57 protein-coding genes (2 of these 57 only partly in view) are annotated in these 56,589 nt (G+C 54.1%); 30 read left to right on the top strand and 27 right to left on the bottom strand.

Features of this window, described 5'->3' with window-relative positions; translation table 11 throughout:
• From G163CM_RS18935 to ghrB, 4 genes are all read left to right on the top strand, one after another.
• On the top strand, positions 1-24 hold the 3' end of the coding sequence (locus tag G163CM_RS18935) for a sugar phosphate isomerase/epimerase family protein (protein ID WP_015962554.1). Its footprint begins 726 nt before the window's first position; only the last 24 of its 750 coding nucleotides appear in the window; the start codon falls outside the window, past its left edge; the stop codon is at positions 22-24.
• A 3-nt stretch (positions 25-27) separates the two neighbouring features.
• Positions 28-966 (top strand): sugar kinase, encoded by a 939-nt coding sequence (locus tag G163CM_RS18930; RefSeq protein ID WP_231825960.1) that lies wholly within the window; start codon positions 28-30, stop codon positions 964-966.
• Between the two features lie 170 nt (positions 967-1,136).
• Positions 1,137-2,417 (top strand): MFS transporter, encoded by a 1,281-nt coding sequence (locus tag G163CM_RS18925; protein ID WP_015962552.1) that lies wholly within the window; start codon positions 1,137-1,139, stop codon positions 2,415-2,417.
• A gap of 21 nt (positions 2,418-2,438) precedes the next feature.
• Positions 2,439-3,416: a glyoxylate/hydroxypyruvate reductase GhrB gene (gene ghrB, locus G163CM_RS18920; RefSeq protein ID WP_231825959.1), complete on the top strand. Its 978-nt coding sequence runs from the start codon at positions 2,439-2,441 to the stop codon at positions 3,414-3,416.
• A gap of 76 nt (positions 3,417-3,492) precedes the next feature.
• Here ghrB and G163CM_RS18915 read toward each other — a convergent pair whose 3' ends face one another.
• Positions 3,493-4,203, bottom strand: coding sequence for a DUF3053 domain-containing protein (locus G163CM_RS18915; RefSeq protein ID WP_015962550.1), 711 nt, complete (start codon positions 4,201-4,203; stop codon positions 3,493-3,495).
• A gap of 417 nt (positions 4,204-4,620) precedes the next feature.
• On the opposite strand from G163CM_RS18915, the gene G163CM_RS18910 reads away from it, so the two are divergent.
• The 3 genes from G163CM_RS18910 to cspE all read left to right on the top strand — a co-directional run bounded on the left by G163CM_RS18910 (position 4,621) and on the right by cspE (position 6,977).
• The gene (locus G163CM_RS18910; RefSeq protein WP_231825958.1) at positions 4,621-5,991 is read left to right on the top strand and encodes an MFS transporter; all 1,371 of its coding nucleotides are present in this window, start codon (positions 4,621-4,623) and stop codon (positions 5,989-5,991) included.
• A gap of 222 nt (positions 5,992-6,213) precedes the next feature.
• Positions 6,214-6,495 (top strand): HTH-type transcriptional regulator, encoded by a 282-nt coding sequence (locus G163CM_RS18905; RefSeq protein ID WP_231825957.1) that lies wholly within the window; start codon positions 6,214-6,216, stop codon positions 6,493-6,495.
• 269 nt (positions 6,496-6,764) lie between these two features.
• Positions 6,765-6,977, top strand: a complete 213-nt coding sequence (cspE, locus tag G163CM_RS18900) for a transcription antiterminator/RNA stability regulator CspE (RefSeq protein ID WP_000014594.1) — start codon at positions 6,765-6,767, stop codon at positions 6,975-6,977.
• 165 nt (positions 6,978-7,142) lie between these two features.
• Here the strand turns inward: cspE and hokA (G163CM_RS18895) are convergent, their stop codons facing one another.
• The 6 genes from hokA (G163CM_RS18895) to G163CM_RS18870 form a co-directional block, all read right to left on the bottom strand.
• Entirely contained in the window at positions 7,143-7,295 is a 153-nt protein-coding gene (gene hokA / locus G163CM_RS18895) for a type I toxin-antitoxin system toxin HokA (RefSeq protein ID WP_144052219.1), read from the bottom strand.
• A 387-nt stretch (positions 7,296-7,682) separates the two neighbouring features.
• Positions 7,683-7,835: a type I toxin-antitoxin system toxin HokA gene (hokA, locus tag G163CM_RS18890; protein WP_231825956.1), complete on the bottom strand. Its 153-nt coding sequence runs from the start codon at positions 7,833-7,835 to the stop codon at positions 7,683-7,685.
• 387 nt (positions 7,836-8,222) lie between these two features.
• Positions 8,223-8,375: a type I toxin-antitoxin system toxin HokA gene (gene hokA, locus G163CM_RS18885; RefSeq protein ID WP_144052218.1), complete on the bottom strand. Its 153-nt coding sequence runs from the start codon at positions 8,373-8,375 to the stop codon at positions 8,223-8,225.
• Between the two features lie 318 nt (positions 8,376-8,693).
• Complete coding sequence (gene glyS / locus G163CM_RS18880) at positions 8,694-10,763, bottom strand: glycine--tRNA ligase subunit beta (protein WP_231825955.1); 2,070 nt, start codon at positions 10,761-10,763, stop codon at positions 8,694-8,696.
• A gap of 9 nt (positions 10,764-10,772) precedes the next feature.
• Entirely contained in the window at positions 10,773-11,684 is a 912-nt protein-coding gene (gene glyQ, locus G163CM_RS18875) for a glycine--tRNA ligase subunit alpha (RefSeq protein ID WP_231825954.1), read from the bottom strand.
• A gap of 138 nt (positions 11,685-11,822) precedes the next feature.
• Complete coding sequence (locus G163CM_RS18870; protein WP_015962543.1) at positions 11,823-12,128, bottom strand: YsaB family lipoprotein; 306 nt, start codon at positions 12,126-12,128, stop codon at positions 11,823-11,825.
• Positions 12,129-12,303: 175 nt separating this feature from the next.
• On the opposite strand from G163CM_RS18870, the gene G163CM_RS18865 reads away from it, so the two are divergent.
• Complete coding sequence (locus tag G163CM_RS18865) at positions 12,304-13,299, top strand: acyltransferase (RefSeq protein WP_231825953.1); 996 nt, start codon at positions 12,304-12,306, stop codon at positions 13,297-13,299.
• On the opposite strand, the gene G163CM_RS18860 is transcribed toward G163CM_RS18865, so the two are convergent.
• The 3 genes from G163CM_RS18860 to xylA form a co-directional block, all read right to left on the bottom strand.
• Positions 13,296-13,628: a YiaA/YiaB family inner membrane protein gene (locus tag G163CM_RS18860; protein WP_231825952.1), complete on the bottom strand. Its 333-nt coding sequence runs from the start codon at positions 13,626-13,628 to the stop codon at positions 13,296-13,298. The two genes, G163CM_RS18865 and G163CM_RS18860, sit on opposite strands and share 4 nt — an antisense overlap.
• 136 nt (positions 13,629-13,764) lie before the next feature.
• Positions 13,765-15,219 (bottom strand): xylulokinase, encoded by a 1,455-nt coding sequence (xylB, locus tag G163CM_RS18855; protein WP_231825951.1) that lies wholly within the window; start codon positions 15,217-15,219, stop codon positions 13,765-13,767.
• A gap of 92 nt (positions 15,220-15,311) precedes the next feature.
• Positions 15,312-16,634 (bottom strand): xylose isomerase, encoded by a 1,323-nt coding sequence (gene xylA / locus G163CM_RS18850; protein WP_231825950.1) that lies wholly within the window; start codon positions 16,632-16,634, stop codon positions 15,312-15,314.
• Between the two features lie 350 nt (positions 16,635-16,984).
• On the opposite strand from xylA, the gene xylF reads away from it, so the two are divergent.
• From xylF to xylR, 4 genes are all read left to right on the top strand, one after another.
• The gene (xylF, locus tag G163CM_RS18845) at positions 16,985-17,977 is read left to right on the top strand and encodes a D-xylose ABC transporter substrate-binding protein (RefSeq protein ID WP_015962538.1); all 993 of its coding nucleotides are present in this window, start codon (positions 16,985-16,987) and stop codon (positions 17,975-17,977) included.
• Positions 17,978-18,046: 69 nt separating this feature from the next.
• Positions 18,047-19,588, top strand: a complete 1,542-nt coding sequence (locus G163CM_RS18840; protein WP_015962537.1) for a xylose ABC transporter ATP-binding protein — start codon at positions 18,047-18,049, stop codon at positions 19,586-19,588.
• On the top strand, positions 19,566-20,747 hold the full coding sequence (xylH, locus tag G163CM_RS18835; RefSeq protein ID WP_231825949.1) for a xylose ABC transporter permease XylH: 1,182 nt from the start codon (positions 19,566-19,568) through the stop codon (positions 20,745-20,747). The genes G163CM_RS18840 and xylH overlap by 23 nt, the downstream gene beginning before the upstream one ends.
• A gap of 71 nt (positions 20,748-20,818) precedes the next feature.
• Positions 20,819-21,997 (top strand): D-xylose utilization transcriptional activator XylR, encoded by a 1,179-nt coding sequence (gene xylR / locus G163CM_RS18830; protein WP_231825948.1) that lies wholly within the window; start codon positions 20,819-20,821, stop codon positions 21,995-21,997.
• A 36-nt stretch (positions 21,998-22,033) separates the two neighbouring features.
• Here the strand turns inward: xylR and G163CM_RS18825 are convergent, their stop codons facing one another.
• Positions 22,034-22,888, bottom strand: a complete 855-nt coding sequence (locus G163CM_RS18825) for a Vmh family MBL fold metallo-hydrolase (protein WP_231825947.1) — start codon at positions 22,886-22,888, stop codon at positions 22,034-22,036.
• Positions 22,889-23,002: 114 nt separating this feature from the next.
• Here G163CM_RS18825 and G163CM_RS18820 point away from each other — a divergent pair, with 114 nt between their 5' ends.
• On the top strand, positions 23,003-23,884 hold the full coding sequence (locus tag G163CM_RS18820; RefSeq protein ID WP_231825946.1) for a LysR family transcriptional regulator: 882 nt from the start codon (positions 23,003-23,005) through the stop codon (positions 23,882-23,884).
• Between the two features lie 40 nt (positions 23,885-23,924).
• On the opposite strand, the gene G163CM_RS18815 is transcribed toward G163CM_RS18820, so the two are convergent.
• The gene (locus G163CM_RS18815) at positions 23,925-24,749 is read right to left on the bottom strand and encodes a protein bax (protein ID WP_231825945.1); all 825 of its coding nucleotides are present in this window, start codon (positions 24,747-24,749) and stop codon (positions 23,925-23,927) included.
• A 314-nt stretch (positions 24,750-25,063) separates the two neighbouring features.
• On the opposite strand from G163CM_RS18815, the gene G163CM_RS18810 reads away from it, so the two are divergent.
• Both G163CM_RS18810 and avtA read left to right on the top strand, forming a co-directional pair.
• Positions 25,064-27,097 (top strand): alpha-amylase, encoded by a 2,034-nt coding sequence (locus G163CM_RS18810; RefSeq protein ID WP_231825944.1) that lies wholly within the window; start codon positions 25,064-25,066, stop codon positions 27,095-27,097.
• A gap of 174 nt (positions 27,098-27,271) precedes the next feature.
• On the top strand, positions 27,272-28,531 hold the full coding sequence (avtA, locus tag G163CM_RS18805) for a valine--pyruvate transaminase (protein WP_231825943.1): 1,260 nt from the start codon (positions 27,272-27,274) through the stop codon (positions 28,529-28,531).
• 5 nt (positions 28,532-28,536) lie between these two features.
• Here the strand turns inward: avtA and G163CM_RS18800 are convergent, their stop codons facing one another.
• Positions 28,537-29,001: a 4Fe-4S binding protein gene (locus tag G163CM_RS18800; protein ID WP_231825942.1), complete on the bottom strand. Its 465-nt coding sequence runs from the start codon at positions 28,999-29,001 to the stop codon at positions 28,537-28,539.
• Between the two features lie 127 nt (positions 29,002-29,128).
• Entirely contained in the window at positions 29,129-29,944 is an 816-nt protein-coding gene (gene yiaJ / locus G163CM_RS18795; RefSeq protein WP_015962528.1) for an IclR family transcriptional regulator YiaJ, read from the bottom strand.
• 260 nt (positions 29,945-30,204) lie between these two features.
• Between yiaJ and yiaK the strand changes: the two genes are divergently transcribed.
• From yiaK to G163CM_RS18750, 9 genes are all read left to right on the top strand, one after another.
• Entirely contained in the window at positions 30,205-31,203 is a 999-nt protein-coding gene (gene yiaK, locus G163CM_RS18790; RefSeq protein WP_015962527.1) for a 3-dehydro-L-gulonate 2-dehydrogenase, read from the top strand.
• A gap of 11 nt (positions 31,204-31,214) precedes the next feature.
• Positions 31,215-31,682 carry a YhcH/YjgK/YiaL family protein gene (locus tag G163CM_RS18785; RefSeq protein WP_231825941.1) on the top strand — a complete coding sequence of 156 codons (468 nt, stop codon included), beginning with the start codon at positions 31,215-31,217 and terminating at the stop codon, positions 31,680-31,682.
• A gap of 25 nt (positions 31,683-31,707) precedes the next feature.
• Entirely contained in the window at positions 31,708-32,634 is a 927-nt protein-coding gene (locus tag G163CM_RS18780; RefSeq protein WP_231825940.1) for a DUF4862 family protein, read from the top strand.
• 37 nt (positions 32,635-32,671) lie between these two features.
• Positions 32,672-33,988: an MFS transporter gene (locus G163CM_RS18775; protein ID WP_231825939.1), complete on the top strand. Its 1,317-nt coding sequence runs from the start codon at positions 32,672-32,674 to the stop codon at positions 33,986-33,988.
• A 55-nt stretch (positions 33,989-34,043) separates the two neighbouring features.
• A complete protein-coding gene (locus G163CM_RS18770; RefSeq protein ID WP_231825938.1) occupies positions 34,044-35,549 on the top strand; it encodes an FGGY-family carbohydrate kinase in 1,506 nt (501 codons plus the stop codon).
• Positions 35,546-36,202 (top strand): 3-keto-L-gulonate-6-phosphate decarboxylase UlaD, encoded by a 657-nt coding sequence (gene ulaD, locus G163CM_RS18765; RefSeq protein ID WP_231825937.1) that lies wholly within the window; start codon positions 35,546-35,548, stop codon positions 36,200-36,202. Before G163CM_RS18770 ends, ulaD begins: the two co-directional genes overlap by 4 nt.
• Complete coding sequence (locus tag G163CM_RS18760; protein WP_231825936.1) at positions 36,202-37,062, top strand: L-ribulose-5-phosphate 3-epimerase; 861 nt, start codon at positions 36,202-36,204, stop codon at positions 37,060-37,062. Before ulaD ends, G163CM_RS18760 begins: the two co-directional genes overlap by 1 nt.
• Positions 37,056-37,751, top strand: coding sequence for an L-ribulose-5-phosphate 4-epimerase (gene araD, locus G163CM_RS18755; protein ID WP_231825935.1), 696 nt, complete (start codon positions 37,056-37,058; stop codon positions 37,749-37,751). Before G163CM_RS18760 ends, araD begins: the two co-directional genes overlap by 7 nt.
• Positions 37,752-37,851: 100 nt before the next feature.
• The gene (locus G163CM_RS18750; RefSeq protein WP_015962516.1) at positions 37,852-38,163 is read left to right on the top strand and encodes a hypothetical protein; all 312 of its coding nucleotides are present in this window, start codon (positions 37,852-37,854) and stop codon (positions 38,161-38,163) included.
• Here G163CM_RS18750 and G163CM_RS18745 read toward each other — a convergent pair.
• The 3 genes from G163CM_RS18745 to G163CM_RS18735 form a co-directional block, all read right to left on the bottom strand.
• A complete protein-coding gene (locus G163CM_RS18745) occupies positions 38,160-38,567 on the bottom strand; it encodes a type II toxin-antitoxin system HicB family antitoxin (RefSeq protein WP_015962515.1) in 408 nt (135 codons plus the stop codon). The two genes, G163CM_RS18750 and G163CM_RS18745, sit on opposite strands and share 4 nt — an antisense overlap.
• Positions 38,568-38,583: 16 nt before the next feature.
• Entirely contained in the window at positions 38,584-38,769 is a 186-nt protein-coding gene (locus G163CM_RS18740) for a type II toxin-antitoxin system HicA family toxin (protein ID WP_231825934.1), read from the bottom strand.
• Positions 38,770-38,985: 216 nt separating this feature from the next.
• Complete coding sequence (locus G163CM_RS18735) at positions 38,986-39,726, bottom strand: MipA/OmpV family protein (RefSeq protein ID WP_231825933.1); 741 nt, start codon at positions 39,724-39,726, stop codon at positions 38,986-38,988.
• A 123-nt stretch (positions 39,727-39,849) separates the two neighbouring features.
• Between G163CM_RS18735 and G163CM_RS18730 the strand changes: the two genes are divergently transcribed.
• Positions 39,850-40,824: a LysR family transcriptional regulator gene (locus G163CM_RS18730; protein ID WP_015962512.1), complete on the top strand. Its 975-nt coding sequence runs from the start codon at positions 39,850-39,852 to the stop codon at positions 40,822-40,824.
• On the opposite strand, the gene G163CM_RS18725 is transcribed toward G163CM_RS18730, so the two are convergent.
• The 9 genes from G163CM_RS18725 to G163CM_RS18685 form a co-directional block, all read right to left on the bottom strand.
• Positions 40,821-41,957, bottom strand: coding sequence for an HlyD family secretion protein (locus G163CM_RS18725; RefSeq protein WP_231825932.1), 1,137 nt, complete (start codon positions 41,955-41,957; stop codon positions 40,821-40,823). The two genes, G163CM_RS18730 and G163CM_RS18725, sit on opposite strands and share 4 nt — an antisense overlap.
• A 5-nt stretch (positions 41,958-41,962) precedes the next feature.
• A complete protein-coding gene (locus G163CM_RS18720) occupies positions 41,963-42,286 on the bottom strand; it encodes a DUF3302 domain-containing protein (RefSeq protein ID WP_015962510.1) in 324 nt (107 codons plus the stop codon).
• Between the two features lie 155 nt (positions 42,287-42,441).
• Positions 42,442-43,980 carry an aldehyde dehydrogenase AldB gene (aldB, locus tag G163CM_RS18715; RefSeq protein ID WP_231825931.1) on the bottom strand — a complete coding sequence of 513 codons (1,539 nt, stop codon included), beginning with the start codon at positions 43,978-43,980 and terminating at the stop codon, positions 42,442-42,444.
• Between the two features lie 94 nt (positions 43,981-44,074).
• Positions 44,075-45,226 carry an L-threonine dehydrogenase gene (yiaY, locus tag G163CM_RS18710; protein ID WP_231825930.1) on the bottom strand — a complete coding sequence of 384 codons (1,152 nt, stop codon included), beginning with the start codon at positions 45,224-45,226 and terminating at the stop codon, positions 44,075-44,077.
• 167 nt (positions 45,227-45,393) lie between these two features.
• On the bottom strand, positions 45,394-47,250 hold the full coding sequence (gene selB, locus G163CM_RS18705; RefSeq protein ID WP_231825929.1) for a selenocysteine-specific translation elongation factor: 1,857 nt from the start codon (positions 47,248-47,250) through the stop codon (positions 45,394-45,396).
• Entirely contained in the window at positions 47,247-48,638 is a 1,392-nt protein-coding gene (selA, locus tag G163CM_RS18700) for an L-seryl-tRNA(Sec) selenium transferase (RefSeq protein WP_231825928.1), read from the bottom strand. The genes selB and selA overlap by 4 nt, the downstream gene beginning before the upstream one ends.
• Before the next feature lie 105 nt (positions 48,639-48,743).
• The gene (locus tag G163CM_RS18695; RefSeq protein WP_231825927.1) at positions 48,744-49,352 is read right to left on the bottom strand and encodes a glutathione S-transferase; all 609 of its coding nucleotides are present in this window, start codon (positions 49,350-49,352) and stop codon (positions 48,744-48,746) included.
• Positions 49,353-49,419: 67 nt separating this feature from the next.
• Positions 49,420-50,556: an HlyD family secretion protein gene (locus tag G163CM_RS18690; protein WP_015962504.1), complete on the bottom strand. Its 1,137-nt coding sequence runs from the start codon at positions 50,554-50,556 to the stop codon at positions 49,420-49,422.
• Between the two features lie 5 nt (positions 50,557-50,561).
• The gene (locus G163CM_RS18685; RefSeq protein ID WP_015962503.1) at positions 50,562-50,891 is read right to left on the bottom strand and encodes a DUF3302 domain-containing protein; all 330 of its coding nucleotides are present in this window, start codon (positions 50,889-50,891) and stop codon (positions 50,562-50,564) included.
• 536 nt (positions 50,892-51,427) lie between these two features.
• Here G163CM_RS18685 and mtlA point away from each other — a divergent pair.
• The 3 genes from mtlA (at position 51,428) to mtlR (ending at position 55,166) form a co-directional block, all read left to right on the top strand.
• Entirely contained in the window at positions 51,428-53,335 is a 1,908-nt protein-coding gene (gene mtlA / locus G163CM_RS18680; RefSeq protein ID WP_231825926.1) for a PTS mannitol transporter subunit IICBA, read from the top strand.
• A 95-nt stretch (positions 53,336-53,430) separates the two neighbouring features.
• The gene (gene mtlD, locus G163CM_RS18675; RefSeq protein ID WP_231825925.1) at positions 53,431-54,579 is read left to right on the top strand and encodes a mannitol-1-phosphate 5-dehydrogenase; all 1,149 of its coding nucleotides are present in this window, start codon (positions 53,431-53,433) and stop codon (positions 54,577-54,579) included.
• On the top strand, positions 54,576-55,166 hold the full coding sequence (gene mtlR, locus G163CM_RS18670; protein WP_231825924.1) for a mannitol operon repressor MtlR: 591 nt from the start codon (positions 54,576-54,578) through the stop codon (positions 55,164-55,166). Before mtlD ends, mtlR begins: the two co-directional genes overlap by 4 nt.
• 5 nt (positions 55,167-55,171) lie before the next feature.
• Here the strand turns inward: mtlR and G163CM_RS18665 are convergent, their stop codons facing one another.
• Positions 55,172-55,387: a glycogen synthase gene (locus G163CM_RS18665; RefSeq protein WP_015962499.1), complete on the bottom strand. Its 216-nt coding sequence runs from the start codon at positions 55,385-55,387 to the stop codon at positions 55,172-55,174.
• A 272-nt stretch (positions 55,388-55,659) separates the two neighbouring features.
• Between G163CM_RS18665 and G163CM_RS18660 the strand changes: the two genes are divergently transcribed.
• The gene (locus G163CM_RS18660; protein ID WP_231825923.1) at positions 55,660-56,022 is read left to right on the top strand and encodes a YibL family ribosome-associated protein; all 363 of its coding nucleotides are present in this window, start codon (positions 55,660-55,662) and stop codon (positions 56,020-56,022) included.
• Positions 56,023-56,348: 326 nt separating this feature from the next.
• On the top strand, positions 56,349-56,589 hold the 5' end (the start) of the coding sequence (gene lldP / locus G163CM_RS18655; RefSeq protein WP_015962498.1) for an L-lactate permease. The gene runs 1,415 nt beyond the window's last position; the window shows 241 of its 1,656 coding nt (coding positions 1-241); its start codon is at positions 56,349-56,351; its stop codon lies beyond the right edge, outside the window.

Here is a 56,589-nt window from a genome sequence, read left to right as displayed (position 1 = left end):
GTCGAACTGTTACGCGAGGATTAAGCAATGAATAAACAACTGGATGTCATCACCATCGGTGAAGCCATGACAATGTTTGTGGCTACACAAACGGGCGATCTCAGTGAGGTGGAGCAGTTTATCAAACGTATCGCCGGGGCTGAGCTTAACGTCGCCACCGGGCTGGCGCGCCTGGGCCTGAACGTGGGCTGGGTAAGCCGTATTGGTGAAGATAGCTTCGGCCAGTTCGTGATCAATAGCCTTAAAAAAGAAGGTATTGATGCGACCGGTGTCACCTGCGATGCGCGTTTCGCTACCGGCTTTCAGGTGAAATCTAAAGTCGAAAATGGAACCGATCCCATTGTGGAGTATTTCCGTAAAAACTCAGCGGCCAGCCATCTTTCGCTCGATGACTTCAACGACAATTATTTCGCCAGCGCCCGCCATTTACACTTAAGCGGCGTGGCAGCGGCGCTCTCTGACTCGTCCTACGCCCTGCTCGACCATACGGCCCGTACGATGAAAACACAGGGCAAAACCATTTCATTCGACCCGAACCTGCGCCCGGTGCTGTGGAAAAGCGAGGCGGAGATGGTGGAAAAACTCAACCACCTGGCGTTCCAGGCCGATTGGGTTTTACCCGGTTTGAAAGAGGGCATGATTCTGACCGGCCAACAAACGCCAGAAGCTATCGCCGATTTCTACCTGACGCGCGGCGTAAAAGCGGTGGTGCTGAAAACCGGCGCGGACGGCGCCTGGTATAAAACCGCAGAGGGCGAGAAAGGCTGCGTCGCACCGGTAAAAGTCGACAAGGTGGTCGATACGGTGGGCGCGGGCGATGGCTTCGCCGTCGGGGTAATTAGCGCCCTGCTGGAAGGACGCTCACTGCGTAATGCGGTGGAACGCGGGAATAAGATTGGCGCACTGGCCATTCAGGTTCAGGGCGACAGTGAAGGATTACCGACGCGTGAGGCGTTGGGGGAGTAGACCGTGCAGTACATCCCCTCGCCCCTTTGGGGAGAGGGCTAGGGTGAGGGGAAATCGTGCTCGCAGCTCACCCTCACCCCGGCCCTCTCCCTAAGGGAGAGGGAGAAATCGACCACATCTCTGACCCTACGACCAGAGAAACCATATACCTGGACCACAGAGGCAGGACTATGAATAGCTCAACCAATGCAGCCAAACGCTGGTGGTACATCATGCCAATCGTGTTTATCACGTACAGCCTGGCGTACCTCGATCGCGCAAACTTCAGCTTCGCTTCCGCCGCAGGCATTAACGAAGATTTAGGCATCACCAAAGGGATCTCCTCCCTGCTGGGCGCCCTCTTCTTCCTCGGCTACTTCTTCTTCCAGATCCCCGGTGCGATGTATGCGGAACGCCGCAGCGTGCGCAAACTGATTTTCGTCTGCCTGATCCTGTGGGGGGCCTGCGCCTCGCTCACCGGGATTGTGCATAATATTCCGATGCTTGCCGCCATTCGCTTTATTCTCGGCGTGGTGGAGGCGGCAGTCATGCCAGCAATGCTGATTTACATCAGCAACTGGTTTACCAAATCCGAACGTTCGCGCGCCAATACCTTCCTGATCCTCGGTAACCCGGTGACGGTATTGTGGATGTCCGTGGTTTCCGGCTACCTGATTCAGGCGCTCGGCTGGCGTGAAATGTTCATTATTGAAGGCTTCCCGGCCATCATCTGGGCGTTCTGCTGGTGGGTGCTGGTAAAAGATAAACCGGCGCAGGTGGGCTGGTTGTCTGAATCTGAAAAAGCGGCGTTGCAGGCCGAGCTCGATAAAGAGCAGCAGGGCATTAAAGCCGTGCGTAACTACGGGGAAGCGTTCCGCTCCCGCAACGTGATTCTGCTGTGCATGCAGTATTTCGCGTGGAGTATCGGGGTTTACGGTTTCGTGCTGTGGCTGCCGTCGATTATCCGCAGCGGTGGCGCAAACCTCGGCATGGTTGAAGTGGGCTGGCTGTCATCTGTGCCATATCTGGCCGCCACAGCGGCGATGATTCTGGTCTCCTGGGCTTCCGATAAAATGCAGAACCGTAAACTGTTTGTCTGGCCGCTGCTGCTGATTGCCGGTTTCGCCTTCATCGGTTCCTGGGCGGTGGGCGCAAACCACTTCTGGATTTCCTACACTCTGCTGGTTATCGCCGGTGCCGCAATGTACGCGCCGTATGGCCCGTTCTTTGCCATCATCCCGGAAATGCTTCCGCGCAACGTCGCTGGTGGCGCGATGGCCTTAATCAACAGTATGGGCGCGCTGGGCTCGTTCTTTGGCTCCTGGTTCGTCGGTTACCTCAACGGCGCGACCGGTTCGCCGTCTGCCTCTTACATTTTTATGGGGGTGGCGCTTTTCGCCTCGGTATGGCTTACTCTGATTGTTAAGCCTGCTAAGAATCAACAACTTCCCGTTGGCGCACGCCACGCTTAAATCACACTTACGGAGAGTCGCATGAAGCCGTCTATTATTCTCTACAAGGCACTGCCTGACGATTTACTGCATCGCCTGGAAGCCCACTTTACCGTTACGCAGGTGCCAAACCTGCGCCCGGAAACCGTCCAACAGCATGCAGAGGTGTTTGCTAACGCCGTCGGCCTGCTGGGCTCCAGCGAAGCCGTTAACGAAGCGCTGCTGGAGAAAATGCCGAAGCTGCGCGCGACCTCGACCGTTTCCGTGGGCTATGACAACTTTGATGTCGATGCCCTGAACGCGCGCAACATTCTGCTGATGCATACGCCCACCGTTCTGACGGAAACCGTGGCGGATACGGTGATGGCACTGGTGCTCAGTACCGCACGCCGGGTGGTGGAAGTCGCCGATCGCGTAAAAGCGGGAGAATGGAAAAAAAGTATCGGGCCGGACTGGTTCGGTACCGATGTGCACCATAAAACGCTGGGTATTGTCGGGATGGGCCGTATCGGCATGGCGCTGGCTCAGCGCGCGCACTGCGGTTTCGGCATACCGATTCTGTATAACGCACGCCGCCCGCATCCGCAGGCCGAAGAGCGTTTCAGCGCGCGTTACTGTGACCTCGACACGCTATTGCAGGAATCCGATTTCGTGTGCCTGATCCTGCCGCTCACCGACGAGACGCATCATCTATTCGGTAAAGAACAGTTCGCGAAGATGAAATCCTCCGCCATCTTTATCAACGCGGGGCGTGGCCCGGTGGTAGACGAACAGGCGCTCATTGTCGCGCTGCAGGCGGGTGAAATTCATGCCGCCGGGCTGGATGTCTTTGAGCAGGAGCCGCTGCCTGTCGATTCACCGCTGCTGACGCTGCCGAACGTCGTTGCGCTGCCGCATATCGGTTCTGCGACGCATGAGACGCGCTTTAACATGGCGGCCTGCGCGGTGGATAACCTGATTGATGCATTGCAGGGGAAGGTTGAGAAGAACTGCGTAAACCCGCAGGTGTTAAGGAAATAAAACGAATAAGGCGGGGAATTCCCCGCCTTATTTCTGCCGGATGGCGAATTACGATAAGACGCCATCTAACATCATGTTACTTCGTCGCTTCGACTGCCGCATTCCAGGCCTGAGTAAATGCCTGATGCTGAGAGGCCAGTGGGCCGATCAGCGAGTTGTACTGGCTTGCCTGCTGTGAGGTCGGGAACTGAATTCCGTTCGCCACGAAGCTCACCTGCTCACCCTGCTGCGCGACAAAATCACCGACCTGGACCAGCTGCTGCGTGAAGATTTGCGCCGCCGGGATCAACGGTTGCATCGCATTTGCAGGTGCCGTCACCACTTTGCTGTACACCTGATCAAAGACCGGCTTCAGGTCATCCGCCTGTTTCAGCGCCGCATGTGCCGCATCGGCCTGCATTTTCGCATTTTCCAGCTGCTGGCTCAGTACGCCCAACGAACCGTTCGCCTGACGCAGCGGCTCGCGCTGAGTCATATAATCCTGCGGAACGCGAATGGCGTTAACGCTATCGACAACCGGGCGCAGACCCGCATCCATCGCCTGGCTCACCTGCTGCGAATAGCCGTAAATGACGGCGTAATCGGAGACAAAAGGACCAAACTGTTTTTTCTGGTCAGCGGTCAGCGTTGGCAGACGTTCGCCACCACGCATCACTGTATTTTGCAGGAAATCGACAAACGCTTTGCGCTGGTCGCCTTCTTTATCAAAACACCCACTCAGGCTAACAACCATCAACAACGCCGCAACAGGCGCAAACCAGCGAGAGCAGGACTTTCCTGTCGCCATTTTATTACTCCTTCAGCCAAAAAAAACGCAAACAGGCACCCGCGTGCCCGACGCTGACAAGGATAGTCCAGCAGCGCGCCGCAGGATACCTTTTCCTGACAAAGTTATGGCAGGAAATCACGATGAGGAAAGAGAGAAAATATGGATGTTAATACATTGTTGCGCACATCACATTTATGACCACAACTTTTACGCGAAATATTGTTATTAATCTATTGTTTTAAAATGATTTTAATCTTCTCGCGTGTTTGTCTCCCCGCGGGGAGTACGATAATCGCACACTTCCTGATTTCCCCTGCATTGTCGCCGCAAACGTTAAGTGTTTTGATGAATTGAACGATTACCGGAAATAGGTTCGATAATCGCACAACTTCATGCGGGAGAATCCTTCTCCCCGCTGTTTTCAGGAATTGCCGCATGACGAAGACAACCACGGATATTCAGACTTTTATCAACGATCATCCCTTTTCTAAATACCAGTGGATGATCCTCGCATTGTGCTTTGTGACCGTCGCCATGGACGGTTTCGATACTGCGATTATTGGCTTTATCGCTTCTGACCTGGTGCAGGAATGGGGCGTGCAGAAATCAGATCTCGGGCCGGTGATGAGCGCCGCGCTGGTTGGCCTGGCAGTGGGTGCATTAACGGCAGGCCCGATGGCGGACCGTATTGGCCGCAAGAAAGTGCTGGTGCTGTCGATTCTGGTTTTTGGCGGTTTTAGCCTGATTACCGCTTTTGCCACTAATCTCACCCAGCTTACGCTGCTGCGTTTCCTGACCGGGCTGGGGCTGGGCGCGGCGATGCCCAATGCCGCCACGCTGATGAGCGAATATGCGCCAGAGCGTCGTCGTGCGTTGCTGGTGAATCTGATGTTTGTGGGCTTCCCAATCGGCTCGTCGATGGGCGGGTTTATCTCAGCGTGGCTAATTCCTCACTACGGCTGGCAGAGCGTGCTGATCCTCGGCGGCGTCATGCCGCTGGCGCTGGCGGTACTACTGATTTTCCTGCTACCGGAATCTGCGCGCTATATGGTGGTCAAAAACCAGCCTCAGCACAAAATCGCCGCCATCCTCAAACGTATCGCCCCGGTGGCGGATAACACGAGTTTTGTCTTGCAGGAAGCCGGGCAGGTAAAAGAGAAATCGGCGCTGGGGGTGATTTTCTCGCCGCGCTACGCCGTCGGCACGGTGATGCTGTGCCTGACCTACTTCATGGGCCTGTTGATTTTCTATTTACTGACCAGCTGGCTACCGCTGTTAATTCGCGAAACCGGCGCATCGTTAAGCCAGGCGTCGGTTATCACCGCCCTCTTCCCGCTGGGTGGCGGCATTGGCGTACTTATCCTCGGCGCGCTGATGGATAAACTCAATCCCAATAAAGTGGTGGCGGTAGGCTACGTACTGACCGGCGTTTTTGTCTGTCTGGTTGGGTTCTCTACCAACAGCCTGGTGCTGATGGGCGTGATGGTCTTTATTGCCGGAACCATCATGAACGGCGCGCAATCGTCAATGCCGGCTCTCGCAGCGGGTTTCTACCCGACGCAGGGGCGTGCAACGGGCGTGGCATGGATGTTGGGGCTGGGCCGTTTCGGCGGCATTCTGGGCGCATTCAGCGGGGCGTTCCTGATGCAGGCGGAACTCTCCTTCCAGACCATTTTCACTCTGCTGGCCATTCCCGCCCTGGTGTCAGCGCTGGCGCTGCTGGTGAAACACATCGTCAGCCAGCGGCAAATGCTAAAAAGCGAAGCGGAAACGCCGGCATTGAACCGCAATACGCAGAAAGCCTGAGTTAGCGAACCGGCGGCTCAGCCGTCGGTTTTAGCGATTTTTACAAAATTATACCTGGCGCCGCTGGCCTTGATTTCTGTGCAATTTTTACGCTATTTGCGCTGCGTGGAAAACGATCCCACGAATAATCACTTACGCAATCAACTTTTGTTCGGATTTCCCGACTATTCTTAACGGGCTGTACCTATTCACGATCACGCTGTGTGTATATAGGAGTTATCAATGGAAGAAAAAGATCCAACATTTGAACTGCTGAGCAGTCTGGAACAGATTGTCTTCAAAGATGCATCATCAGTGATTACCCTGACACCTAAGCCCTCCATCTTTACCGAGTTCGAAGCGCTTCGCAAAAGCACCGGTTTGCAGATGGCAGAGTTTGCTAAAGCGATGGGCGTTAGTGTCTCCATGGCGCAGGAATGGGAGTCCAGACGGGTAAAACCTTCAGTTACCGAACTTAAATTGCTACGTCTGATTCAGGCTGAAAAACAAATTGTTAACAGCTAAACATCTGATTAATAAATATTTATCTCTCTTTTAACGGTCCTTTTTCAGGGCCGTTTTATGTTTTTTTCAGATAACGTTTGCGTTTAGAGGCCGAAGTATGCGTTAATAGCTTCACGGTTTGACGCACAGACCACAAAGCAGTTGAGTAAAGCAGTTCCCTTCAAGGTTATCCATTGGTACCCCTCGTAGCGACATTTCCTTTACGCTTTAAATTCTGTAAAGCATGCCATATCGCCGTAAGGCTCACTTAATTTATAAAGGTAATTTCTATGTCCGGTAAAATGACTGGTATCGTAAAATGGTTCAACGCTGATAAAGGTTTCGGCTTCATCACTCCTGACGATGGTTCTAAAGACGTGTTCGTACACTTCTCTGCTATCCAGAACGATGGCTACAAATCTCTGGACGAAGGTCAGAAAGTGTCCTTCACCATCGAAAGCGGCGCTAAAGGCCCGGCAGCTGGCAACGTAACTTCTCTGTAAGTTTAAGCCGCTAAGAATTCGAATCCCTGCCCTCGGGCGGGGATTTTTTTTTGCCTGCGATTTGTCGTCTAAGACTTTAAACATATTCACATCATAAATAAAAAGGGTGCATTGAAAATGCATCACACCGCAAGAAGGGCGGAGATCTCTCCCCGCCAGATGCTCTTACTTTTTATTTCCACAGGCTAAAAATGCCGCCAGCTCATTATTTCCCTGTTTGATATGCAATTCACACAGTGAATCTCTCACCATCCAGGTAAATAATAATAGCGTGAAACAAATCACGACTAAGCCAAATAACAAATATTTTTGCGGCATTCCCAGCCTCCGGTGTTGATTTCCAACAAGCAAGAGGCTACCTTTATGGTGTTGATGCATAGAGGGGCCTCACTTTGATTTATAGTCAGGTGGGGCTTTTCTCTGTCTGCCTTTCGGTGATACCTGAGACAAACAGTCTCAAGCACCCGTCGCCATTCTAGCAAACACCGCGAACTCAAAAGAATTAATGTATTCTGAAAAAGTTTTTGCGAAATACATGTGTAAGTACACACACATTAATCAAATGATTATTAGTTTTTTAATTACTCCATAAAATAGTCATTCGTGGTCGTCCACAACAGGGTCATTCACATCATAAATAAAAAGGGTGCATTGAAAATGCATCACACCGTAAGAAAGGCGGAGATTTCTCCCCGCCAAATGCTCTTACTTTTTATTCCCACAGGCTAAAAATGCCGCCAGCTCATTACTTCCCTGCTTGATATGTAATTCACACAGTGAATCTCTCACCATCCAGGTAAATAATAATAGCGTGAAACAAATCACCACTAAGCCAAATAACAAATGTTTTTGCGGCATTCCCAGCCTCCGGTGTTGATTTCCAACAAGCAAGAGGCTACCTTTATGGTGTTCATGCATAGAGGGGCCTCACTTTGATTTATAGTCAGGTGGGGCTTTTCTCTGTCTGCCTTTCGGTGATACCTGAGACAAACAGTCTCAAGCACCCGTCGCTATTCTAGCAAACACCGCTCACGCAAAAGAATTATTGTATTCTGAAAAAATTTTAGCGAAATAAATGTGTAAGTACACACACATTAATAGAATGATTATTACTTTTTAATTACCCAATGAAAACAGCCATCCGTGATCGTCCACAACAGGATCATTCACATCATAAATAAAAAGGGTGCTTTGAAAATGCATCACACCGTAAGAAAGGCGGAGATCTCTCCCCGCCAAATGCTCTTACTTTTTATTTCCACAGGCTAAAAATGCCGCCAGCTCATTACTTCCCTGTTTTATATGCAATTCACACAGTGAATCTCTCACCATCCAGGTAAATAATAATAGCGTGAAACAAATCACGACTAAGCCAAATAACAAATATTTTTGCGGCATTCCCAGCCTCCGGTGTTGATTTCCAACAAGCAAGAGGCTACCTTTATGGTGTCTATGCATAGAGGGGCCTCACTTTGATTTATAGTCAGGTGGGGCTTTTCTCTGTCTGCCTTTCGGTGATACCTGAGACAAACAGTCTCAAGCACCCGTCGCTATTCTAGCAAACACCGCTCAGGCAAAAGAATTAATGTATTCTGAATTTTTTTTTGCGGAATATATGTGTAAGTACTCACCCATTAAACGAATAATTATTACTTGTTTATATTTGCGCATAAAAAAACCTGCCATTCGGCAGGTTTTTATTTATCAGCAGTAAACTTACTGCAGCAGCGAAATATCCGCAACACGCAGGAACAGTTCGCGCAGTTTTTCCAGCATTGTCAGACGGTTGATACGCAGTTCTTTGTCATCAACCATGACCATTACTTTATCGAAGAAAGCATCGACCGGTTCACGCAGCTCAGCCAGTTCGACCAGCGCATCCTGGTAACGACCTTCCGCGAAGTACGGCTCCAGTTTGTCACGCAGCACCACAACCTGCATCGCGAGCTTAATTTCTTCCGGCTCTTTCAGCGTGGAGGCGTTTACGCGATCATTCAGCACTTCATCGGTTTTCGCCAGGATGTTAGACACACGCTTGTTGGCCGCAGCCAGCGCAGAAGCCGCTTCCAGGGTGCGGAAGTGAGAGACTGCTTTCATACGCGCATCAAAGTCTGCCGGACGCGTCGGGCGACGTGCCAGCACGGCCTGAATGGTGTCGACGGTGTAACCGGCATCCTGATACCAGGCGCGGAAACGGCCCAGCATAAAGTCGATAACATCATCAACCACGTTGGCGTTAGTCAGCTTATCGCCGTACAGACGCGCCGCTTCTTCGGTCAGCGTTTGCAGATCGAGGTTCAGGTTCTTCTCAACGATAATACGCAGTACGCCAAGCGCCGCGCGACGCAGCGCAAAGGGGTCTTTGTCGCCTTTTGGATGCTGACCGATACCGAAGATACCCGCGAGGGTGTCCATCTTGTCAGCAATCGCCAGCGCACAGGCTACCGGGTTAGACGGCAGGTCATCACCGGCAAAGCGCGGTTGATACTGCTCATTCAGCGCGACTGCTACATCTTCCGCTTCGCCATCGTGGCGCGCGTAGTGCATACCCATCACGCCCTGAGTGTCGGTGAACTCGAAGACCATGTTGGTCATCAGGTCGCACTTCGACAGCAGGCCCGCACGGGTGGCGTGGTTAACGTCAGCACCAATCTGTTCAGCAATCCAGCCAGCCAGCGCCTGAATGCGGTCAGTTTTGTCGCGCAGCGTGCCCAGCTGTTGCTGGAACAGCACGGTTTGCAGGCGCGGCAGGTTATCTTCCAGACGTTTTTTACGGTCGGTATTGAAGAAGAATTCGGCATCGGCCAGACGTGGGCGAACCACTTTCTCGTTACCGGAGATAATCTGCTGCGGGTCCTTCGACTCGATGTTGGAAACGAAGATAAAGTTAGGCAGCAGTTTGCCGTCGTTTGCATACACCGGGAAGTACTTCTGGTCACCTTTCATGGTGTAAACCAGCGCTTCAGACGGCACCGCGAGGAATTTCTCTTCAAACTTCGCCGTCAGTACAACCGGCCATTCCACCAGCGAGGTGACTTCTTCCACCAGGCTTTCGCTTAAGTCAGCGTTACCGCCAATTTTACGTGCGGCTTCTTCGGCATCGGCTTTGATCTTCGCTTTACGCTCAGCGTAATCGGCGATGACTTTCCCGCGCTCGCGCAGGATTTCCGGATACTGATCGGCATTGTCGATGGTGAATTCCGGCTCGCCCATAAAGCGGTGGCCGCGAATCACGCGATCGGACTGAATACCCAGAATGGTTGCCGGAATGACTTTGTCGCCCAGCAGGAGGGTCACGGTGTGAACCGGACGCACGAAGTGTACGTCAGACGCGCCCCAGCGCATCAGTTTCGGGATCGGCAGCTTCGCCAGCGAAGTAGCGACCATATTCGGCACCAGCGCTTCGGTGCTTTCGCCCTTCACGTGGGCGCGATACAGCAGCCATTCGCCTTTATCGGTAGTCAGACGCTCGGCCTGGTCTACGGTAATACCGCAACCACGCGCCCAACCTTCTGCCGCTTTGCTCGGTTTGCCTTCAGCGTCGAACGCCTGGGCAATCGCCGGGCCGCGTTTTTCGACTTCGCGATCGGCCTGGGCTTCCGCCAGGTTAGCAACCTTCAGCGCCAGACGACGCGGGGCAGCAAACCATTGAACGTCGCCGTGTGCGAGGCCGGCGTTATCCAGCTCCGCAGTGAAGTTCGCAGCAAAGGACTCTGCCAGGCTGCGCAGTGCTTTTGGTGGCAGCTCTTCAGTGCCGATTTCCACCAGAAAAGTTTTCTCAGACATGGCCGCCTCTTACTTGTCTTTGTTGCACATCGGGAAGCCGAGGGCTTCACGGGAAGCATAATAAGCTTCTGCCACTGCTTTGGTCAGGGTGCGAATGCGCAGGATATAGCGCTGACGCTCGGTGACGGAGATGGCTTTACGCGCATCCAGCAGGTTGAAGCTGTGGGCGGCTTTCAGGATACGTTCGTAGGCTGGGAGCGGCAGTGGATTTTCCAGCGCCAGCAGCTGCTGGGCTTCTTTCTCGTACTGCTCGAAGCAGGTGAACAGGAAGTCCACGTCCGCGTATTCGAAGTTGTAGGTGGATTGCTCCACTTCGTTCTGATGGAACACGTCGCCGTAGGTGGTTTTACCCAGCGGGCCGTCGCTCCAGACCAGGTCGTAAACGCTGTCTACGCCCTGAATGTACATTGCCAGACGTTCCAGACCGTAGGTGATCTCGCCGGTAACCGGTTTACATTCCAGGCCGCCAACCTGCTGGAAGTAGGTGAACTGCGTCACTTCCATGCCGTTCAGCCACACTTCCCAGCCCAGACCCCAGGCCCCCAGCGTCGGGTTTTCCCAGTTATCTTCCACGAAACGGATGTCGTGGATGGTCGGGTCCATTCCCAGCTCTTTCAGGGAACCGAGGTACAGCTCCTGAATGTTGTCCGGCGATGGCTTGATAACCACCTGGAACTGATAGTAGTGCTGTAAACGGTTCGGGTTTTCGCCGTAGCGGCCATCGGTCGGACGACGGGAAGGCTGCACACAAGCAGTCGCCATCGGCTCTGGCCCCAGCGCGCGCAGGCAGGTCATTGGGTGAGAGGTACCCGCGCCAACTTCCATGTCCAATGGTTGAACAATGGTGCAGCCCTGGCGAGCCCAGTAATCCTGTAAGGTCAGGATCAAGCCCTGGAAGGTCCTGGTATCAAACTTTTGCATATTATTTCGTGCTGGATACGTGTGGATTTAAAGGAAGGGATCAGTATACCCGCTGGCTGGAAGATATACAGTATGAAAGCGACCTGTTTAGGGAAAATAGAGGAAAACAGGCCGACTTTTCGTGCCATATTGCCGCGTTTAACGCATCGATAAGTGTAAAAAATCACCATTTGCGTCAAATGAGCAGACAAAACCTTCATTGCGCGCAGTATAGCCGCGTAATTCATAGCTGCCCTGAAAACGCTCAAAGCCCGTAACGTCAATTTTCTGCGCCGCCGTGTTATAGCGCTCTGCCGCCCGTTCCTTGCATAAATTTTCCATCCCCAGCGAGCGGGCGGGATTCGCTTTCGCATTTTGCGCTTTCATCGGCGTCGCGGATTCGGACGCGGCGCATCCCGCCAGTAATAGCCCCATTAGCAGGGGAAGGAGTCGCTTCATCATCATTTTTCAGTACCGCCTTACGATCGGGCTGTTATTTTGTGGGTAGTCACTGCTGTGATGGCATTCTGCGAATCACACCACAACACGACAAGTGTGGGGTGAAAAACTCAGAATAATCCAGTCAAATAGCCTAATAAATATTGAGTCACACTTTGTTTGAAAGGAGAAACCGGCCCTAATGCAGCCCAAAATAAACTGGATTGATAACCTACGCGGAATAGCCTGCCTGATGGTAGTGATGATCCATACGACAACCTGGTACATTACCAACGCGCACAGTATCAGCCCGGTGAACTGGGATATTGCTAATGTTCTCAACTCTGCCTCACGCGTGAGCGTGCCGCTGTTCTTCATGATCTCCGGCTATCTCTTTTTCGGCCCGCGCAGCGCTCAACCGCGCCATTTTCTACGGATTGCGCTGTGCCTGCTGTTTTACAGCGCCGTGGCGCTTATCTATATCGCGGCATTCACGCATATCAATATCGAAGGGTCGCTTAAGAATATCCTACAGAAGCCTGTTTTCTATCACCTGTGGTTTTTCTTCGCCATTATCGTGATTTATCTGGTTTCGCCGCTGATTGAGGTGAAAGCGATAAGCGGCAAAATGCTACTGGCGCTGATGGTGGTGATTGGCATTGTTGCTAACCCGAATTCAGTGACGCTGAAAACCGACGGCATCGAATGGTTACCGGTGAATCTCTATATCAACGGCGACACTTTTTACTACCTGATCTACGGCCTTCTGGGGCGCGCCATCGGCATGATGGAGACGCAAAAGCGTGGATTAAGCTGGCTGTGCGGCATCGGTTTTATACTGGCGGTGGTGGTGATTTCGCGCGGCACGCTGCATGAATTAAGCTGGCGCGGTAACTTTGCTGACACCTGGTATCTCTATTGCGGGCCGATGGTGTTTATCTGCGCAGCGACGCTGTTTGTGGTGGTAAAAAATAGTCTGAACCATCGCGTATTGCCGGGATTAGCGCTGATTTCGCGCCATTCACTGGGCATTTATGGTTTTCACGCCCTGATTATTCATGCTTTACGCAACAGTGGCGCAGACATTAAAAGCTGGCCGCTGCTCGATATTGTGTGGATTTTCTGCGCCACGCTGGCGGGGAGCCTGGTGCTGTCGATGCTGGTACAGCGCGTGGATAGCAAGCGATTCGTCAGCTAGCGCCAGCGCGCCGCGCCGTACATCGCGGCAAACCAGGCGAGAACGCTAAGCCCCTTTTCCGTCAGGCTGAGGGGCAAATTCCAGATACCCACCAGCATTAACCCTGTCGCCAGCAGCAGCACAAAGCGGCACAGCCCGGCAAAACGTTCCCCTTCTTTCTCTTTTCCGGATAATCGCTGGTACGTCAGTACGGTGAACACCCCCAGCACCAGCACGGCCAGGAAATAACCTTTATCGGTCAACTGCGGGCAGTCGCCCCATAGACATACAACGTAGAGAATAACTCCGGCACACAACACGCCCTGCGGGGCTTTCAGCGCTAACTTCATGGCGATCTCCTTATCCATAGCAAACGCATTATGAACGGAAACCGCAGCGCAACATTGGAGCAACACGGAATTTCCAGCAAATTCGGAATTCATCAATTTTTGTGGAGAATCCGCCCCGGAGACGGGGCGGGATACATCAGGACATCAGCGGCAAGAGTTGCTGATAGATTTGACGGAAGGTTTCACGACGCGGCGCATATTGCGCATGACGTTGTGCATCCGGATAGTGCGCCTGCTCAAGCGGTAACTGAGGCAGCAGCTCAGCGAACGGTTTATCGTGGTAAATGGCCAGTTGCGCCAGACGCGCCGCGCCCAGCGCAGGGCCGACATCGCCGCCAGTGCGGTAATCCAGCTGTTGACCGCTGATATCCGCCAGCATCTGACGCCAGTAAGCGCTACGCGCGCCACCGCCAATCAGGTTCACGCTTTTCGGTGTTACGCCGCAGGCGTGAACCACATCCATACCGTCGGCCAGCGCAAAACCTACGCCTTCCAGCACCGCGCGCGCCAGTTCCGCCGGGCCGTGCTGGTGCGTCAGACCAAAGAAGACGCCCTTAGCCTGCGGGTTATTGTGCGGCGTACGCTCACCGGAAAGATACGGCAGGAACCACACCGGCCCGGCATTCTCATCGGCGGATTGCGCTGCGCTAATCAGCGCAGGGACGTTTTCCAGCCCGGTGAGTTTTGCTGCCCAGTCGAGGCACGACGCCGCGCTAAGCATCACCGACATTAAATGCCAGCGCCCCGGAAGCGCATGACAGAAACTGTGCACCGCGCTTTCAGGCTTGCTGAGGAATCCTTCGCTTACCGCAAAGTAAACCCCTGACGTGCCGAGCGAGAGCATCGCCTGCCCGGCATCCGCCATGCCCACGCCGACCGCGCCCGCCGCGTTGTCACCGCCGCCCGCAACAACTGGCACCGCGGGCATATTCCACGCCTGCGCGACAGACGGTAGCAACGTGCCGGTAATCTCACAGCCTTCAAACAGCGCAGGCATATTGTCACGGCTCAGGCCACAAGCCGCGAGCATTACATCGCTCCAGTCGCGTTTTGCCACGTCCATCCACATCGTACCCGCTGCGTCGGACATATCGCTGGCAAATTCACCGGTGATACGCAGGCGCAAATAATCTTTCGGCAGCAAGACCTTATCGACCTGAGCAAAAATCTCTGGCTCATGGCGCTTCACCCACAGCAGTTTCGGCGCGGTAAAGCCTGGCATCATCAGGTTGCCGGTAATCTGGCGGGAATTTTTCACCGCCTCTTCCAGCAACTGGCACTCCTCCGCACAGCGGCCATCGTTCCACAGAATCGCCGGGCGAAGCACGCGCTGCTGCTTGTCGAGAAGAGTTGCGCCGTGCATCTGCCCGGCGATGCCTAACGCTTTCACATCTTGCAGACTATGTTGCTGCGCGAGCGCTTTAATCGCGCGATCGGTCGCCTGCCACCACTGCTCCGGGTCCTGTTCAGACCACAGCGGATGCGGGCGGGAAACGGTGAGTTTTTCCGTTTGCGAGGCAACGACATCGCCCTTTTCACTCAGCAGGATAGCTTTAACGCCGGATGTACCCAGATCAATCCCAATATACATAGCGTATCGTTCCTTAAAAAAAGCCCGGTTTCGCTCGCGCTTACCGGGCCTGCATAATCAGTCCGGGCGAAATAATCGCCCGGCGGTTTCCATTATTTGTCGAACAGGTAGTGATTGACCAGGTTTTCCAGCAGCTCCTGGTGACCGCTCTGATGCTGCGGCGCCAGCTGATGCTGCTCGGCATATTTTGCCAGATCCTGCAGCGACATCTGCCCTTTCAGGATTTGCTGACCCAGTTCACCGTTCCAGCCCGCGTAACGCTTAGCCACACGTTTATCCAGCTCGCCGCCTTCAATCATACGCGCCGCCACTTTCAGCGACAGTGCCATGGTGTCCATCGCGCCAATGTGGCCATAGAACAGGTCATATTTGTCGGTACTCTGACGACGCACTTTCGCATCGAAGTTCAGGCCACCGGTAGTGAAGCCGCCCGCTTTGAGGATTTCGTACATCACCAGCGCGTTCTCTTCCACGCTGTTCGGGAACTGGTCGGTATCCCAGCCCAACTGCGGATCGCCACGGTTGGCATCGACGGAACCGAACAGGCCCAACGCAATTGAGGTAGCAATTTCGTGGTGGAAAGAGTGCCCCGCCAGCGTCGCGTGGTTTGCTTCGATGTTCAGTTTAATCTCTTTTTCCAGGCCGAACTGTTTAAGGAAGCCATAAACGGTCGATGCATCGTAATCATATTGATGCTTGGTCGGTTCCTGCGGTTTCGGTTCGATAAGCAGGGTACCCTGGAAACCGATTTTATGTTTGTGCTCTACCACCATCTGCATGAAGCGGCCAATCTGCTCGCGTTCCTGACGCAGGTCGGTGTTCAGCAGGGATTCATAGCCTTCGCGGCCCCCCCACAGTACGTAGTTCTCGCCGCCCAGTTTGTGGGTGGCATTCATCGCGGTGAAGACCTGAGTCGCCGCCCAGCTAAAGACTTCCGGGTCCGGGTTCGTTGCCGCACCTGCGCCGTAGCGCGGGTTAGTAAAGCAGTTCGCCGTACCCCACAGCAGCTTCACGCCGCTCTGCTGCTGTTTTTCGCCCAGCACGTCTACCATCTGCGCGAAGTTGTTCAGATACTCTTTCAGCGACGCGCCTTCTGGCGATACGTCGATGTCGTGGAAGCAGTAGTAAGGTACGTTCAGTTTATGGAAGAATTCAAATGCGACATCCGCTTTGCGTTTCGCCAGTGCAATGGCTTCGCCCGGTTGCTGCCACGGGCGGTCAAATGCGCCCACGCCGAACATATCTGCGCCATTCCAGCAGAAGGTGTGCCAGTAGCAGGCGGCGAAGCGCAGGTGATCTTCCATCCGTTTACCCAGCACCAGTTCGTCAGGGTTGTAGTGGCGGAAAGCCAGCGGGTTTTCCGTTTTAGGGCCTTCGAAACGAACACGATCCAGTTGGTCGAAATAAGCTTGCATAATGAACTCCATAATCAGATACGCGGCGAGGAATAATTCGTTAGCTAATACTGAGTTCAGATTTCCGGTTCCTCAATTACGTTATTTCACACTGCGATTAAGAGAATCCACAAACGTGCGCTGGCTCGCAAAATAAAACGTCTCGCAAAATTTATGTAAATTTCTCTTAGGCGATATATAAAACTCGATCAAGCTCATAAATTGACAATTAAACCAAATATCGTAATGGGAAGATAAAAATCTGTAATTGCCAGCACCGCTTTCTATGTTAAAAATTTGCTGCGTGTTAAGTCGTGCTTGTTTCTTTTATCGCCAATCTCATTACCTACCCTACAAAAGGCATTACGACTATGAAAATCAAGAACCTTTGCCTCACGCTCTGTGCATCACTTCTGCTTACCAGCATGGCGAGCAGCGCAAAAGAAGTCAAAATCGGTATGGCTATCGACGATCTGCGTCTGGAGCGCTGGCAGAAAGACCGCGATATTTTTGTTAATAAAGCAGAATCGTTAGGCGCCAAAGTATTTGTACAGTCGGCAAACGGTAACGAAGAAACCCAGATGTCGCAGATTGAAAATATGATCAACCGTGGCGTCGATGTTCTGGTTATTATTCCTTACAACGGTCAGGTACTCAGTAACGTCATTAAAGAAGCCAAACAGGAAGGTATTAAAGTTCTGGCTTACGATCGCATGATCAATAACGCTGATATCGATTTCTATATCTCTTTCGATAATGAAAAAGTGGGCGAAATGCAGGCCCAGAGTCTTGTCAATCAGGTGCCACAGGGTAACTATTTCCTGATGGGTGGCTCACCGGTGGATAATAACGCCAAACTGTTCCGTGCCGGTCAGATGAAAGTCTTAAAACCGTATATCGACAGCGGCAAAATTAAAGTCGTCGGCGATCAGTGGGCTGACGGTTGGTTACCGGAAAATGCGCTGAAAATTATGGAGAACGCCCTCACCGCCAATAACAACAAAATTGATGCCGTAGTAGCATCAAACGATGCGACAGCAGGCGGCGCGATTCAGGCGCTGAGCGCACAAGGGCTGGCGGGTAAAGTCGCTATCTCCGGGCAGGATGCGGACCTTGCGGGCGTGAAACGCATTATTGCCGGCACGCAAACCATGACCGTGTATAAACCGATCACTACGCTTGCGACAACCGCGGCGGAAATCGCCGTTGAGCTCGGCAACGATCAACAACCGAAGTCTGACGCCACGCTGAATAATGGCCTGAAAGATGTGCCGTCTCGTCTGCTGACGCCAATCGAAGTGAATAAGACCAATATCGACCAGACCGTCGTTAAAGATGGGTTCCATAAGAAGAGCGAACTTTAATTTCCCTGCCCCGGCAACGGGGCAGTCGTTCTCGTTCGGCCTGAATTATCGGCTTACGTGGAGCACGTTATGTCTTATTTACTTGAAATGAAAAATATCACCAAAGCCTTTGGCGCGGTGAAAGCGGTGGATAACGTCAGCCTGCGTTTAAACCCTGGCGAGGTGGTGTCGCTGTGCGGTGAAAATGGCTCCGGAAAATCGACGCTAATGAAAGTACTGTGCGGTATTTACCCGCACGGCAGCTACGACGGCGAGATTATTTTTGCCGGGGAAACGCTCACCCCGACGCATATTCGCGATACCGAACGCAAAGGCATCGCCATTATTCACCAGGAGCTGGCGCTGGTGAAACACCTCACGGTGCTGGAGAATATTTTCCTTGGGGCAGAAATCAGCCGCCACGGTATTCTCGACTACGACGCCATGACCCTGCGCTGCGAAAAATTACTCGCCCAGGTCAGCCTGGCGATTTCACCCGACACCCGCGTGGGCGATTTGGGGCTGGGGCAACAGCAACTGGTCGAAATTGCCAAGGCGCTGAATAAACAGGTGCGCCTGCTGATCCTCGACGAGCCAACCGCCTCGCTCACCGAGCAGGAAACCGCCGTACTGCTGGATATCATCCGCGACCTTCAGCACCACGGCATTGCCTGCATCTATATTTCGCACAAGCTCAATGAAGTGAAGGCTATCTCCGACACCATTTGCGTGATCCGCGATGGTCAGCACATCGGCACGCGCGACGCCAGCAGCATGAGCGAGGATGACATCATCACCATGATGGTGGGCCGCGAACTGACGGCGCTCTATCCCAACGAACCGCACACTACCGGTGATGAGATCCTGCGCGTGGAACACCTCACGGCGTGGCATCCGGTTAACCGCCACATCAAGCGGGTAAACGATATCTCTTTTAGCCTCCGACGCGGGGAAATCCTCGGAATTGCCGGGTTGGTCGGCGCCGGGCGTACCGAGGCGGTGCAGTGCCTGTTTGGCGTCTGGCGCGGGCGCTGGGAGGGGAAAATCTTTCTGGATGGCAAACCCGTGACCATCAACACCTGCCAGCAGGCGATTGCCCACGGTATCGCGATGGTGCCGGAAGATCGCAAAAAAGATGGCATCGTGCCGGTGATGGCGGTGGGTAAAAACATGACGCTGGCAGCGCTCGATCAGTTCAGCGGCGCGCTAAGCAGCCTGGATGATGCCCGCGAGCAGCAATGTATTTTACAGTCGCTACAGCGGCTTAAAGTCAAAACATCCTCACCGGAGCTGGCGATTGGTCGCCTCAGCGGCGGTAATCAACAGAAAGCGATTCTGGCACGCTGCCTGCTGCTGAACCCGCGCATTCTGATCCTCGACGAACCGACGCGCGGTATCGATATTGGTGCGAAATATGAAATCTACAAGCTGATCAACCAACTGGTGCAACAGGGGATCGCCGTCATCGTTATCTCTTCCGAACTGCCGGAAGTACTGGGTCTGAGCGACCGGGTGCTGGTCATGCACGAAGGGAAACTGAAAGCAGACCTGGTGAACCACAACCTGACGCAGGAAAAAGTGATGGAAGCCGCATTGAGGAGCGAACGTCATGTCGAAAAACAACCCGTCTGAAATCAAGCTGGCGGTGCCGACGCCGGCCCCCACATTTAGCCTGAAGTCGCTGAACTTGCAGGTATTCGTGATGATTGCCGCCATTGTGGTCATCATGCTGTTCTTCACCTGGACGACCGAAGGCGCGTACCTCAGCGCCCGTAACGTCTCTAACCTGCTGCGCCAGACAGCCATCACCGGCATTCTGGCGGTGGGGATGGTGTTTGTGATTATCTCCGCCGAAATCGACCTCTCCGTCGGCTCGATGATGGGGTTGCTCGGAGGCGTCGCGGCGATTTTCGACGTCTGGCTCGGCTGGCCGTTGCCGCTGACCATCATCGTGACGCTGGCGATGGGCCTGGTACTCGGCGCATGGAACGGTTGGTGGGTTGCCTATCGGAAAGTGCCGTCGTTTATCGTCACCCTCGCCGGGATGCTGGCGTTCCGCGGTATTCTGATTGGTATCACCAACGGTACTACCGTGTCGCCCACCAGCGCTGCGATGTCGCAAATTGGCCAAAGCTACCTGCCTGATGGCATTGGCTTCTCCTTCGGGGCGATTGGTCTGATGGCGTTTATTGTCTGGCAGTGGCGCGGGCGCATGCGTCGTCAGAATCTTGGGCTCGCCACCCCGGCCTCTACCGGTGTGGTCGGGCGTCAGGCATTGACGGCGATAATTGTACTGGGTGCGATCTGGCTGTTGAATGATTATCGCGGCGTGCCGACGCCCGTTCTGCTCCTGACATTGCTGCTGTTGGGCGGTATGTTTATGGCCACGCGCACGGCGTTTGGTCGTCGCATATACGCCATCGGCGGCAACATCGAAGCCGCGCGCTTATCAGGAATTAACGTCGAGCGCACCAAGCTTGCCGTCTTCGCCATCAACGGCCTGATGGTGGCGATCGCCGGGTTAATCCTCAGCTCGCGTCTTGGCGCAGGTTCACCGTCGGCAGGCAACATTGCCGAACTGGACGCGATCGCCGCCTGCGTGATTGGCGGCACCAGTCTGGCGGGCGGCGTGGGTAGCGTTGCCGGGGCGGTAATGGGCGCGTTTATCATGGCGTCGCTGGATAATGGAATGAGCATGATGGACGTGCCCACTTTCTGGCAATATATCGTTAAGGGCGCCATTTTGCTGCTGGCAGTCTGGATGGATTCGGCCACCAAACGCCGCGCTTGATACGATGTACTATGACCCTACCGGCTGAAAGGCCGGTATTGTCATTCATGATTCACCAGGGAAATTGAACCATGTTTGAAAAGCGTCACCGCATTACCCTGTTATTCAACGCGAATAAGGCCTATGACCGACAGGTGGTCGAAGGGGTTGGCGAGTATTTACAGGCGTCGCAGTCCGAGTGGGATATTTTCATTGAGGAAGATTTCCGCGCGCGTATCGAAAACATTAAGGAGTGGCTTGGCGATGGCGTGATTGCCGATTATGACGATCCGCACATCGAAGAGTTACTGGCCGACGTGAAAGTGCCCATTGTCGGCGTAGGTGGCTCCTATCATCGCCCGGAGCAGTATCCGCCCGTCCACTACATCGCCACCGATAACTATGCGCTGGTCGAAACCGCTTTCCTGCACCTGAAAGAGAAAGGCGTGCATCGTTTTGCGTTCTACGGCTTGCCGGGCTCCAGCGGTAAACGCTGGGCGGTAGAGCGGGAATATGCCTTTAGTCAGATTGTGGCTAAAGAGAAATATCGCGGCGTGATTTATCAGGGGCAAGAGACCGCGCCAGAGAACTGGCAGCACGCGCAGAACCGCCTGGCGGACTGGCTGCAAACGCTGCCGCCGCAAACCGGCATTATCGCCGTGACCGACGCCCGCGCGCGCCATATCCTGCAAGCCTGCGAACACCTGCACATCCCGGTGCCAGAGAAGCTGTGCGTGATTGGTATCGATAACGAAGAGCTTACCCGTTATCTTTCGCGGGTGGCGCTGTCATCTGTGGCGCAGGGCGCTCGGCAGATGGGGTATCAGGCCGCCAAACTGCTGCACCGCCTGCTGGATAACGAGGAATTGCCGCTACAACGCCTGCTGGTGCCCCCGATGCGCGTCATTGAACGACGCTCCACCGACTACCGCTCGCTGAACGACCCTGCGGTCATTCAGGCGATGCACTACATCCGCAACAACGCCTGCAAAGGCATTAAAGTCGAGCAGGTTCTCGATTCTGTCGGCATTTCGCGCTCGAACCTTGAGAAACGCTTCAAAGAGGAAGTGGGCGAAACCATTCACGCCGTGATCCACAGCGAAAAACTGGAGAAAGCGCGCAGTTTGCTTATTTCCACGTCGCTGTCGATTAACGAGATCTCGCAAATGTGCGGCTACCCTTCCCTGCAATATTTCTATTCGGTGTTTAAAAAAGAGTACGACACCACGCCGAAAGAGTACCGCGAACAACACAGCGAAGTACGGTTGTAGCCGCTTTTATGCCGGATGGCGCTGCGCGTGTCCGGCTTACTTCCAGGGCATCTCGCCGGTATTGACCTTTGCGCTCAGTTCCAGCGAACTCTCATCAGCGAGATCCGGATACGCCTTTTTCATCACCTTGATAACACCTGCAGAATCTTTCTGGCTGTTCAGCGCCAGCTCAAATTTCTGTAGGTAATCAAAGGTAAAGGTGATGGCTTTCGCCCCCGAGGGCAGCTTGCCGAGGTAATGGCCCGGGATCACCGTCTGCGGCTGCTCAGCCTGCATCGCTTTCAGCACGCTGCGCCATTCATTACGTCGCGTCACGGTCTGTGTATCAGCGCTCCAGATATGAATACCGGACGCCACGCCGGTGCCGCCAAAAATCGCCTTATTCGCCGGGATCCAAACGTAGGCGGCATAGCTTTCCGGATGTTTAATCTCGACCGCTTCACCATCAATGGTGAAATGCATGTCGTGGAGCGGTTTTGGCGTATACAGCTGGTGCGGCGCATCGGCTTTCAGCTGTGGCCCCCAATAGGCCAGCTTGGCATCACGCGTAGCCTCAATATGAGAGACCACCGCAGGCGTCGCCACAATCTCAACGTTCGGGAAGGCTTTGACTATCGGTTCAAGGCCAAAATAAAAATCAGGATCACCCGAGGTAATCACAATGCGCGAGAGTTTTTTACCACTTTCGCGAATCATGGTGACCAGCTTTTCACCGTCTTTCACGCTGAACTGGGCATCAAACAGCACGGCTTCTGAGGGGCCGTAGACCAGCGTTGATGAGACTGGAAAAACGGCATTTTCCTGAGGGTTATACGTCTTCATCGTCAGCGGAGCGGCAAAAGTCGTGCTGCTGATAACAAGGGCGGCGATGGCGGTGAATGCACGTTTCATGATGAACCTGATGTTGTTATGTGTGTGTCCGTCCATTTTACGGATTTCGCCACCTGTCAGAATTCCCGAAAACCGATATGCTTGGTTTCATAAAACGATCAGCTGGAGCCGTTCATGGACAGAGTCACCGCCGCACGCGTATTTAATCGCATCTGCGAACTGGGCAGCCTGAGCGCCGCATCGCGCGCGCTGGGGATTTCACGGCCCATGGTCAGCCGCTATCTGGAACAGATGGAACAGTGGGCGGGCGCGCGCCTGATCCATCGCACCTCGCGCCGTCTGACGCTGACGCCAGCGGGCGAAGAAATCTTGCTTAAGACCCGCCATCTGATTCAGCTCGCCCAGGAAATTGAACTGCGTAATCAGCAGAATGAACCCTCTGGCGTGCTGCGCGTTGCATGTGCGCACCTGACGGCTACCTGCATCATTGGGCCGATTGTCAGCGAATTTCTGACGCGTTATCCGGCACTACGTCTGGAGCTGGACGTGAACAACCATCCGGTGAATCTGGTGAGCGAGCGCATTGATGTGGCCGTGCGCATCACCAATAACCCGGAGCCTGGCACCATTGCTCGCCGCCTGGGCGAGTGCCGGTCAGTGCTTTGCGCCGCACCGGGTTATCTGGCCCTCCACGGCATGCCGCAAACGCCTGCCGATCTTGCTCATCATAACTGCCTGCACTATAGCCGTTTCGCCGGGCAGAGCTGGCACTTTACCACTGCCGAAGAAACAGAGGTGTCGGTCGATATCAGCGGTAATTTCAGCGCCACGATTTCAACAGTGTTATTGGATGCGGCCGTAGCAGGCTGTGGTATTGCGATGGTGCCAGAAATGGAAGCCAGGGAAGCATTGGCCAAAGGAAGTGTGGTGGCGCTGATGGCAGAGTATGAACCGGCCCGGCTGGGAATTTATGGCATGTATTTGTCGCGGGAGTATCAGCCTGGGGGATTAAGGCCGTTTCTGGATATGCTGGAGGATGCGTTGTCAGGGGCGTAAAAAAGGGAGCTTTCGCTCCCTTTAGCATTCCAGATGAGGATTACATATGCGCCGCAATCAGACGCTGGTTATCCTGGTACATCGCGAACAGATAGTTGTTGTAGCTCGAACCTTTGGTGGAATAACCCTTCAGCTTATGAATCATCGCGCTGGCGGTGACTTCCTGGTCCGTCTTACGCAACTGCGCGCGAGACTTACGGAATGACGAGTACGCCGGATGGGTATTCAGGTTCATCGCGTAGGCCTGGACAGACGCTTTGACAGAATCAAAGTGCGTATAGCCATTCACTTTACCGGAACCATTTTTACACTTGCCGGAACCACACTTCATCCCGAACAGATTGTTGTTGGCGCGCGCCAGTTTTGACGTCCCCCAACCACTCTCTGCCGCAGCCATGGTGGCAACCATGCTGCCAGGAATGATGTCGACGCGTTCAAGCAGTGAATTCCACGGCACCTTGCGGGTGTTACCGTTCCACTTCACCTTGTAGCGCGTGGTGATGTCTTTCAAACGCGCACGCTCAGACGGCGACCAGCGGCCTTCGTACTGCTTTGAAACCAGCCAGTTACGCTCGGCAGTGATAGCTGCATTTTGGCTTGTAATATAAGGCATTACCGTCCGGAGAAACGCTCTTTTCCTTGGGGTTCCGGAAGGGTATTTTCGCAAATCAGGAAGTGAACTGCTCTTTACACTATTGCGAGAATACTCTTGTTTACTGCTAACCTTAGTACTACTAACCTTTTTAACTGAGGCTTTATGATGCTCTGTTACTGTGTGAGTCTTCGCTAACACCCCACCAGAAAAAATCATGGTGAGTAACATAAGTATCGCTGCCCCATATCGTCGAATGGGAGTCGATATCATTAGGTCTCCTGGTCGGATTTAATCATTCCAACACCTTATTTTTGTCTCGAAATTGAGAGTTGAATCTCAAATCATACCAAAAATAGCCCGCCTGCGCACCTTGCTGAATAGTCTTAGTCCTAAACAATGGCACAACTTTGCCATGGGCAAAAACCATAGTCCTAATAGTAATCATTAGAAATGATACGGTTATCGCACTTTTTAGTGAATTTTGACGCCCGTCACTCACCCCTTTTTATCCTCCCCCTGAGGGGATGAGGCCTGCACCGCGAATTGCTGCCACACTGTTGAAAAAAACCGCGACAGGACCCGACATGAAACTCGCTGCGCTTGTACCGCTACTGCTTCCGACATACGCCTTCGCCGCCTGGATCGTGAATGACTTCCCGGCATTTACCCCTGAAGGCACCGGCAAATTCGTCAGCCAAAAAACACTCACGAAGGGTACTCGCCCCCTGACGTTAAATTTTGATCAACAGTGCTGGCAGCCTGCCGCAGGCATTAAACTTAATCAGATGCTGTCGCTGGAGCCCTGCAAAGGCGACGCACCGCAGTGGCGCATCTTCCGTGACGGCAATTACCAACTCGCGATAGACACCCGCTCCGGCACGCCGACGCTGTTGATTTCGGTTCAAAGCGCAGCCCAGGGCAATAGCGCACAGGCCGCGATGCGCCAGTGTCCGCGCTGGGATGGCAAACCGTTAACCCTGGACGTCAGCCAGACCTTTGCCGAAGGCAGCAACGTGCGGGATTTCTACAGCGGCCAAACGGTGCAGGTAAAACAGGGAAAAATCACTCTGCAACCGGCACCAGAAAGCAACGGCCTGCTGCTGCTGGAAAGTGCAGACACCGCCAAACCGGCCCCCTTTAGCTGGCACAACGCCACGGTCTATTTCGTGCTGACCGACCGTTTTGTTAATGGCGATCCGAGTAACGACAACAGCTATGGTCGTCGCAAAGATGGTATGCAGGAGATAGGCACTTTCCACGGCGGTGACCTGAAAGGCCTCACCAGCAAGCTGGATTACCTGCAGCAGTTAGGCGTTAACGCGCTATGGATAAGCTCGCCGCTTGAGCAAATTCACGGCTGGGTCGGCGGCGGTACCAAAGGCGATTTCCCCCACTACGCCTATCACGGCTACTACACCCAGGACTGGACAAAACTCGACGCCAACATGGGCGACGAAAACGACCTGCGTAATCTGGTAGAGGGTGCTCATCAGCGCGGCATGCGCATTCTGTTTGATGTCGTGATGAACCACACGGGCTATGCCACGCTCGCCGATATGCAGCAGTTCCAGTTTGGCGCGCTCTATCTGGAAGGTGGCGACATCGAAAAAACGCTCGGGAAGAACTGGACAGACTGGACGCCGGGCCCGGGTCAAACCTGGCATAGCTTTAATGATTACATCAACTTCAGCGATAAAGCCGCATGGGAAAAATGGTGGGGTAAAGGCTGGATCCGCACCGATATCGGCGACTATGACAGCCCCGGTTTTGACGATCTCACCATGTCGCTGGCTTTCCTGCCCGATTTAAAAACCGAATCCACCGCCGCCGTCGGGCTGCCCAATTTCTATGCCCATAAACCCGATACCCAGGCCAAAGTGCTGGCCGGCTTCACGCCGCGCGATTACCTCACCCACTGGCTGAGCCAATGGGTGCGCGATTACGGCATCGACGGTTTCCGCGTGGACACCGCCAAGCACGTGGAGATGGCGGGCTGGCAGCAACTGAAGACACAATCCAGCGAGGCGCTGGCCGAGTGGAAAAAAGCCAACCCGGATAAAGCGCTGGATAACGCCGCGTTCTGGATGACTGGCGAAGCCTGGGGCCACGGCGTGATGGAGAGCGATTATTACCGCCACGGCTTCGACGCGATGATTAACTTCGATTATCAGGACCAGGCGGCGAAGGCGGCTGATTGCCTGGCGAATATCGACCTCACCTGGCAACAGATGGCCGAAAAATTACAGTCGTTCAACGTGCTGAGCTATCTTTCATCGCACGACACCCGCCTGTTCCGCGAGAAAGGTAACAACGCCGCCGAGCTTCTGCTGCTGGCCCCCGGTGCGGTGCAGATCTTCTATGGTGACGAGTCGAATCGTCCGTTTGGCCCAACCGGCTCGGACCCGCTTCAGGGTACGCGCTCAGAGATGAACTGGCAGGATGTCAGCGGGAAATCGGCCGCCAGCGTCGCGCACTGGCAGCGTTTAGGCCAGTTCCGCGCACGCCACCCGGCAGTGGGCGCGGGTAAACAGACGACGCTGACGCTCCCGCAGGGCTATGGTTTTGTGCGGCAAAACGGTGACGATAAAGTGATGGTTATCTGGGCCGGAAATCGCTAAAAAATCCGCTATTCGGCCCGTTCTACGCTGAGCGGGCCGCCACAACATAAAGCTCCACATACGTAGATAATCGTAGCCAGTTATTCCAACACATCTGTCATTAAGCCATTTGCACCGCGCGGGCGGTGGCGTTATGGTGAGCCTCTTTACAGCAATAGCAGTAGATTATCCGCGATGAAATTTTCACTTTTCGGCGATAAATTCGCCCGCCATTCAGGCATTACGCGCCTGATGGAAGACCTGAACGATGGCTTGCGCACACCGGGCGCAATCATGCTCGGCGGCGGTAACCCCGCGCAAATCCCCCAGATGAATACGTACTTCAAAAACCTGCTGGCGGATATGCTTGAAAGCGGTAAAGCCACGGATGCGCTATGTAATTACGACGGTCCTCAGGGGAAAAGTGAACTACTCTCGGCGCTGGCGGAAATGCTGCGCGAAGAATTAGGTTGGGATATTGAACCGCAGAACATTGCACTGACAAATGGCAGTCAGAGCGCGTTTTTCTACTTGTTCAATCTCTTTGCCGGTCGCCGTGCCGATGGCACTACCCGCAAGGTGCTGTTCCCGCTGACGCCGGAGTATATCGGCTATGCCGATTCCGGCCTGGAAGATGAGCTGTTCGTTTCTACGCGCCCCAATATCGAGCTGCTGCCAGACGGCCAGTTTAAATATCACGTCGATTTTGACCGCCTGCCGATCAACGACGAAACGGGGATGATTTGCGTCTCTCGCCCGACCAACCCGACCGGCAACGTTATCACCGATGAAGAAGTGCTGCGTCTGGATGCGCTGGCGAATCAACACGGCATTCCGCTGGTGATTGATAACGCCTACGGCCTGCCGTTCCCGGGCATTATTTTCAGCGAAGCGCGCCCGCTGTGGAACCCGAACATTGTGCTGTGCATGAGCCTCTCTAAGCTCGGCCTGCCGGGCAGTCGTTGCGGGATTATCATCGCCAACGAAGAGATCATCACCGCCATCAGCAACATGAACGGCATTATTAGCCTCGCGCCTGGCGGAATGGGCCCGGCAATGATGTGCGAAATGATCAAACGCCGCGACCTGCTTACGCTTTCGGAAACGGTGATTAAACCGTTCTACTATCAGCGCGTTCAGGAAACAATCGCGATCATTCGCCGCTATTTGCCAGAAGATCGCTGCTTAATTCACAAACCCGAAGGGGCGATTTTCCTGTGGCTGTGGTTTAAAGATTTGCCGATCAGCACCGAACTTCTCTACCAGCGCCTGAAAAAACGCGGCGTGCTAATGGTGCCGGGCGACTACTTCTTCCCGGGTCTGGAAAAACCGTGGCCGCATACGCACCAGTGCATGCGCATGAACTACGTGCCGGAGCCGGATAAAATTGAAGCGGGCGTGAAAATTCTGGCGGAAGAAGTGGAACGCGCGTGGCAGGAAAGTCACTGCCTCTGACCGCTTCAGGCAAACAGAACCATAATGCCAATCTGACTCGTGTCCACACAGCGCAATGCCGATGTCGGACACGCCTCAACACATGCAGGCCCCTGCGCGCGATGCTGACATAAATCGCATTTAATCGCCTGGGGCCGCGCATTCTGCACCACCACGCGCATCGCGCCAAACGGACACGCTACCATACAGCTTTTACAGCCAATACAGCGCTGCTGTTTAACGGCGATATACTCTTTTTCGCGGCGAATCGCGCCTGTTGGGCACACGTTCATGCACGGCGCATCTTCGCATTGATGACAGGCCACGGCAGAGGAAAACGTATCGCCTTTCACCACCTGAATACGGGGAAGGAAAGCTTCACGCGATACGGCTGCGCAGTCCTGCTGCGCCTGATGCGACACCACGCAGGCCACTTCACAGGTACGGCAACCGATGCACTTCTGCGCATCCGCAACAATAAACGGGTTCATTCTCCACTCCATCCGGGGCTCCAGCCTTAAGAGTGCCAGAGCGGATGGCGGGAACGCCTTGATCCCGCGCGGGAAAGGCGTGTTTTTTGTCAGACGCCAGAGAGGATCTGGCGGTATGCCTGAAACGCTAACCGCGAACGCTAAAACCAAGCTCGTTAGAGATAGCCAGCGCCGTCTCACGCAGCGGCTTCAGCAGGTTTTTCTCGCCCACCTGTTTAAGGCGCGACGTCGAGAGCGAAATCGAGATGGCGTAAGGCACGCGACCATGAATATCAAACACCGGCACCGCAATGCAGGAGACGCCTAACTCATTCTCTTCCCGGTCCATCGCCATGCTGCTTTCGCGAATTTGCGCCAGTTCATCGTACATCGCCGGCAGGCCGGTAATGGTGTTGCGGGTCAGCGGCTGAATCTCTTCTTTGTGGCTTTCCCAGTAGCTTTCGACGTAATCCGCATGGCCAAACGCCATGTAAATTTTGCCCATCGCCGAGCAGTAGAGCGGCATGTGCTGGCCGATATAGGCACGCGTACGCAGCATCCCGGTGGTTGGTTCCAGCTTATAGATCAAAATCGCATGGTCGTCTTCACGGCTGGAGAAGTTCACCGTCTCGCCCGTCGCGAGGTTCAGCGCCTCAAGATGTGGTGCGGCTACGTGAATGATATTGAGCGACGACAGCGCTTTTTGCCCGACGGCGATAAATTTAGTGGTGAGCCGATAGCTTCCGGCGGCGGGCGCGGGCGTCACATAACCGCAGGACTGCAAACCTTGCAGCAGACGGTGCACGGTACTCTTGTTTAAACCAGCCAGCTCAGATAAATGCGCCAGCGGGCAACCGTTGGGGTAGTTACTCAGAATTTCAATCAACATCAACCCACGAAACAGGCTCTGGCTTCCTGCTGGCCGCTCTTTTTCCGACGTCATCTCACTCTCTTTATCGCTCATGCCGCTGCTCCCGTTTTTATCGCGCTCTGATGGTAGCGCAAAGTGTGGCTCAGTTCACGATCTGGACAGAAAATTTGTAATCGTTTGATTTTACGGTGTTTTGAAAAATATGGAACAGATTGCTTTGTTAAAAAACGATCGCTATATTTGAAATCAGATTTCGCAATGTGAAATATACAGATCAACAAGCACCCAGAAACAGCTTCCAAACGGATGCTTGCGCTGATGGAAAATCGAGCAAGATGTACTGGAGATGACGTATGTTAGTAAGCTTTGCAGACCTGAAAAATGAGTTCACCCGCGTCCTGTTAGCGCGCGGCGTAGCGGCGGATACGGCAGAAGCCTGTGCCGACATGTTTGCCCGCACCACCGAGTCAGGCGTCTATTCACACGGCGTAAACCGCTTCCCGCGCTTTATTCAGCAACTGGAAAACGGCGATATCATTCCCGACGCCTTACCTGAGCGCATCACCAGCCTCGGCGCGATTGAGCAGTGGGACGCGCAGCGATCCATCGGCAACCTGACGGCGAAAAAGATGATGGATCGCGCCATTGAACTGGCTTCCGATCACGGGATTGGCCTGGTCGCGGTGCGTAACGCTAACCACTGGATGCGCGGCGGCAGCTACGGCTGGCAGGCGGCGGAGAAAGGCTACATTGGCATTTGCTGGACGAACTCCATCGCGGTAATGCCCTCCTGGGGCGCAAAAGAGTGCAACATCGGTACTAACCCGCTGATCGTCGCGATTCCTTCCACGCCGATCACCATGGTGGATATGTCGATGTCGATGTTCTCTTACGGCATGCTGGAAGTGAATCGTCTGGCGGGTCGCCAGCTACCGGTCGATGGTGGCTTTGACGATGAAGGCAACCTCACCAAAGAACCGGGCGTGATTGAGAAAAACCGCCGCATTCTGCCGATGGGGTACTGGAAAGGTTCCGGCCTCTCTATCGTGCTGGATATGATTGCCACCCTGCTCTCTAACGGCGCCTCCGTTGCCGAAGTCACCGAAGACAACAGCGACGAATACGGTATCTCGCAAATCTTCATCGCCATTGAAGTCGACAAACTGATCGACGGCGAAACGCGCGATGCCAAACTGCAACGCATCATGGATTACATCACCAGCGCCGAGCGCGCGGATGAAAACGTCGCGATACGTCTGCCGGGCCATGAATTTACCCGACTGCTGGAAGAAAACCGCCGCAACGGCATTACCGTTGACGACAGCGTGTGGGCGAAAATTAAAGCCCTGTAAGGAGATGCACCATGATTTTTGGTCATATTTCTCAGCCGAATCCTTGCCGGCTTCCGGCAGCGATTGAAACAGCGCTCAATTTCCTGCGCACCACCGATTTCAGCCAGCTCTCGCCGGGCGTGGTGGAAATCGACGGCAAGACGATTTTTGCGCAGGTCATCGATTTAACCACGCGCGAACCACATGAAAATCGACCCGAAGTCCATCGCCGCTATCTGGATATTCAGTTTCTGGCGTGGGGAGAAGAGAAAATCGGTATTGCCATCGACACCGGCAATAATGAAGTCAGTGAAGAACTTCTTGAACAGCGAGACATTATTTTTTATCACCACAGCGAGAATGAATCGTTTATTGAAATGGTTCCCGGAAGCTACGCTATATTTTTCCCGCAAGACGTCCATCGCCCGGCGTGTAATAAAAACGAGGCAACGCCAATCAGGAAAATTGTGGTTAAAGTCGCGGTGTCTGCACTGAATTAACGAACTCAATTTTCAGGAGTGAAAAATGAATACTCATAACGCCGGTTATATTATCGGCGCGTATCCCTGCGCGCCGTCATTCCACCAGCAAAGTGAAGAGCAGGAAGCTGAATTCTGGAAGCAGCTTGCCGACACGCCGCATATTCGCGGGCTGGAACAACCGTGTCTGGAAAATCTGCACCCTTTTGGCGATGAATGGCTGTTAAAACACACGCCCGGTGAGTGGCAAATCGTGGTCACTGCCGTCATGGAAACCATGCGCCGCCGTGGGGGAAACGGTGCCTTTGGCCTGGCCTCTGCCGATGAACAGCAGCGCCAGCAGTGCGTGGCGTATTATCGCCATCTGCTCAATAAAATTACGGTGGTAAATAAGGCGCACCCCGGCAAAGTTATCGCGCTGGAAATGCAGGCCGCACCGCAGGCGGGAAACAACAACGTACAACAGGCTACTGACGCGTTCGCCCGCTCAATCAACGAGATTACAGCCTGGGACTGGCCGTGCGAACTGGTTCTGGAACACTGCGATGCAATGACCTCCGCCGCGCCGCGCAAAGGCTTTCTGCCGCTGGAAAACGTACTGGAGGTGCTCTCTGACCGCGACGTTGGCATCTGCATCAACTGGGCGCGTTCCGCCATTGAAGGCCGCAACACCACTTTACCGCTTGAGCATACGCTGAAGGCTAAAAAGGCCGGGAAACTGCGCGCACTGATGTTCTCCGGCACCACGCTTGAGGGTGAATATGGCGAGTGGCAGGATCTGCATGCGCCGTTTGCGCCCTTCTGCCCGGACAGTTTAATGACTGCGGAACACGCTAAATCGCTATTTAATGCGGCGGGGCCTGCAACGTTACAATTTTCCGGTATCAAATTACTGGAAATAAATGCTAATGCCTCCGTTAATCATCGCGTAGAAATACTGCGCGACGGCATAAGCCAGTTACAGAAAATCTAATAATAAAAATACTTATCCTCTTTATGAGAACCTTATTATGAATAATTCATCATCTGTACCTACAGTAATACCACACCAGCGCTGGCTCAGAATTATTCCACCAATTCTGATCGCCTGTATTATTTCCTATATGGACCGCGTTAATATCGCCTTTGCTATGCCGGGCGGTATGGATGAAGAACTGGGTATTACCGCCACAATGGCGGGCCTGGCGGGCGGTATATTCTTTATTGGCTATCTCTTTTTGCAGGTGCCCGGCGGCAAAATTGCCGTGCACGGCAGCGGCAAGAAATTTATCGGCTGGTCACTGGTGGCATGGGCTGTTATTTCCGTTCTCACCGGCGTGATCACCAACCAGTATCAATTATTGGTCCTGCGCTTCTTACTCGGTGTGGCAGAAGGCGGCATGTTGCCGGTGGTACTCACCATGATCAGCAACTGGTTCCCGGATGCTGAACGTGGGCGTGCGAACGCTATCGTGATTATGTTTGTGCCTATCGCCGGGATCGTCACGGCCCCGCTTTCGGGCTGGATCATCACCGCGCTCGACTGGCGTTGGCTGTTTATCATTGAAGGTCTGCTCTCTATCGTCGTGCTGGTGCTGTGGTCGCTGACCGTCTATGACCGCCCGCAGGAAGCACGCTGGATAAGCGAAGCCGAGAAAAACTGGCTGGTGAAAACGCTGGCCGCAGAGCAGCAAGCGATTGCCGGTAAAGAAGTCCGCAATGCGTCACTTAGCGCGGTGCTTTCCGATAAAACCATGTGGCAGCTTATCGCGCTCAACTTCTTCTATCAGACCGGTATTTATGGCTACACCCTGTGGCTGCCAACCATTCTCAAAGAGTTAACCCACTCCAGCATGGGTCAGGTAGGGATGCTGGCGATTCTGCCTTATGTCGGCGCCATCGCCGGGATGTTCCTCTTCTCGTCGCTGTCGGACAAAACCGGCAAACGTAAGCTGTTCGTCTCGCTGCCGCTGATCGGTTTCGCCCTGTGCATGTTCCTCTCCGTTGCCCTGAAAGAGAACGTCTGGCTGGCCTATGCCGCTCTGGTGGGCTGCGGTTTCTTCCTGCAATCCGCAGCGGGTGTGTTCTGGACTATTCCTGCACGTCTGTTCAGCGCTGAAATGGCCGGTGGCGCGCGCGGCGTGATTAACGCCCTCGGTAATCTCGGCGGCTTCTGCGGCCCTTACGCGGTCGGCGTGCTGATTACCCTCTACAGCAAAGACGCGGGCGTTTACTGCCTGGCGATATCTCTGGCACTGGCGGCCATCATGGCCCTGCTGTTGCCAGCGAAATGCGATGCCGGCGCAGCGCCAACGAAAGCCGTCACACCACGCAAACACGCAGCATAAGAAATTCGCCCGGTGAGCACTGTTCACCGGGCGCGTCAGCACACGGGAAAGAAAGATGAGTGATAAAGAAACCTTCTGGCTGGGTATCGATTGTGGCGGTACTTATCTGAAAGCCGGGTTATATAACCGCCAGGGAGAGGAGTTCCGCGTGGAGCGCCAGTCGCTTCAAACGCTGAGCCCAAAACCGGGTTATGCCGAGCGGGATATGTCGTCGCTATGGCAGGCCTGCGCCGATACCCTTCGGCGGCTTTTGCAAAACAGCGGTATCAGCCCCCATCAGGTACAAGGCGTAGGCATTTCCGCTCAGGGTAAGGGGCTGTTTCCCCTCGATAAAAACGATAAGCCGCTCGGTAACGCCATACTGTCTTCCGACCGCCGGGCGCTGGAGATTGTTCGCCGCTGGCAGCAGGATGGCGTCCCTGAAAAACTCTACCCGCACACCCGCCAGACCTTATGGACCGGTCATCCCGTTTCGCTGCTGCGCTGGTTAAAAGAGAACGAACCGCAGCGTTATGCCCAAATCGGCTGCGTAATGATGGGCCACGATTTTCTGCGCTGGTGCCTTACCGGCGTGAAAGGCGCAGAAGAGAGCAACATCTCTGAATCCAACCTCTACAACATGAACAGCGGGCGCTACGACCCGCAGTTAACGCACTGGCTGGGCATCAGCGAAATCGACGACGCGCTGCCCCCTGTCGTCGGCTCAGCAGAAATTTGCGGGGAAATCACGCCTCAGGCGGCCGCCATTACCGGTCTGGCGGCGGGAACTCCCGTTGTCGGCGGTTTGTTTGACGTGGTTTCTACCGCACTCTGCGCGGGTCTTGAAGATGAGCGCACGCTTAACCCCGTAATGGGCACCTGGGCGGTGACCAGCGGTATCACCCAGGGGCTGCGTAACCATGAACCGCACCCCTATGTTTATGGCCGCTACGTGAATGACGGCGAATATATCGTTCACGAAGCCAGCCCCACGTCATCCGGCAATCTGGAATGGCTGACGGCGCAATGGGGCGATATCTCTTTTGATGAGATAAACCAGTCCGTTGCCAGCCTGCCAAAAGCGGGAAGCGACCTTTTCTTCCTGCCTTTTCTCTACGGCAGTAATGCCGGGCTGGAGATGACCAGCGGCTTCTACGGTATGCAGTCGCTGCATACGCGCGCGCACTTACTTCAGGCCGTTTACGAAGGCGTGGTGTTCTGCCACATGACCCATCTCAACCGGATGCGTGAGCGTTTCACCGACGTTCGCGCCCTGCGCGTCACTGGTGGCCCGGCCCACTCCGATGTCTGGATGCAAATGCTCGCCGACGTCAGCGGCCTGACGGTCGAACTGCCGCAGGTCGAAGAGACCGGCTGTTATGGCGCTGCACTGGCCGCGCAGGTGGGAACAGGCCTTTTCGTCGATTTTCATGACGCACAACACGCCCGTCAGCTCACCCTCCGCACGCTGAAGCCCGACGCCGCCGCTCACGCGGTTTATCAGAAAAAATATCAGCACTATCAATTTCTTATTGAAGCCCTTCAGGGCTTCCATGCCCGCATCAAGGAGTACAACGCATGAGCATCCCTCTGTTACAACTGGCGCTCGACCACACCAGCCTTCAGGCTGCCCAGCGCGATGTCGCGCTGCTGCGCGACCATGTGGATATCGTCGAAGCCGGAACCATCCTCTGCCTGACTGAGGGCCTGAACGCCGTTCGCGCCCTGCGTGAACAGTGCCCCGATAAAATCATTGTTGCCGACTGGAAGGTCGCGGACGCCGGCGAAACGCTGGCACAGCAAGCATTCAACGCCGGGGCGAACTGGATGACCATTATCTGTGCCGCCCCGCTGGCGACCGTCATTAAAGGCCATGAAGTGGCACAGCAACACAACGCTGAAATTCAGATTGAGCTGTTCGGCAACTGGACGCTCGACGATGCTCGCGCCTGGTACGCCGCTGGTATCCGTCAGGCCATCTACCACCGGGGCCGCGATGCGCAGGCCAGCGGGCAACAGTGGGGCGAAGCTGACCTGTCGCGCATGAAAGCGCTCTCCGATATCGGGCTGGAACTCTCCATTACCGGCGGCGTAACGCCATCCGACCTGCCGCTGTTTAAAGAGATCAATGCCAAAGCCTTTATTGCCGGGCGTGCGCTGGCTGGCGCGGCGAACCCTGCACAGGTCGCGGCGGAATTCCACGCGCAGATCCACGCTATCTGGGGAGAGAAATAATGCGTCGTCACCCGTTAGGCATTTATGAGAAAGCGCTGGCGAAAGATCTCACCTGGCCAGAGCGTCTGGTGCTGGCAAAAAGCTGTGGCTTCGATTTTGTCGAGATGTCCGTCGATGAAACCGATGAACGTTTATCCCGCCTCGACTGGAGCACCGCACAACGCGCCTCGCTGGTCGAAGCGATGCTGGAAACCGGGGTCGCGATTCCGTCGATGTGCCTGTCTGCGCACCGCCGCTTTCCGTTTGGCAGCCGCGATGAAAACGTGCGCGAGCGTGCGCGCGAGATCATGACCAAAGCCATCAAACTGGCGCGCGACCTCGGCATTCGTACCATCCAGCTCGCGGGCTACGACGTTTATTACGAAGATCATGACGAAGGTACGCAGCAACGCTTCGCCGAAGGGCTGGCGTGGGCGGTAGAGCAAGCCGCCGCCGCACAGGTGATGCTGGCGGTAGAGATCATGGACACCGCGTTTATGAACTCCATCAGCAAGTGGAAGAAATGGGATGAGATGCTCTCTTCCCCGTGGTTCAGCGTCTACCCGGACGTCGGCAACCTGAGCGCCTGGGGCAACGACGTGCCCGCCGAGCTGGCGTTAGGCATTGACCGCATCGCCGCCATTCACCTGAAAGATACTCAACCGGTTACCGAGCAGAGCCCAGGCCAGTTCCGCGATGTGCCGTTTGGCGAAGGGTGCGTGGATTTTGTCGGTGTCTTTAACACCTTACAAAAACTCAACTATCGCGGCGCATTCCTGATTGAGATGTGGACGGAAAAAGCCAAAGAGCCGGTGCTGGAAATTATTCAGGCGCGCCGCTGGATTGAAGCACGTATGCAGGAAGGAGGATTCACATGTTAGAACAACTGAAAGCCGAAGTGCTGGCGGCAAATCTGGCGCTGCCTGCGCATCAACTGGTGACCTTCACCTGGGGCAACGTCAGCGCGGTGGATGAAAGCCGCAAACTGATGGTGATTAAGCCCTCCGGCGTCGAATACGACGTGATGAGTGCACAGGATATGGTGGTGGTGGATATCGCCACGGGTCAGGTCGTTGAAGGCAGTAAAAAACCCTCTTCCGATACGCCGACGCATCTGGCGCTCTATCGCCGCTACCCGGAAATCGGCGGCATTGTGCATACCCACTCGCGCCACGCCACGATTTGGTCGCAGGCCGGGCTGGATCTCCCCGCATGGGGCACTACGCACGCCGACTATTTTTACGGCGCCATTCCCTGCACGCGGCTGATGACCGACGCTGAAATCAACGGCGAATATGAATATCAGACCGGTGAAGTCATCATTAAAACCTTCGAGGAGCGCAAGCTAAATCCGATGCAGGTTCCGGCCGTACTGGTACATTCTCACGGCCCGTTTGCCTGGGGAAAAAACGCCGCCGATGCGGTGCACAATGCCGTGGTGCTGGAAGAGTGCGCGTATATGGGGCTGTTCTCCCGCCAGCTCGCACCACAGTTGCCGGAAATGCAAAACACGCTGCTTGATAAGCATTATCTGCGTAAGCATGGCGCGAAGGCCTATTACGGGCAGTAATTATCATCCCCCACCCGGCAGCACGACAGGTGCTTGCCGGGTCAGCCTCATTTCCTCATGATATAATCACGCCACCTTACCTTCCCATGAGAAAATAAAAATGAGCAAGGACAGCAGTACCGACGTCACCCTGAAGCGCATCAAACCGTCATCCATCTATCGTCTGATGCTGATAGGTCTGGGCATTCCATTGCAAATTTTTGCGGTGGTAAGCGGCGTGATGGGGATCTTTGGCGCCGATATGGTGAAATGGAACAATCAGCCGGTACATGGCATTCTCGCGCTTCCGGCTGCGATAGTTAGCGCCCTGTTTATTACCGTTCTCTTTACCGCATTGCTGGGTTCCGTCATTTGTCTGGGGCTGTGGATCTACAGCCGCTTCCGCCCGCTTGAGGTGAAAACGCTGGATTAACCCGGCAACACTCGCCGTGCAGCCTCGGCCAGAAACGCGCTTCTGTTGGCATAGTCAGGATTGTGACGTACAAACGCGTCAATCTTTTGCAGAAGCCGTTTCGGCATTGTGATATTGATCCGTTCGGCTTTGCCCTCAAACTGATTCATATTGATGTCGACCAGCAACCACTGCCCACCAGCATAGTTTTGTGGATCGCAAGCCAGATGCGTTTCCACAGAACCCGGTAAGGGCAATTCTTTATTAAGCTCACAAAGCGCTTCAAAATGCGCAACCAACGCCCCTCGCGCATCCTGAAAGGTGTCATCAAGAGTATCCCCCGCAAAATAACAACCCGGTACATCAGGGAAAAAACCGCTGCTGCTGCCATCGGGGTCGGTGTGTATATAAGCCGGATAGAACATAAAAACTCCTGGTGAATTACATTTTTATCCCGGCCTGGCGGCAAATCTGGGCCAGGGTTCCCGGTTTAATATCTTTGCGGGGATGTGGGACAGTAACCAGCCCCGCTCGGCTGGGATGATGAAACTGCTGATGGCTTCCCCGGGTACGAACATGTACCGAGCCGTGCTGTTTCAGGATTGCAATAACCTCCGCGCTCTTCACATCCTTGCCCTTCTTTAATTATACACATGATACACACCAACCTCATGCCCACCATCACAATATCGCAGTGTAAAACGTGATTCAGGCAGGAGATTTCAGTTCGGGAAAGAGGCTCGGAAAGAAAAACAGGCAGGCGTGTAATCTACAAGGGGAGATGCGAATATCGTCGCAAAACGCATTACTAACCCGGCAACACTCGCCGGGTTTGTATACTTATCAGAAATGCCAGCTCGCGCCGGTCAGGAAGGTAAAACTGTCTTCACGATCGACCATCGGGCTGTTTTTGATGTCATCTGGCAGCACGCTGTACATCGCGCTCGCCTGCAAAATGATGTTCTTCGTTAAAGGGTATTTCGCGCCGATACCTACGTATGTCGTCCAGCTGTCGTCCGGAGAATATGACGAGAGCCCGCTACGGTGCGATTCTCCGGATGAGATGCCGTAGTAGTAGTCGTTGAAGTTTTTATCGTAATAGAGTACGCCCGCAGAAGGCGTGAGCGTCAGTTTACCGAGCGGCATCACGCGAAAGAGCGACATCTCTGCAACCCAGCCATCGCTGTTATCCAGAATATCGGTCGCAGCGGAGACCTTCAGGCTGCCCCATTTTTCGTGGTGATACCACGCGGCGCCCGCCATCGCTGTGCTGTCACGCTTATCCAGACGGCTCATCGCATGATCGTCGTTATCCGATGGAGAAAATTCCAGCGGCATCCACGATGCAGTGATGCTGATTTCGTTCTTATCACTCTTTGAAAGGATGTAACCTAAAGTGGTCTGGCGAATATATAACGATTCACCTTCATAACTGATTAGCGGCACGACATGGGTATTTTCATTATAACCACGGTACGGTGATTCATTATATACCGCCCCGGCACCAATAGATAATTCAGACGCTGTTGCAGTTGCCATAAACGACAAAGCCATCAGCGCCGTAACATTGCGTGTATTTAACATTCCCGGCTGTCCATTTTAAAATAGGAAAATAAAGCTCCAGAATAATAATGTTTACAAATTCATCAATGCAATGTTCATATTTATATAGTAATATATAAAATTATATATATATTAGGTTGAGCGATGAATAATTTACAACTTAAGCCCCGGGAGCTGAAGATTATCTCGGTCATCGCGGCCAGTGAAAATATCAGCCATGCCGCCACAATTCTTGGCATCGCACAGGCCAATGTCAGTAAGTATCTTGCTGATTTTGAATCAAAAGTTGGGCTTAAGGTTTTTGACCGCTCACCCCGAAAACTGACCCTGACACCTTTTGGTACGGCATTACTTCCCTACATCAATGACATGCTCGATAGACACGAGCAGCTTAACAATTTCATTGCTGACTATAAGCATGAGAAACGTGGTCGGGTGACCGTTTACGCCCCTACCGGGATAGTCGCGTATCTGGCAAAGAATGTCATCGCAAATATTGTGGATATTGGTGATATTACCTTTTCGCTAAAAACATACAATCTGGAACCCAAAGCATTTTATGATGGTGTGGAGTTCCCGGATGATTGCGATGTCTTAATTACTTACGCGCAACCGAAAGATGAATCATTAGTCGCCAGTTTTATTACAAAGTATTCCGTTACCGCGTTTGCCAGCCCAAATTATCTTAATAAACATCCGATTCATGGCCCGGAAGAACTGGTGCAGCATTCGTGTATTTTGATTGATTCGATGATGATTGGTGAGTCAAATATCTGGCGATTCAGCGCCGGAGAAAATAAATCATCCGTCGATTATCGGGTGAAAGGCAATTACGTTTGCGATAATACGCAGTCTGCGCTGGAGCTGGCGCGTAACGATCTTGGTATTGTATTTGCGCCCAAAGAGAGCGTCAGAAACGATATTCAGGCGGGTACGCTGGTAGCCTGTTTCCCTGACCAGCAGGAGTGGTGGTTGGATCTGGTGGCTATCTTCCGCAAACGCGAATATCAGCCGTGGCGGGTGCAGTTTATTCTGGATGCCATGCTCAGTGAAATACGCAAGCAGCTTGCTGTGACGCGTCTGTTGCCGTCACAGCAAGTGCCTTCAAACGATAATTAGTGGTCGAGATAGAGGTAATGCACCCAACTGGTCATTCGCAGCAGCACTTTGCGCATCACCGATACATGACTGAAATGGTCGGAGTAGACCGCCGCCTGCGCGTAAATACCGTCGGGTAGCGCCCTGAGTTCAGCATTTTCGTCCAGTTCAATCGTCGCAATCACCCCTTCCGAGCCCGGCGTGGTATTCAGCGACTGCAACACGCCCGTGGATTGATACGTTCCGCCGGGAACCGCCGGGCTGATGGCCGCCAGTTTGCCGCTGAAAACCTGGCCCGGCAGCGCATTGAACACCACTTCGGCTTCGTCGCCTGGCTCCAGCCTCAGCAGAGAGTTCTGGCGGAACTGGGCGATGATCTGCCGTTTCTGATCAGGAATAAAGACCATCACCGGGCGCAGCGGCAGCGCGGCGGCGTAGGTTCCCGGTCGAATCAGAACCTGCGTGATGTAGCCGTCGCTGGGGGCGCGAACAACCGTCTGATCCAGGTTAAACTGCGCTTCCGCAAGCTGCGCTTTCAGGCTGGCGATTTGCGAATGCTCGCCCAGCACCATGCTGTCCAGCTCGCTCTGGATCTGCTTCTGTTCTGCCGCAGATGACTTAACCGAGGCTTCCTGCGCCAGATAGTTTTGCCGCGCCGCGTCAATATCGCGTTCTGAGAACGGGTTCACTTTGGCCTGGCTGCCCTGAAGATAGCGCTGATACTCTTTCGCCAGCTTGTCACGCGTCGCTTTCGCCTGCTGGGTGTTGGCCATCATCTCATCGAGCTGCGCCACCAGCGCCTGCTGCTTGTGCTCCGCCGTCACAATATCGGCCTTCAGGCGGTCTACACGCGCCTGATAGCGAGTCGGATCCAGCTTAAATAACACCTCGCCTTTTTTAATCAGCGTGTTTTTCTTGTCGGTGACCTCCGTCACCACGCCGGTTACCAGCGGAACAACCGGAATAGATACCACCGCTTTTTGCGCTTTAAAGGTATAAGGATGGTTATAATTCATAAGCAGAATTAAACCGCTGACAATAAATATACCGCCCAATGCCGCCGTCGGAATGGTCCATTTATTAACGGGAATTTTGAATATTTTAAACAGCGCCCATGCGAAAGCCACATAGGTCAGGATGATCAATAAATCCATAACTATTACTCCGCTGAGGAAGCTTTCGCCTCAGCCAGTTGTTTCTCCAGCCCAGCCACGCGCTCCTGAAGCTGGATAAGCGACGCATCCGGGCTTTGCATTCCCCAGCCGCGTTCAGGACGGTATAACGTTGCCCAAATCCACAGGAAAGGCCAGATAACATGCAGCGTAAAAAGACTCACCCAGCCCGCAACATGAATGGCGTCAGCGTGGGGATGATTGCGTTTCTTCGCAATCAGATAGGGAATATCATGTAAGATAATAATCCCATAGAATATGACCAGGAATACAAATATCAGCACGCCCAGTGCGAAATAATTAAGAAACATAAATCCTCAGAGATTAAAATAAATAATCGGGGGATGGGAAATAGTAGAGGAATTATTAGATATCACGCAAACATCTAATTTATATAATGCCATATGGGTTTCGATATACAGCAAGCCCGGCGGGGAAACACCGCCGGGCCGTTAACGCAGGATAATCAGAACAGACCGAGTGGTTTGTCCGAGTAGCTCACCAACAGACATTTGGTTTGCTGATAATGCTCCAGCATCATTTTGTGGGTCTCGCGGCCAATGCCCGACTGCTTATAGCCGCCAAATGCCGCATGCGCCGGGTAGGCATGATAGCAGTTAGTCCAGACACGTCCGGCCTGAATGCCGCGCCCCATTTTGTATGCCAGATTACCATTGCGGCTCCAGACGCCCGCGCCCAGGCCATACTGGGTATCGTTAGCCAGCGCCAGCGCTTCTTCAGTGGTTTTAAAGGTGGTGACTGCCAGCACCGGGCCGAAGATCTCCTCCTGGAAGACACGCATGCTGTTCTGGCCAAACAGAATCGTCGGCTCCAGGTAATAGCCGTCGTGAAGCTCGCCGTCGAGGCGTTTGCGTCGCCCGCCGGTCAGCACATCCGCGCCCTCTTTCTTGCCGATATCGATGTAGTTGAGGATGGTCTCCATCTGCCCGTGCGACACCTGAGCGCCCATTTGCGTGACGCTGTCGAGCGGGTTACCGCTGCGGATGCTTTCCACTCGACGAATCGCCCGCTCCATAAAGCGATCGTAGATAGATTCATGCACCAGCGCACGGCTTGGGCAGGTACACACTTCACCCTGGTTGAAGGCAAAGAGCGCGAAGCCTTCCAGCGCCTTATCAAAGAAAGCGTCCTCTTCATCCATTACATCGGCAAAGAAGATATTCGGCGATTTCCCGCCCAGCTCCAGCGTCACCGGAATGATGTTTTGAGTGGCGTACTGCATGATTTGCTGGCCGACTTCAGTCGAGCCGGTGAAGGCAACCTTCGCGATGCGCTTCGAGGTCGCCAGATATTCGCCGATTTCCCCGCCCGCGCCGTTCACCACGTTGATGACGCCAGGCGGCAGTAAGTCACCGATAATTTCCATCAGCAGCAGCACCGAAAGCGGGGTTAATCGCGCCGGTTTCAGCACGATGCAGTTGCCAGCGGCCAGCGCCGGGGCCATTTTCCAGCTCGCCATCAGCAGCGGGAAGTTCCATGGGATGATTTGCGCCACCACGCCCAGCGGTTCATGGAAGTGATACGCCACGGTGTCTTTATCCACTTCGCTGATGCCACCCTCCTGCGCGCGGATGCACGACGCAAAGTAGCGGAAATGGTCAATCGCCAGCGGCACGTCGGCTGCGCTGGTTTCGCGGATCGGTTTGCCGTTATCCCAGGTTTCCGCCGTTGCCAGCAGATCGAGGTTTTGCTCCATGCGATCGGCGATTTTTAGCAAGATCCCCGCCCGATCCTGCACCGACATATTAGCCCATTTTTCTTTTGCGTTATGCGCGGCGTCGAGCGCCAGGTCGATATCACGCTTGCCGGATGAGGCCACTTCACAAAGCAGCTGCCCGGTCACCGGCGTCAAATTCTGGTAATACTCGCCGTCGACGGGCGCAACCCAATCGCCGCCGATAAAGTTGTCATAGCGAGGTTTAAGCTTAAGGGGAAAACCGTACTCGCCCGGTTGAATGCGGGCTGAAGGGGGATTGTTTGTCATCACCGTCTCTCCTTGCTGTTGCAGTCTTACAAGGGTAGACGCGGCTGGCGTTTTTTTCGCCAGCCGTTCATAGGTTTACGACAACGGTCACGAATTACATTGCAGCGCGGTAAATCGCCATAATTTCGTCGTGCGTCGCCTGAATCGGGTTAGTGAAACCGCAGGCATCTTTCAGAGCGTTGGTTGCCAGAACCGGGATATCTTCTTCTTTCACGTTCAGGTCACGCAGGCCCGCCGGAATGTTTACTTCGCGCGCCAGTTTGCAGATAGCGTCGATGCAGGCTTTCGCGCCCTGTTCATCGCTCAGACCTGCAACGTTGACGTTCATTGCCTGTGCGCAGTCACGCAGACGCGCGGCGGCTACTTTGCTGTTGAACGCCTGGACGTGCGGCAGCAGAACGGCGTTGCAGACACCGTGCGGCAGGTCGTAGAAACCGCCAAGCTGGTGCGCCATCGCGTGAACATAGCCAAGCGATGCGTTGTTAAACGCCATACCGGCCAGGAATTGTGCGTACGCCATCGCTTCGCGTGCTTCCGCGTTAGCGCCATCGGCAACGGCTACGCTCAGGTTTTCGGCAATCATGGTGATCGCTTTCAGCGCACAGGCGTCGGTAATTGGCGTAGCAGCGATAGATACATAGGCTTCGATAGCATGGGTCAGCGCATCCATCCCGGTCGCGGCGGTCAGCGATTTCGGCATGCCGGTCATCAGGGAGGAGTCGTTCACGGACAGAATCGGCGTCACGTGTTTATCAACGATCGCCATTTTAATATGACGCGCTTCATCGGTGATAATGCAGAAACGGGTCATTTCAGACGCGGTGCCTGCGGTGGTGTTAATGGCGATCATCGGCAGCTGCGGTTTAGCCGAGCGGTCAACGCCTTCGTAATCGCTAATTTGCCCGCCGTTGGAGGCCACCAGCGCAATACCTTTCGCGCAGTCGTGCGGAGAACCGCCGCCCAGAGAAATCACGCAGTCGCAGTTATTTTCTTTGAGGATTTTCAGGCCCGCGTTGACGTTCGCTGTGGTTGGGTTCGGCTGTACGCCGTCATAAATTACGCTGAAAATATCACGCTCAGCCAGGCCTTTTTGCACATCGCCCGCCATGCCCAGTTTATTCAGAATGGCATCCGTGACGATTAGTGCGCGGCGATAGCCATAGTCACGCATCGTATCCATTGCACTGTTTAATGAGTCAGCGCCAATGACATTCACAGAAGGAATATAAAAAGTAGATGCTGCCATGATCGTTCCTTAATTAATGGAAAATTGGCGGCTAGCGTAAGGGAAGACTAAAACAAAAAATATGATCCATATTCTACTTTTGTAAGTAAAAAAATATTGGATGCGTTATTTCTGCGCATCCAATATTAATCAATATAAATTTTGTATTAATTCATTTGATATTTAAATTAATCGTTACTTTTATTGTCAGGGAAAAGTAACGCATCGCGTAATAAATGGTCATTCCCCCGGCGGCGGGTAAAGCCGATACGGTTAAAATATTCCAGAATCTGAATCGCCAGCTTACGCCCGACGTTGAGTTTATCGCGAAAATCTGCGGCGCAGGTGGAGCCCTTTTCCTGATCCAGTTCGCGGATCATGCTCGCAAAGGTGACGATGCGATCGTTACGGTAATAACGATCTTTGACGATCGCCGTAATCATCCCTTGCTGCGCGGCCTGGCGAAGCACCGCGCGCATCAGTTGCTCATCGGTGCCGGTTTGCTGCGCTAAATCGCGCACCCACCAGGGTTCATCAGCAAACAGCGGTGCCGCTTTTTGCCATACCGCATCCTGTTCGTCGGTAAACCCGGCTTTGTGATCCGGCAGATGCAACCAACCGTGATGACTGGCCACAACACCGCTTTCGCGCATCTGCTCAATCAGCGTCAGCACCAGCGCTTCATCTTCCATCGGCAGCGCGATACGACGCAGGCGTTCACGGCCTGGCCCCGGTTCGTCTTTATGCTGCTCGTGGTAGGTCGCCAGCGCATCCAGCAGTTTACGCTGCCAGCGCGCGGCGAGCGGCGCATCCAGTAACGCATTTCCGGCCAGGATATAGCCCGGCTGGCTAATCAGCTGTTGCAACCCCTGCTCGCTCAGCTGGCGTGCCCAGGCGAAATCACTGAGCTGTACCGCATCGCGTTGCAGGTGGATGGAGAGCGCCTGCGCATCGTTCTCTGCGCCCGCGAGTTCGGCTATCCACGCCAGATATTCGGCTTTACGCTTTCCGCGACGCGGTGAATTGAGCGTTACCACGCGCGCGCCGGCAAGGGTAAGACGTGCTGAAATATCGCGTAGCACCAGGCGGTCGTTGTCCGCCAGATACAGCGGCGTGTCCAGCACCAGCTCGGCCAGATTGTTCTCCAACAGCGAGACGCGCCCGGTAATGTGACTGGCGGCATGGTGAATATGCAGCGGCTGCCATTGGGTTAGCGGCACGTGGTTATGCAGCGCGACAATCACCCGCTCGACGGGCGCGGGCGGTTGCTGAGATAGCAGCCAGTCGCCGCGATTCAACTCTTCTTTCTGCGCATCGCCAACGATATTCAGCGCAATACGCTGCCCCCCGTGCGCCTGTTCAGTCGCCTGGTTTTGTGCGTGGATACCACGCACGCGCATCGGTTTATCGACGCCCGTTAGCCACAGCGTGTCACCCACTTTTACATCGCCGGAAAGCGCCGTCCCGGTGACCACCAGCCCGGCGCCTTTCACGGTAAACGCGCGGTCGATCGCCAGACGAAAACGTTGATTCTCCGGATTCACACGCTCTGGAAGTTGCAGCAGATGCGCGCGCAATTCATCGATGCCCAGCCCTGCGGTGGCGGCGGTTTCAAACAACGTGGCGTCTTCAAAACCGTACTCACGCAGTACAGCGTCTATCTCTTGACGCACTTCCGCCACGCGCGCCGCATCAACGCGATCGGTTTTGGTCAGCGCCACCGTCAGCGTCGGCTTTCCGGTCAGTTGCAGAATCGCCAGATGTTCGCGCGTTTGCGCCATCACACCATCGTCACAGGCCACCACCAGCAGGGCATGATCGATACCCCCCACGCCCGCCAGCATGTTAGAGAGAAATTTCTCGTGCCCTGGCACATCGATAAACCCGAGCACCCGTCCATCGGGCTGCGGCCAGTAGGCGTAGCCCAGATCGATGGTCATCCCGCGTGATTTCTCTTCCGGCAGGCGGTCGGCGTTAACGCCAGTAATCGCCTGAAGCAGCGTGGTTTTGCCGTGGTCAACGTGCCCGGCGGTGGCAATAATCATTTCAGCAACATCTCCAGAAAACGTGATTCATCCTCAAGACAGCGCAGGTCGAGCCATAATCGCCCGTCGTAAATGCGCCCGATAACCGGCACAGGCAGGCTGCGCCAGCGGTTAGCCAGTGATTCAAGGCGGCTACCGCGCCCGTCTTTAGGGGTAAAGGTGATGGCGGCACTCGGCAGGCGATCGACGGGCAACGAGCCACTGCCGATTTGCGAGGCACATTCCATCACCGTAACAGAAAATTCATCGCCATAGCGCTGCATCAGCGTTTCACGCAGGCGTTCGGCCTGCGCGTGGATTTCATCCGCACGGCGGTTAAGCAGACGCAGCGTCGGCAGGTCAGCGGTCAGGCGCTCAGGGTGCAGATAGAGGCGCAGCGTCGCTTCCAGCGCCGCCAGCGTCATTTTATCGGCACGCAATGCGCGTTTGAGCGGATGCTGTTGAAGCTGGGCAATCATCGCTTTCTTACCAACGATAATTCCCGCCTGCGGGCCGCCCAGCAGTTTATCGCCGGAGAAACTCACCAGGCTGACACCTGCGGCGATCATCTCCTGCGGCATCGGCTCTTTCGGCAGGCCGTACTGGCTTAAATCAACCAGCGAGCCGCTGCCTAAATCGGCCACCACCGGAATATCCAGCTCGCGGCCAATCTCGGCCAGCTCGGCTTCTTCAACGGTTTTGGTGAAACCTTCAATGCTGTAGTTGCTGGTGTGTACTTTCATCAGCAGCCCGGTGTTTTCATTGACCGCCTGGCGATAATCTTTAGCGTGCGTGCGGTTGGTGGTGCCGACTTCATGCAGCTCGCAGCCCGCCTGACGCATCACGTCCGGGATGCGGAACGCACCGCCAATTTCCACCAGCTCGCCACGCGAGACGACAACTTCTTTGCCGCTCGCCGTCGCCGCCAGCATCAGAAGCACAGCGGCGGCGTTATTGTTAACGATGCAGGCATCTTCCGCGCCGGTCAGGCGGCAGAGCAAATCCGCCAGTGCGCGATCGCGATGACCGCGCCCGGCACCGTCGAGGTCATATTCCAGCGTCACCGGGTCGCGCATCACCTGCGTCACCGCCGCAATGGCGGCTTCCGCCTGCTGGGCTCGCCCAAGATTCGTATGCAGCACCGTACCGGTCAGGTTAATGACCGGGCGAATGGCGCGTTGTGTATCCCTGGTAAAGCGACGCGCGACTTCCCCGGCCCAGTCGTCACTCCAGCCCGGAAGCGCGCTGGTATTGCGGATAGCCAGGCGCGCTTCATCCTGAAGCTGGCGGAGTTGTTCCACCACCTGCGAATGACCGTGGTTTTCCAGAAGGGAAGCAAAGGCGGCATCGCGCAGTAAGCGGTCGGTCGCAGGAAGCTGGCTGTAGAGTGAGCGAGTATCGGTAGTCATGAGTTGGCCTGACGGTTAACGATTTTCCCCCCTCCCGACGGGAGAGGGAGTCCATAGTGAGGAGGGATTGTACAGCGTACGACCATGAAGTGTTATAGGGCAGAATCAAGCCTTTGGCGGTTCCGTGCGGGCAAAACTCTCGCACTGGAACAACGTTTCCACCAGTTTGACCAGATTAGGCCGGTCAACGCACCAGCCCGGCGCGATGCGGCGGAAGTTGAGATAGCTAATGGCGCAGGCGATGGCAATCGTCGCCAGGTTTAGCGTATCGGTGCTGAACGTGCCCTCTTTGAGATGGGTTTCAAGCGCATCAAGGCTACGGCTGATTTTCTCACGCTGACGCAAACATTCCGCTTCCGACTGTTGTGCTGGCGGGCGGGCCAGTTCGCGCACCGCCACCAGCCCGGCGTCCATAATGCCGTCGGCGAGCGCTTCCAGCTGACGCACTTTCAGACGCGCCAGCGGGTCAGACGGTAGCATCTGCGGCTCGACGTTCAGCAGTTCGATGTACTCGGCAATAATCGGTGAATCAAACCAACATTCACCGTCGTCGGTCATCAATGCCGGGACCTTGCCCAGTGGGTTGTACTGGGCTACGCCGTTTTCCAGGTTATAGGGCAGTTCATTCACAAATTCGAATGAAATGCCCTTTTCCAGCAATAAGATAGAAATTTTACGTACGAAAGGGCTGGTGTAGCTGCCGATGAGTTTCATGCCATGTCCTTTTTGCCAACGAAAAAAGAAGTATGGCTCAGCTGTGGTTAAAAAGATGCTTTTACCCTCAATGATCCAGGTAAAGATAATGCATCCAGCTCGTCATTCGCAGCAGTACCTTACGCATAATCGACAGGTGCTCAAAATGGTCAGAATAGACCGCGACCTGCGCATAAATACCATCCGGCAGCGAGTCCACCTCTTCACTCGGTTGAAGTTCAATCAGGGCCATCACGCCGTCGGTACCGGGGACAATCGTGAGCGCCTGCAACGTTCCCTGTGCCTGATAAGAACCTCCGGGCACAACGGGCAAAATGCTGGTGAGCTTGCCGCTGAAAATCTGCCCCGGCAGCGCATTAAACACCACTTCGGCTTCATCACCGGGTTTCAGGCGCAGCAATGAGTTCTGGCGGAACTGGGCCACAATCTGGCGTTTTTGTTCCGGCACGAACACCATTACCGGGCGCAGCGGTAGCGCAGCGGCATAGGTGCCAGGGCGAATCAGTACCTGGGTGGCGAAACCATCGCTGGGCGCGCGGATCACGGTTTGATCGAGATTGAATTTGGCTTCGGTAAGCTGCGCGCGCAGGCTGGCGACCTGCGACTGGTCGCCGTTCACCACGCTGTCCAGTTGGCTTTTAATTTGCGATTGATCGGCAATAGACGCTTTGACCAGCGCGTCCTGCGCCAGATAGTTTTGCCGGGCGTTGTCGATATCGCTTTCCGAAAAGGGGTTCACCCGCGCCTTACTTCCCTGCAAGTAGCGCTGATAATCTTTATACAAACGGTCGCGTTCTGCCGAGACGCGCGTGGTATTTGCCAGCGCTTCATCCAGCTGCGCTTTTAGCACCTGAGTGTTATGAACGGCGGTGACTAAATCAGCTTCAAGCCGATTAACGCGCGCCTGGTAGCGCGTGGGGTCAATCTTAAACAGCACCTCGCCCTTTTTAATCAGCTGGTTTTGTTTATTTGTTACTTCACTCACCACGCCGGTTACCTGCGGGGTAATAGGAATAGAGATAACCGCCTTCTGCGCCTGAAAGGTATAGGGGTGGTTATAGTTCATCCCTAATATTAGCGCACCGACAATAAATACCCCGCCTAATACTGCGGTAGGCACCGTCCATTTATTTACCGGGATCCTGAATATCTTAAAAATCGCCCATGCCAGCGCGACGTAGGTCAATATAATAAGCAGATCCATGATGGTTATTCCCCTGAAGGCGTTTGCATTTTTTTCAGTTGTTTTTCAAGCTCTTCAACGCGGTGTCGCAGCGCATCTTCGCCCTCTGGCGCGGGAGGATGCTGCATCCCCCAGCCGCGATCGGGGCGATACAGCGTCGCCCAGATCCACAGGAACGGCCAGAGAACATGTAATGTAAAAAGGCTTACCCAGCCTGCAACGTGAATGGCATCGGCGTGGGGATGATTGCGCGCCTTCGCAATCATGTAGGGAATATCGTGAATAATAATAATGCCGTAAAAGATAACCAGGAAAACGAAGATCAGAATGCCAAGCGCAAAGTAATTCAGGAACATAGCCGTAACCTCGAATTCACGCTGTCGATAGTGAGCACGCTATACGAAATAACACGTAGCGGACGTCTACTTTGAACATAATCGGCAATTCATCGTTCTGCCATACTCCGCATTCATTATTCTTTTTTGTGTGATGTTACTCGGTTACAGCTAAAGCTCCATCTATCTGCGGAATCTGCTGCAGATCACATCTTGCTTTGACGGCTCGAAAATATCTTGTGAACTCAATCACAAAAAAGAAACAAACAACCGAAAGAAAAACGTGATTAACATCACATTTACATGTGTTCTGCGATGCTTTTTCCTGCTGTGTTGTTTTTTTACACAGTTGTTTTGTGATGGTGATCACTCAAAATCATCAGGTATCTCCTATATTTGTGTGATCTAAGTCACACGAAGACCCGCTATCTGGACAGCTTAACGATTCAGTGCCAGATTTCGCATCATCAACCAGGGTTCGGCTACTACCTCTGCCGCCAATTAACAATAAACTTCAGGTGATCCACCTGCGGGCAAACAGAAACAAGGGGTGTTTTATGTCATCCGATATCAAGATCAAGGTGCAAAGCTTTGGTCGCTTCCTCAGCAACATGGTGATGCCAAATATCGGCGCGTTTATCGCGTGGGGTATTATCACCGCGTTATTTATTCCAACAGGGTGGTTGCCGAACGAAACGCTGGCGAAGCTGGTTGGCCCGATGATCACCTACCTGCTGCCGCTGCTCATCGGTTATACCGGTGGTAAGCTGATTGGCGGCGAACGTGGCGGCGTGGTCGGTGCGATTACCACCATGGGCGTTATCGTCGGTGCAGATATGCCGATGTTCCTGGGTTCCATGATTGCAGGCCCGCTGGGCGGCTGGGCAATCAAGAAATTCGACATCTGGGTAGACGGTAAAATCAAATCCGGTTTTGAGATGCTGGTGAATAACTTCTCCGCTGGCATCATCGGTATGATCCTCGCCATTCTGGCCTTTATGGGCATCGGCCCGGCGGTTGAAGTCCTGTCCAAGCTTCTGGCGGCTGGCGTTAACTTCATGGTTGTACACGACATGCTGCCGCTGGCATCTGTCTTTGTAGAACCGGCGAAAATCCTGTTCCTGAACAACGCGATTAACCACGGTATCTTCTCTCCGCTGGGTATTCAGCAGTCTCATGATCTCGGCAAATCTATCTTCTTCCTGATTGAAGCCAACCCAGGTCCGGGTATGGGCGTTCTGCTGGCGTACATGTTCTTCGGTCGCGGCAGTGCTAAGCAGTCTGCAGGCGGCGCGGCAATCATCCACTTCCTGGGGGGTATCCACGAAATTTACTTCCCGTATGTGCTGATGAATCCACGTCTGATCCTGGCGGTCATTCTGGGTGGTATGACTGGCGTGTTTACTCTGACGCTGCTGAACGGTGGTCTGGTTTCTCCGGCTTCTCCAGGTTCCATCCTGGCCGTACTGGCGATGACGCCAAAAGGCGCGTACTTCGCGAACATCGCGGCAATCGTTGCGGCGATGGCGGTCTCCTTCATCGTTTCTGCCATTCTGCTGAAAACCAGCAAAGTGAAAGAAGAAGATGACATCGAAGCGGCAACCCGTCGTATGAATGACATGAAAGCGGAATCCAAAGGCGCTACCCCGCTGGCGGCTGGCGATGTCACCAACGACCTGAGTCACGTGCGTAAAATTATCGTAGCCTGCGACGCCGGTATGGGTTCCAGTGCAATGGGTGCGGGCGTACTGCGTAAGAAAGTGCAGGATGCTGGCCTGAGCAACATCTCGGTCACCAACTGCGCGATTAACAACCTGCCGCCGGATGTTGACCTGGTCATCACCCACCGCGACCTGACCGAGCGTGCAATGCGTCAGGTACCGCAGGCGCAGCACATCTCGCTGACCAACTTCCTCGACAGCGGCCTGTACACCAACCTGACCGAGCGTCTGGTTGCCGCACAGCGCCACACTGACAACGAAGTGAAGGTGAAAGATAGCCTGAAAGACAGCTTTGACGACACCAACGCCAACCTATTCAAACTCGGCGCGGAAAACATCTTCCTGGGCTGCAAAGCTGCCACCAAAGAAGACGCGATTCGCTTCGCCGGTGAGCAACTGGTGAAAGGTGGTTACGTTGAGCCAGAGTATGTGCAGGCGATGCTTGACCGTGAAAAACTGACGCCGACTTATCTGGGCGAGTCCATCGCGGTACCGCACGGCACCATCGAAGCGAAAGACCGCGTGCTGAAAACCGGTATCGTGTTCTGCCAGTATCCGGAAGGCGTGCGCTTCGGCGAAGATGAAGACGACATTGCCCGTCTGGTGATTGGTATCGCCGCGCGTAACAACGAGCACATCCAGGTGATTACCGGCCTGACCAACGCGCTGGATGACGAATCTGTCATCGAACGCCTGGCCAGCACCACCAGCGTAGAAGAAGTTCTGGCGCTGTTGCAGAAGTAAGTCTCTCTACCCTCTCCCATTGGGAGAGGGTTAGGGTGAGGGAAAAGCCTCACCCCAGCCCTCTCGGGTCAAAAACATTAATGAAGGTTAACACTATGAAAGCATTACATTTTGGCGCAGGTAATATCGGTCGTGGCTTTATCGGCAAACTGCTGGCCGACGCAGGCATTACATTGACATTCGCCGATGTAAACCAGGTGGTACTGGATGCCCTGAATGCGCGTCATAGCTATCAGGTTCACGTTGTCGGTGAAAATGAACAGGTTGATACGGTTTCTGGCGTTAACGCCGTCAGCAGCATCGGTGACGACGTTGTAGACCTGATTGCCCAGGTTGACCTGGTCACCACCGCTGTGGGCCCGGTTGTGCTGGAACGGATTGCACCGGCTATCGCCAAAGGTCTCGCAAAACGTAAAGCACAGGGCGTCAATACCCCGCTGAACATTATCGCCTGCGAAAACATGGTGCGCGGCACCAGCCAGTTGAAAGGCCACGTGATGGCCGCCGTTGCCGAAGATGAAAAAGCCTGGGTGGAAGCGAACGTCGGCTTCGTGGATTCCGCCGTTGACCGTATCGTGCCGCCGTCGGCTTCTGCAACCAACGATCCGCTGGAAGTGACCGTTGAAACCTTCAGCGAGTGGATTGTCGACAAAACTCAGTTCAAAGGCGCGCTGCCGAACATTCCAGGCATGGAATTAACCGATAACCTGATGGCATTTGTCGAACGTAAACTCTTCACGCTGAACACAGGTCATGCTATAACCGCCTACCTCGGCAAAATGGCCGGGCATCAAACTATCCGCGACGCGATCCTCGATGAGAAAATTCGCGCAGTGGTAAAAGGCGCGATGGATGAAAGCGGCGCGGTACTGATCAAACGCTATGGTTTTGATGCGCAGAAACATGCCGCATACATTCAGAAAATCCTCGGTCGTTTTGAAAACCCGTATCTGAAAGATGACGTTGAGCGCGTAGGCCGTCAGCCGCTGCGTAAACTGAGCGCGGGCGACCGTCTGATTAAACCGCTGCTGGGCACGCTGGAATACGGTTTGCCGCACGTTAACCTGGTGAAAGGTATCGCCGCTGCGATGCATTTCCGCAGTGAAGAAGATCCGCAGGCGCAGGAACTGGCCGCGCTGATTGATGAAAAAGGCCCGCAGGCCGCGCTGGCACAGATCTCTGGTCTGGACGCGAACAGCGACGTGGTGAAAGCCGCCGTCGCACTCTACAACGCCAGCAAATGATGCAAGACCCGGCGCAGGCTATCCTGCGCCTGAACAGTAGATTGTCAGATATGCAGGCAATAATGGAAGAAACACAGGCTTTTGAAAACCGTGTGCTTGAGCGTCTGAATGCTGGCAAAACCGTCAGAAGTTTCCTGATTGCCGCCGTCGAGCTACTGACCGAGGCGGTCAATATTCTGGTGCTTCAGGTGTTCCGCAAAGACGATTACGCGGTGAAATATGCCGTCGAACCGCTACTGGACGGCAGCGGCCCATTGGGCGACCTTTCGGTCCGGCTCAAGCTTATCTATGGGCTGGGCGTGATTAGCCGTCATGAGTATGAAGATGCGGAATTGCTGATGGCGCTGCGCGAAGAGCTAAATCATGATGGCAGCGAGTATGCCTTCACGGATGATGAAATTCTTGGGCCTCTGGGCGAGCTGCACTGCGTCTCTGCCCTGCCACCCGCGCCTTTCTTTGACGATAGCGATGCCGACCTGCTGGCAATGCAGCAACAGCGTTATCAACAGGTCGTTCGCTCAACGATGGTACTTTCTCTGACGGAGCTGATTTCCCGAATCAGCTTGAAAAAAGCCTTCCAGAAATAACGCCCTCAAACTTCATTCGCCTGGTTTTCGACCGGCTGATAAAGTTTGCGGTAGTGCTCTAATCGCTCCAGAAACATCGCCGCTTTCTCTTCCGGGATCTCTTCCGGTACGTGACTCAGGCGGGGCGATTTTTTCAGGTACTCCATAAATGCCTGACTGGACGCCATAAAATCTACGGCTTTGTCGATGACAAGTGGTACGTTTTCGCCAAGTTTGCCCATAACGTAGTCCTCTTCATGATTCCTGCCTTCAGAATGGACAATTTAGGGCGGTACGTTTGGGGAAAATGTGCGATTCCATGTGACGACGTGTCAAAAAAGAGATCTGCTTAACCATTTTCCATAAAATGCTATTAATTCATAGTATTACTAATAATTCGCAGGTAAATAAGTGCAGACCTAATCAGACTATTTTGTATAATTCGCTATCGGTTACGATCGCTGTCGCGCATACTATGCGCTATTACGTCATTTTTTTATCAGATATACGCAAAATGAAAGAAATCGAAAAAAACGAAATCAAACGCCTGAGCGACCGTCTGGACGCCATCCGTCACCAGCAGGCTGAACTGTCGCTGGTTGAAAACGCAGAGAAGTACGCCGAGCTGGAAAGCGAGAAAGAGAAGCTGGAAGCGGAAATCACGCGTCTGCGTGAAGTACACAGCCAGAAACTGAGTAAAGAAGCCCAGAAACTGATGAAGATGCCTTTCCAGCGTGCGATCACCAAGAAAGAACAGGCCGACATGGGCAAGCTGAAGAAAAGCGTGCGCGGGCTGGTTGTGGTTCACCCGATGACCGCGTTGGGCCGCGAAATGGGCCTCGAGGTGATGACCGGTTACGCGAAAACTGAGTTCTGATCGATACAGTTAGTGCCCGATGGCGCTTCGCTTACCGAGCCTAACTTATAGGGCATTACCGTAGGTTGAACAAGCGAAGTACCATCCGGCAATTCTTTTCTCCCCACCCAATTGGCCCAACCAATTCCTCTCTTTCCTTCCAATGGTTCACAATTTCGCTATTTATTCATACAATGCCGTTGCTAGAACATAACAATTAGTTAACCATTCATTGTCATTATCCCTACACCATCATATTGGAAGGGCCACTTTTACATAAACTGTGACGCCGAGATGAGCGCAGACTCACCGCGAAGCTGGTTATGGGCCCCCAGGAGACCTGCACAATGAGCCTCTGGCAACAAAACTATGACCCGGCCAATAACATCTGGCTGTCGAGCCTGATAGCATCGCTACCCATTCTCTTTTTCTTCTTCGCGCTGATTAAGCTCAAGCTGAAAGGCTACGTCGCCGCCAGCTGGACCGTTGCCATCGCGCTCGCCGTTGCCCTGCTGTTCTACAAAATGCCGGTGGATAACGCGCTGGCATCGGTGGTGTATGGCTTCTTCTACGGCCTGTGGCCGATTG

It is taken from the genome of Pseudocitrobacter corydidari (genome assembly GCF_021172065.1).
Classification (GTDB): Bacteria; Pseudomonadota; Gammaproteobacteria; order Enterobacterales; family Enterobacteriaceae; genus Pseudocitrobacter; species Pseudocitrobacter corydidari.
Note: the sequence above shows the minus strand (reverse complement) of the source record. Positions and strands in the feature narration are given on the sequence as shown.

Bases quoted from the DNA above. Each gene is read 5' to 3' on its own strand.
- G163CM_RS18930 (WP_231825960.1), top strand. From the start codon at position 28: ATGAATAAACAACTGGATGTCATCACCATCGGTGAAGCCATGACAATG.
- G163CM_RS18925 (WP_015962552.1), top strand. From the start codon at position 1,137: ATGAATAGCTCAACCAATGCAGCCAAACGCTGGTGGTACATCATGCCA.
- ghrB (WP_231825959.1), top strand. From the start codon at position 2,439: ATGAAGCCGTCTATTATTCTCTACAAGGCACTGCCTGACGATTTACTG.
- G163CM_RS18915 (WP_015962550.1), bottom strand. From the start codon at position 4,203: ATGGCGACAGGAAAGTCCTGCTCTCGCTGGTTTGCGCCTGTTGCGGCG.
- G163CM_RS18910 (WP_231825958.1), top strand. From the start codon at position 4,621: ATGACGAAGACAACCACGGATATTCAGACTTTTATCAACGATCATCCC.
- G163CM_RS18905 (WP_231825957.1), top strand. From the start codon at position 6,214: ATGGAAGAAAAAGATCCAACATTTGAACTGCTGAGCAGTCTGGAACAG.
- cspE (WP_000014594.1), top strand. From the start codon at position 6,765: ATGTCCGGTAAAATGACTGGTATCGTAAAATGGTTCAACGCTGATAAA.
- hokA (WP_144052219.1), bottom strand. From the start codon at position 7,295: ATGCCGCAAAAATATTTGTTATTTGGCTTAGTCGTGATTTGTTTCACG.
- hokA (WP_231825956.1), bottom strand. From the start codon at position 7,835: ATGCCGCAAAAACATTTGTTATTTGGCTTAGTGGTGATTTGTTTCACG.
- hokA (WP_144052218.1), bottom strand. From the start codon at position 8,375: ATGCCGCAAAAATATTTGTTATTTGGCTTAGTCGTGATTTGTTTCACG.
- glyS (WP_231825955.1), bottom strand. From the start codon at position 10,763: ATGTCTGAGAAAACTTTTCTGGTGGAAATCGGCACTGAAGAGCTGCCA.
- glyQ (WP_231825954.1), bottom strand. From the start codon at position 11,684: ATGCAAAAGTTTGATACCAGGACCTTCCAGGGCTTGATCCTGACCTTA.
- G163CM_RS18870 (WP_015962543.1), bottom strand. From the start codon at position 12,128: ATGATGATGAAGCGACTCCTTCCCCTGCTAATGGGGCTATTACTGGCG.
- G163CM_RS18865 (WP_231825953.1), top strand. From the start codon at position 12,304: ATGCAGCCCAAAATAAACTGGATTGATAACCTACGCGGAATAGCCTGC.
- G163CM_RS18860 (WP_231825952.1), bottom strand. From the start codon at position 13,628: ATGAAGTTAGCGCTGAAAGCCCCGCAGGGCGTGTTGTGTGCCGGAGTT.
- xylB (WP_231825951.1), bottom strand. From the start codon at position 15,219: ATGTATATTGGGATTGATCTGGGTACATCCGGCGTTAAAGCTATCCTG.
- xylA (WP_231825950.1), bottom strand. From the start codon at position 16,634: ATGCAAGCTTATTTCGACCAACTGGATCGTGTTCGTTTCGAAGGCCCT.
- xylF (WP_015962538.1), top strand. From the start codon at position 16,985: ATGAAAATCAAGAACCTTTGCCTCACGCTCTGTGCATCACTTCTGCTT.
- G163CM_RS18840 (WP_015962537.1), top strand. From the start codon at position 18,047: ATGTCTTATTTACTTGAAATGAAAAATATCACCAAAGCCTTTGGCGCG.
- xylH (WP_231825949.1), top strand. From the start codon at position 19,566: ATGTCGAAAAACAACCCGTCTGAAATCAAGCTGGCGGTGCCGACGCCG.
- xylR (WP_231825948.1), top strand. From the start codon at position 20,819: ATGTTTGAAAAGCGTCACCGCATTACCCTGTTATTCAACGCGAATAAG.
- G163CM_RS18825 (WP_231825947.1), bottom strand. From the start codon at position 22,888: ATGAAACGTGCATTCACCGCCATCGCCGCCCTTGTTATCAGCAGCACG.
- G163CM_RS18820 (WP_231825946.1), top strand. From the start codon at position 23,003: ATGGACAGAGTCACCGCCGCACGCGTATTTAATCGCATCTGCGAACTG.
- G163CM_RS18815 (WP_231825945.1), bottom strand. From the start codon at position 24,749: ATGATATCGACTCCCATTCGACGATATGGGGCAGCGATACTTATGTTA.
- G163CM_RS18810 (WP_231825944.1), top strand. From the start codon at position 25,064: ATGAAACTCGCTGCGCTTGTACCGCTACTGCTTCCGACATACGCCTTC.
- avtA (WP_231825943.1), top strand. From the start codon at position 27,272: ATGAAATTTTCACTTTTCGGCGATAAATTCGCCCGCCATTCAGGCATT.
- G163CM_RS18800 (WP_231825942.1), bottom strand. From the start codon at position 29,001: ATGAACCCGTTTATTGTTGCGGATGCGCAGAAGTGCATCGGTTGCCGT.
- yiaJ (WP_015962528.1), bottom strand. From the start codon at position 29,944: ATGAGCGATAAAGAGAGTGAGATGACGTCGGAAAAAGAGCGGCCAGCA.
- yiaK (WP_015962527.1), top strand. From the start codon at position 30,205: ATGTTAGTAAGCTTTGCAGACCTGAAAAATGAGTTCACCCGCGTCCTG.
- G163CM_RS18785 (WP_231825941.1), top strand. From the start codon at position 31,215: ATGATTTTTGGTCATATTTCTCAGCCGAATCCTTGCCGGCTTCCGGCA.
- G163CM_RS18780 (WP_231825940.1), top strand. From the start codon at position 31,708: ATGAATACTCATAACGCCGGTTATATTATCGGCGCGTATCCCTGCGCG.
- G163CM_RS18775 (WP_231825939.1), top strand. From the start codon at position 32,672: ATGAATAATTCATCATCTGTACCTACAGTAATACCACACCAGCGCTGG.
- G163CM_RS18770 (WP_231825938.1), top strand. From the start codon at position 34,044: ATGAGTGATAAAGAAACCTTCTGGCTGGGTATCGATTGTGGCGGTACT.
- ulaD (WP_231825937.1), top strand. From the start codon at position 35,546: ATGAGCATCCCTCTGTTACAACTGGCGCTCGACCACACCAGCCTTCAG.
- G163CM_RS18760 (WP_231825936.1), top strand. From the start codon at position 36,202: ATGCGTCGTCACCCGTTAGGCATTTATGAGAAAGCGCTGGCGAAAGAT.
- araD (WP_231825935.1), top strand. From the start codon at position 37,056: ATGTTAGAACAACTGAAAGCCGAAGTGCTGGCGGCAAATCTGGCGCTG.
- G163CM_RS18750 (WP_015962516.1), top strand. From the start codon at position 37,852: ATGAGCAAGGACAGCAGTACCGACGTCACCCTGAAGCGCATCAAACCG.
- G163CM_RS18745 (WP_015962515.1), bottom strand. From the start codon at position 38,567: ATGTTCTATCCGGCTTATATACACACCGACCCCGATGGCAGCAGCAGC.
- G163CM_RS18735 (WP_231825933.1), bottom strand. From the start codon at position 39,726: ATGTTAAATACACGCAATGTTACGGCGCTGATGGCTTTGTCGTTTATG.
- G163CM_RS18730 (WP_015962512.1), top strand. From the start codon at position 39,850: ATGAATAATTTACAACTTAAGCCCCGGGAGCTGAAGATTATCTCGGTC.
- G163CM_RS18725 (WP_231825932.1), bottom strand. From the start codon at position 41,957: ATGGATTTATTGATCATCCTGACCTATGTGGCTTTCGCATGGGCGCTG.
- G163CM_RS18720 (WP_015962510.1), bottom strand. From the start codon at position 42,286: ATGTTTCTTAATTATTTCGCACTGGGCGTGCTGATATTTGTATTCCTG.
- aldB (WP_231825931.1), bottom strand. From the start codon at position 43,980: ATGACAAACAATCCCCCTTCAGCCCGCATTCAACCGGGCGAGTACGGT.
- yiaY (WP_231825930.1), bottom strand. From the start codon at position 45,226: ATGGCAGCATCTACTTTTTATATTCCTTCTGTGAATGTCATTGGCGCT.
- selB (WP_231825929.1), bottom strand. From the start codon at position 47,250: ATGATTATTGCCACCGCCGGGCACGTTGACCACGGCAAAACCACGCTG.
- selA (WP_231825928.1), bottom strand. From the start codon at position 48,638: ATGACTACCGATACTCGCTCACTCTACAGCCAGCTTCCTGCGACCGAC.
- G163CM_RS18695 (WP_231825927.1), bottom strand. From the start codon at position 49,352: ATGAAACTCATCGGCAGCTACACCAGCCCTTTCGTACGTAAAATTTCT.
- G163CM_RS18690 (WP_015962504.1), bottom strand. From the start codon at position 50,556: ATGGATCTGCTTATTATATTGACCTACGTCGCGCTGGCATGGGCGATT.
- G163CM_RS18685 (WP_015962503.1), bottom strand. From the start codon at position 50,891: ATGTTCCTGAATTACTTTGCGCTTGGCATTCTGATCTTCGTTTTCCTG.
- mtlA (WP_231825926.1), top strand. From the start codon at position 51,428: ATGTCATCCGATATCAAGATCAAGGTGCAAAGCTTTGGTCGCTTCCTC.
- mtlD (WP_231825925.1), top strand. From the start codon at position 53,431: ATGAAAGCATTACATTTTGGCGCAGGTAATATCGGTCGTGGCTTTATC.
- mtlR (WP_231825924.1), top strand. From the start codon at position 54,576: ATGATGCAAGACCCGGCGCAGGCTATCCTGCGCCTGAACAGTAGATTG.
- G163CM_RS18665 (WP_015962499.1), bottom strand. From the start codon at position 55,387: ATGGGCAAACTTGGCGAAAACGTACCACTTGTCATCGACAAAGCCGTA.
- G163CM_RS18660 (WP_231825923.1), top strand. From the start codon at position 55,660: ATGAAAGAAATCGAAAAAAACGAAATCAAACGCCTGAGCGACCGTCTG.